44 protein-coding genes, 1 tRNA gene and 1 pseudogene (1 of these 46 running past the window's edge) are annotated in these 57,671 nt (G+C 69.7%); 29 read left to right on the forward strand and 17 right to left on the reverse strand.

All coding sequences use genetic code 11. From position 1 onward, the window contains the following. The 6 genes and pseudogenes from KEG57_RS44320 to KEG57_RS44340 form a co-directional block, all read left to right on the forward strand. A pseudogene (locus KEG57_RS44320) lies at nucleotides 1-916 on the forward strand (hypothetical protein); the annotation flags it as partial. Nucleotides 917-918: 2 nt separating this feature from the next. Beyond that, complete coding sequence (locus KEG57_RS44325) at nucleotides 919-1,437, forward strand: hypothetical protein (RefSeq protein ID WP_272459631.1); 519 nt, start codon at nucleotides 919-921, stop codon at nucleotides 1,435-1,437. 15 nt (nucleotides 1,438-1,452) lie between these two features. After that, on the forward strand, nucleotides 1,453-2,799 hold the full coding sequence (locus KEG57_RS44330) for a hypothetical protein (protein ID WP_272459632.1): 1,347 nt from the start codon (nucleotides 1,453-1,455) through the stop codon (nucleotides 2,797-2,799). 1,523 nt (nucleotides 2,800-4,322) lie between these two features. Beyond that, nucleotides 4,323-4,604 (forward strand): RNA polymerase sigma factor, encoded by a 282-nt coding sequence (locus KEG57_RS56300; protein ID WP_372518275.1) that lies wholly within the window; start codon nucleotides 4,323-4,325, stop codon nucleotides 4,602-4,604. After that, entirely contained in the window at nucleotides 4,561-5,094 is a 534-nt protein-coding gene (locus KEG57_RS44335) for an RNA polymerase sigma factor (RefSeq protein WP_272459633.1), read from the forward strand. The genes KEG57_RS56300 and KEG57_RS44335 overlap by 44 nt, the downstream gene beginning before the upstream one ends. A gap of 446 nt (nucleotides 5,095-5,540) precedes the next feature. Beyond that, entirely contained in the window at nucleotides 5,541-5,789 is a 249-nt protein-coding gene (locus KEG57_RS44340) for a tyrosine-type recombinase/integrase (RefSeq protein WP_272459634.1), read from the forward strand. 95 nt (nucleotides 5,790-5,884) lie between these two features. Here KEG57_RS44340 and KEG57_RS44345 read toward each other — a convergent pair. Then, a tRNA-Thr gene (locus KEG57_RS44345) sits at nucleotides 5,885-5,959 on the reverse strand. A gap of 133 nt (nucleotides 5,960-6,092) precedes the next feature. Then, a complete protein-coding gene (locus KEG57_RS44350) occupies nucleotides 6,093-6,812 on the reverse strand; it encodes a TSUP family transporter (protein ID WP_272424812.1) in 720 nt (239 codons plus the stop codon). An 85-nt stretch (nucleotides 6,813-6,897) separates the two neighbouring features. On the opposite strand from KEG57_RS44350, the gene KEG57_RS44355 reads away from it, so the two are divergent. After that, a complete protein-coding gene (locus KEG57_RS44355) occupies nucleotides 6,898-7,731 on the forward strand; it encodes a LysR family transcriptional regulator (protein WP_272424810.1) in 834 nt (277 codons plus the stop codon). A gap of 4 nt (nucleotides 7,732-7,735) precedes the next feature. Here KEG57_RS44355 and KEG57_RS44360 read toward each other — a convergent pair whose 3' ends face one another. The 3 genes from KEG57_RS44360 to KEG57_RS44370 form a co-directional block, all read right to left on the reverse strand. After that, a complete protein-coding gene (locus KEG57_RS44360; protein WP_272424808.1) occupies nucleotides 7,736-9,148 on the reverse strand; it encodes a sigma 54-interacting transcriptional regulator in 1,413 nt (470 codons plus the stop codon). Between the two features lie 101 nt (nucleotides 9,149-9,249). Further along, on the reverse strand, nucleotides 9,250-11,022 hold the full coding sequence (locus tag KEG57_RS44365; protein ID WP_272459635.1) for an adenylate/guanylate cyclase domain-containing protein: 1,773 nt from the start codon (nucleotides 11,020-11,022) through the stop codon (nucleotides 9,250-9,252). Next, a complete protein-coding gene (locus KEG57_RS44370) occupies nucleotides 11,019-12,767 on the reverse strand; it encodes an OmpA family protein (RefSeq protein ID WP_272424804.1) in 1,749 nt (582 codons plus the stop codon). The genes KEG57_RS44365 and KEG57_RS44370 overlap by 4 nt, the downstream gene beginning before the upstream one ends. A 164-nt stretch (nucleotides 12,768-12,931) precedes the next feature. On the opposite strand from KEG57_RS44370, the gene KEG57_RS44375 reads away from it, so the two are divergent. The 5 genes from KEG57_RS44375 to KEG57_RS44395 all read left to right on the forward strand — a co-directional run bounded on the left by KEG57_RS44375 (nucleotide 12,932) and on the right by KEG57_RS44395 (nucleotide 19,551). Further along, nucleotides 12,932-15,274, forward strand: a complete 2,343-nt coding sequence (locus tag KEG57_RS44375) for a FecR domain-containing protein (RefSeq protein WP_272424802.1) — start codon at nucleotides 12,932-12,934, stop codon at nucleotides 15,272-15,274. After that, entirely contained in the window at nucleotides 15,271-16,788 is a 1,518-nt protein-coding gene (locus KEG57_RS44380; protein WP_272424800.1) for a serine/threonine-protein kinase, read from the forward strand. The genes KEG57_RS44375 and KEG57_RS44380 overlap by 4 nt, the downstream gene beginning before the upstream one ends. A gap of 189 nt (nucleotides 16,789-16,977) precedes the next feature. Continuing rightward, entirely contained in the window at nucleotides 16,978-17,523 is a 546-nt protein-coding gene (locus tag KEG57_RS44385; RefSeq protein ID WP_272424798.1) for a hypothetical protein, read from the forward strand. Beyond that, nucleotides 17,520-19,082: a fused MFS/spermidine synthase gene (locus KEG57_RS44390; RefSeq protein WP_272424796.1), complete on the forward strand. Its 1,563-nt coding sequence runs from the start codon at nucleotides 17,520-17,522 to the stop codon at nucleotides 19,080-19,082. Before KEG57_RS44385 ends, KEG57_RS44390 begins: the two co-directional genes overlap by 4 nt. After that, nucleotides 19,072-19,551 (forward strand): hypothetical protein, encoded by a 480-nt coding sequence (locus KEG57_RS44395; protein WP_272424795.1) that lies wholly within the window; start codon nucleotides 19,072-19,074, stop codon nucleotides 19,549-19,551. Before KEG57_RS44390 ends, KEG57_RS44395 begins: the two co-directional genes overlap by 11 nt. A 619-nt stretch (nucleotides 19,552-20,170) precedes the next feature. On the opposite strand, the gene KEG57_RS44400 is transcribed toward KEG57_RS44395, so the two are convergent. Continuing rightward, entirely contained in the window at nucleotides 20,171-21,316 is a 1,146-nt protein-coding gene (locus KEG57_RS44400) for an acyl-CoA dehydrogenase family protein (RefSeq protein WP_272424794.1), read from the reverse strand. 102 nt (nucleotides 21,317-21,418) lie between these two features. On the opposite strand from KEG57_RS44400, the gene hxsC4 reads away from it, so the two are divergent. The 7 genes from hxsC4 (at nucleotide 21,419) to KEG57_RS44435 (ending at nucleotide 28,374) form a co-directional block, all read left to right on the forward strand. Beyond that, nucleotides 21,419-22,456 (forward strand): radical SAM protein HxsC4, encoded by a 1,038-nt coding sequence (gene hxsC4 / locus KEG57_RS44405; protein WP_272424792.1) that lies wholly within the window; start codon nucleotides 21,419-21,421, stop codon nucleotides 22,454-22,456. A gap of 145 nt (nucleotides 22,457-22,601) precedes the next feature. After that, nucleotides 22,602-23,453 (forward strand): sensor histidine kinase, encoded by an 852-nt coding sequence (locus KEG57_RS44410; RefSeq protein WP_272424790.1) that lies wholly within the window; start codon nucleotides 22,602-22,604, stop codon nucleotides 23,451-23,453. Nucleotides 23,454-23,505: 52 nt separating this feature from the next. After that, complete coding sequence (locus KEG57_RS44415) at nucleotides 23,506-25,236, forward strand: serine/threonine-protein kinase (protein WP_272424788.1); 1,731 nt, start codon at nucleotides 23,506-23,508, stop codon at nucleotides 25,234-25,236. A 7-nt stretch (nucleotides 25,237-25,243) separates the two neighbouring features. After that, complete coding sequence (locus KEG57_RS44420) at nucleotides 25,244-26,242, forward strand: tetratricopeptide repeat protein (RefSeq protein ID WP_272424786.1); 999 nt, start codon at nucleotides 25,244-25,246, stop codon at nucleotides 26,240-26,242. 35 nt (nucleotides 26,243-26,277) lie between these two features. Beyond that, nucleotides 26,278-27,405 (forward strand): acyl-CoA dehydrogenase family protein, encoded by a 1,128-nt coding sequence (locus KEG57_RS44425; protein ID WP_272424784.1) that lies wholly within the window; start codon nucleotides 26,278-26,280, stop codon nucleotides 27,403-27,405. Beyond that, complete coding sequence (locus tag KEG57_RS44430; RefSeq protein WP_272459636.1) at nucleotides 27,402-28,157, forward strand: AgmX/PglI C-terminal domain-containing protein; 756 nt, start codon at nucleotides 27,402-27,404, stop codon at nucleotides 28,155-28,157. The genes KEG57_RS44425 and KEG57_RS44430 overlap by 4 nt, the downstream gene beginning before the upstream one ends. Nucleotides 28,158-28,209: 52 nt before the next feature. After that, entirely contained in the window at nucleotides 28,210-28,374 is a 165-nt protein-coding gene (locus KEG57_RS44435; RefSeq protein ID WP_272424780.1) for a hypothetical protein, read from the forward strand. Nucleotides 28,375-28,426: 52 nt separating this feature from the next. On the opposite strand, the gene KEG57_RS44440 is transcribed toward KEG57_RS44435, so the two are convergent. After that, nucleotides 28,427-29,563, reverse strand: coding sequence for an acyl-CoA dehydrogenase family protein (locus KEG57_RS44440; protein WP_272424779.1), 1,137 nt, complete (start codon nucleotides 29,561-29,563; stop codon nucleotides 28,427-28,429). A gap of 9 nt (nucleotides 29,564-29,572) precedes the next feature. Continuing rightward, entirely contained in the window at nucleotides 29,573-31,042 is a 1,470-nt protein-coding gene (locus KEG57_RS44445) for a hypothetical protein (protein WP_272424777.1), read from the reverse strand. A 157-nt stretch (nucleotides 31,043-31,199) separates the two neighbouring features. On the opposite strand from KEG57_RS44445, the gene KEG57_RS44450 reads away from it, so the two are divergent. Continuing rightward, nucleotides 31,200-32,825, forward strand: coding sequence for a L,D-transpeptidase (locus KEG57_RS44450; protein WP_272459637.1), 1,626 nt, complete (start codon nucleotides 31,200-31,202; stop codon nucleotides 32,823-32,825). Nucleotides 32,826-33,182: 357 nt separating this feature from the next. On the opposite strand, the gene KEG57_RS44455 is transcribed toward KEG57_RS44450, so the two are convergent. The 3 genes from KEG57_RS44455 to KEG57_RS44465 form a co-directional block, all read right to left on the reverse strand. Further along, nucleotides 33,183-34,907 carry a reverse transcriptase family protein gene (locus KEG57_RS44455; protein ID WP_272459638.1) on the reverse strand — a complete coding sequence of 575 codons (1,725 nt, stop codon included), beginning with the start codon at nucleotides 34,905-34,907 and terminating at the stop codon, nucleotides 33,183-33,185. A 355-nt stretch (nucleotides 34,908-35,262) separates the two neighbouring features. Continuing rightward, on the reverse strand, nucleotides 35,263-37,371 hold the full coding sequence (locus tag KEG57_RS44460; protein ID WP_272459639.1) for an SWIM zinc finger family protein: 2,109 nt from the start codon (nucleotides 37,369-37,371) through the stop codon (nucleotides 35,263-35,265). Continuing rightward, nucleotides 37,368-39,074, reverse strand: a complete 1,707-nt coding sequence (locus KEG57_RS44465; RefSeq protein WP_272459640.1) for a hypothetical protein — start codon at nucleotides 39,072-39,074, stop codon at nucleotides 37,368-37,370. The genes KEG57_RS44460 and KEG57_RS44465 overlap by 4 nt, the downstream gene beginning before the upstream one ends. A gap of 177 nt (nucleotides 39,075-39,251) precedes the next feature. On the opposite strand from KEG57_RS44465, the gene KEG57_RS44470 reads away from it, so the two are divergent. The 6 genes from KEG57_RS44470 to KEG57_RS44495 all read left to right on the forward strand — a co-directional run bounded on the left by KEG57_RS44470 (nucleotide 39,252) and on the right by KEG57_RS44495 (nucleotide 45,260). Next, entirely contained in the window at nucleotides 39,252-40,601 is a 1,350-nt protein-coding gene (locus tag KEG57_RS44470) for a pectin acetylesterase-family hydrolase (protein WP_272459641.1), read from the forward strand. Between the two features lie 81 nt (nucleotides 40,602-40,682). Continuing rightward, nucleotides 40,683-41,279, forward strand: coding sequence for an LOG family protein (locus tag KEG57_RS44475; protein WP_272424766.1), 597 nt, complete (start codon nucleotides 40,683-40,685; stop codon nucleotides 41,277-41,279). Between the two features lie 34 nt (nucleotides 41,280-41,313). Continuing rightward, nucleotides 41,314-42,600, forward strand: a complete 1,287-nt coding sequence (locus KEG57_RS44480) for an ABC1 kinase family protein (RefSeq protein WP_272459642.1) — start codon at nucleotides 41,314-41,316, stop codon at nucleotides 42,598-42,600. A 54-nt stretch (nucleotides 42,601-42,654) separates the two neighbouring features. Next, nucleotides 42,655-43,239 (forward strand): hypothetical protein, encoded by a 585-nt coding sequence (locus KEG57_RS44485; RefSeq protein ID WP_272424762.1) that lies wholly within the window; start codon nucleotides 42,655-42,657, stop codon nucleotides 43,237-43,239. A gap of 166 nt (nucleotides 43,240-43,405) precedes the next feature. Next, nucleotides 43,406-44,710 carry a sigma-70 family RNA polymerase sigma factor gene (locus tag KEG57_RS44490; RefSeq protein WP_272424761.1) on the forward strand — a complete coding sequence of 435 codons (1,305 nt, stop codon included), beginning with the start codon at nucleotides 43,406-43,408 and terminating at the stop codon, nucleotides 44,708-44,710. A gap of 118 nt (nucleotides 44,711-44,828) precedes the next feature. Then, entirely contained in the window at nucleotides 44,829-45,260 is a 432-nt protein-coding gene (locus KEG57_RS44495) for a SpoIIAA family protein (RefSeq protein ID WP_272424760.1), read from the forward strand. A 3-nt stretch (nucleotides 45,261-45,263) separates the two neighbouring features. Here the strand turns inward: KEG57_RS44495 and KEG57_RS44500 are convergent, their stop codons facing one another. Both KEG57_RS44500 and KEG57_RS44505 read right to left on the reverse strand, forming a co-directional pair. Continuing rightward, nucleotides 45,264-46,067: an SDR family NAD(P)-dependent oxidoreductase gene (locus KEG57_RS44500; protein WP_272424758.1), complete on the reverse strand. Its 804-nt coding sequence runs from the start codon at nucleotides 46,065-46,067 to the stop codon at nucleotides 45,264-45,266. Nucleotides 46,068-46,135: 68 nt separating this feature from the next. After that, nucleotides 46,136-47,617, reverse strand: a complete 1,482-nt coding sequence (locus tag KEG57_RS44505) for a flavin-containing monooxygenase (RefSeq protein WP_272424756.1) — start codon at nucleotides 47,615-47,617, stop codon at nucleotides 46,136-46,138. Nucleotides 47,618-47,728: 111 nt separating this feature from the next. Between KEG57_RS44505 and KEG57_RS44510 the strand changes: the two genes are divergently transcribed. After that, nucleotides 47,729-48,427 (forward strand): TetR/AcrR family transcriptional regulator, encoded by a 699-nt coding sequence (locus KEG57_RS44510; RefSeq protein WP_272424754.1) that lies wholly within the window; start codon nucleotides 47,729-47,731, stop codon nucleotides 48,425-48,427. A 124-nt stretch (nucleotides 48,428-48,551) separates the two neighbouring features. Here KEG57_RS44510 and KEG57_RS44515 read toward each other — a convergent pair whose 3' ends face one another. The 4 genes from KEG57_RS44515 to KEG57_RS44530 form a co-directional block, all read right to left on the reverse strand. Further along, nucleotides 48,552-52,394, reverse strand: coding sequence for a serine/threonine-protein kinase (locus tag KEG57_RS44515; protein ID WP_272424752.1), 3,843 nt, complete (start codon nucleotides 52,392-52,394; stop codon nucleotides 48,552-48,554). A 152-nt stretch (nucleotides 52,395-52,546) separates the two neighbouring features. Next, a complete protein-coding gene (locus KEG57_RS44520) occupies nucleotides 52,547-53,383 on the reverse strand; it encodes a hypothetical protein (RefSeq protein ID WP_272424750.1) in 837 nt (278 codons plus the stop codon). 221 nt (nucleotides 53,384-53,604) lie between these two features. Next, nucleotides 53,605-54,588: a lysylphosphatidylglycerol synthase domain-containing protein gene (locus KEG57_RS44525; protein ID WP_272424749.1), complete on the reverse strand. Its 984-nt coding sequence runs from the start codon at nucleotides 54,586-54,588 to the stop codon at nucleotides 53,605-53,607. Nucleotides 54,589-54,831: 243 nt separating this feature from the next. After that, nucleotides 54,832-55,428 carry a hypothetical protein gene (locus KEG57_RS44530; protein ID WP_272424748.1) on the reverse strand — a complete coding sequence of 199 codons (597 nt, stop codon included), beginning with the start codon at nucleotides 55,426-55,428 and terminating at the stop codon, nucleotides 54,832-54,834. Nucleotides 55,429-55,724: 296 nt separating this feature from the next. Here KEG57_RS44530 and KEG57_RS44535 point away from each other — a divergent pair, with 296 nt between their 5' ends. Together KEG57_RS44535 and KEG57_RS44540 are read left to right on the forward strand one after the other, a co-directional pair. Then, nucleotides 55,725-56,507 carry a YgaP-like transmembrane domain gene (locus KEG57_RS44535; RefSeq protein WP_272424746.1) on the forward strand — a complete coding sequence of 261 codons (783 nt, stop codon included), beginning with the start codon at nucleotides 55,725-55,727 and terminating at the stop codon, nucleotides 56,505-56,507. Between the two features lie 34 nt (nucleotides 56,508-56,541). After that, nucleotides 56,542-57,671, forward strand: partial view of a zinc-dependent alcohol dehydrogenase gene (locus tag KEG57_RS44540; RefSeq protein WP_272424745.1) — the 5' portion only. The gene runs 46 nt beyond the window's last position; only the first 1,130 of its 1,176 coding nucleotides appear in the window; the start codon lies at nucleotides 56,542-56,544; its stop codon lies beyond the right edge, outside the window.

Consider the following 57,671-nt stretch of genomic DNA (forward strand, 5'->3'; position numbering starts at 1 on the left):
TGCTCTTCGCCGCGTCTCCCCCGTCGATGCCGGTCCGCGCGAGCCGATCCCGCTGCGCGCATCCTCCGCGCCCGCGCTCGCCGAGGCGCCTGCGTGCCGCAACGTGGTGAGCCTCGATGCGCGCCCCCCTCCGCGCTCGCCGAGGCGCCCGTCCTCGGCCGCTGCGCGCCGATCGATCGGGACGAGCGCACCCCATGCCGCTTCCCTCGCCGATCCGCCTCTCGACGCCGCGCCCGTCCTCGCCGAGGCGCGCCCGCTGCGCCCGTCTGTCGAGACGAACGGAGCCGCGCCGCCCCCTGCTCCCCGCGATGCCGGTCCGGCCGATCGTCCCCCGTCCGCGCCCGCCGAGGCCGAGGCGCCTCGCCGCGAGCCGCGCGAGCCGATCGGCGAGGACGAGCGGCGCCTCGATGATCCGGGCGGCCCGGCGTCCCCTCGCGCCGCCGCCGCGCCCGCCGAGGCCGAGGTAGCTCTCGACGCCCGGCCGGCGCTTCCGACGCTCGCCGCGAGCGCGACGCGCGAGGCTCACGAGGCCGGCCTCGATGCGCCCGCCGAGGCCGATCCGGATCACGCTCTCGACGCGCCGCCCGCGTCCGTGCACGAGATCGCCGGGGCCGCTTCGAACGAGGCGCGCCTCGATGATCCCCCGGAGCTCTCCGAAGCAGCGGCGGCCGTCCTCGCGGCGGCGCGGTCCCTCGCGGCGCTGGATCCCTCCGCGCCGATTCCCGCGCCCGTGCTCGTCCTCGAGGCGCACGTCGGCGGGATGTCCCTCGAGGAAGCGCGCGCGGCCGTGCTCGTGCTCGTCACGCGCGGCGAGCTCGCGGCCGAGGCGGGCGACGACGCGAGCGGCCTCGCGCCGATCGATGCGTCCGGACGAACCATCGCAGCGGTCCGCCTCGCGACCGCAAGGCAGGATTGACCGTGCTCCCGAACCTGGCGGTCGAGGTGGCATTCTGGCAAAAGGCGTTCGGCCTCGATGATTGGACGATCGAGGCGCGCCACGTCGAGGATCTCCGGTATCCGTGCAATGAGGCGGGCGCGGGATACCCGACGAAGGGCGAACGCATGGCGGGATTGTGCACGGTCGATCGCAATGCGAGCAGCGCGAGGATCGCCGTTCGCACGCCTCGCACGCTGCGCCAGCTACGGCAATGGCCCGAGGCCGTCTGTCACGAGGTAATGCACGTCCTCGGCGCGGCCTACCGCGCGCCGGGGTGGACCATCGAAAAGGAACACGTCGTGATCAATGTCGTTGCCCCGATGCTGGTCAAAGCGAAACGCAAGGATCCGGCGCTCGCGGCGCGCACGGCCAGGCTCTTCGCCGAGACGTGCCGGCGCTGCGTTGCTGCGCCCTCTCCGCCCACGGTATCGCCGATTATCGCGGAACCCGAACGAGTCGCCGCAATGAGTGTTTCGCCGCCCGCGTGCGGCGCTCGATGAAAGGAAGCATTCACCATGAAAAACCCTCTCGGCCGTCTGTTCTCCGCTCTCGGGGGGACCTCCGCGCCCGCGCCCGCTGCGCCCCCGTCTCGCCCTGCATTGCCGCCCGCTCCCCCCTCGCCGCCCCCTCTCGAGGTCCGGCGCGCCGAGGCGACCGTCCTCGAATGCGAGCGCGCCGAGGCCGACGCACAAGCGGCGCTCGCGGCGGCCCGTCTGCCCTACGAGGACGCGCAGCGCGCGCATCAAGCGGCCCGTCGAGCGTTGCACGAGGCCGAGGACGCTGCCGCCTCGGCTCCCGACGACGACCGCGCGGCATCGACGCTCGCGGCGGCGCAGCAAGCCGAGGCGCGCGCCGCTGGGATCCTCGCGTCCTTTTCGCGGCGGCATGACGCGGCCCGCGCGTCCCTCGAGAGTGCTCGCGCGGCGCTCGCGGCGGCGCGCATCCGTCTCGAGGGGGCTCGCGCGGACGCCGATCGGGCCGAGGCCGAGGCGCGCATCGTGCGGGCCGGAGAGGACGCGCAGAAGGCGAGCGCGGCCTACGTCTCGACGCACCCCGGGCCGAAGCTCGCGGCGATCCTCGACATGTCGCGCAAGGCGTTCGGCGAGGCGCGCGCGCGTGCCGGAACCCTCCGCGCCGAGGTGTTCGCCGCTCTCGAGGCGGCCGAGGCGGGCGATCGGCGAGCGCTCGCGGCGGAGCCGCATCGGGCCGAGCAGATCAAGGCCGAGGCCGAGGAGCGCCGCGCCGCCGCTCGCGCCGTCCTCGAATCCCTCGCCGATGTCGAGCGCTGGTATGCGCACGCTGCGCCCGCGGTTGCCATGCTTGCGCTCGCGGGCGAGCTGGAACGCGAGGCGCGCGGGATGCTCGCCGAGCTCGCGGCCGAGGCGCACGAGGCCGGCGTCGATGCGCGCAAGGTGGGGAGCGAATTCGAGCCGGTCGATCCGAAGCTCGCCGAGGCGGCCGTGATCCTCGGCCGGTTCCTCGGAGTGACCGCCGAGGAGCGGGGCGAGATCGAGCGCCGCGCGTACGCGATCGATATGGCGATCATGCGAGCGCTCTCGACGAATTGGGCCATGAGCACGTGCCGCGTGCACGAGGGAAACCACGGGCGGACCTTGACCAGCGAGGAGCGGGCGCGCTTGCTTCTACGCGATCCGGGCGGGAAGCCCCGGGCGATGCTCCGCGCCGATCATGCGCGCCTCGTGGCGCAGGGCGATCGGACGGCGCTCGAATACGAGGAGAAGCAGGGTCGAGGGACGGATTCGAGGCTCGCGGCAATGCGGGCCGAGGACGAACGAAACGCGGCCGAGGCGCGCGCCCGCGGGCAAGGTCGGGACGGGCGCGGGATGTTCGCCACGAATTGAGCGCCCTGCCTCGCCGTTTCGTTCCATGTCGCAGGACGATCCAAAACGAGGCGGCCGTGGTCCCGGGTCTCGATCGGCTCGCGTGTGACGTCGCAGATCGCCACCGCGAGCCCCCCGAGGTGCGCTGTCCAGAGGCGTGATCAGTTGTCATGATCAGGCGCTTGATGTAGCCTGTCCACATGAGCACACGAACAACGATTTTCGACAAACTCAAGCGAGCCTTCGATGATGCTGCGGATTCGCCGCAAAAAAAGAATGAGATCATGTTGGCGGCCTCGGAGGCCGCTACGCGACTCTCCGACGAGTTCTCTCGGTACGTCAGCACTCTCAGCGCCCAAAACGCACACGATCCCATAATCTGTGCACATCATGACGCGCGGAGTTTGCTCTGGCACTCTGTTGGCAAATATTACGAGGTATCCATTCACGAGGGGCCGCCATTGATCTTGCACGGCGAATACATGGTGCGCGACGCGGATAGGCCATTGTACGAAAAGACCCTCGCGGGCTATTGTAAGATCATCGAGGAAGTCTTGGATAGGCGACTCCGACTTGCTCCGCGGTAATCGTCCGTAAAACCTGACAGACCATTCCAGGAAGGCCGCGGGCGCCCTGCATCGAGGCGCCCTCGTCCTCGGCCTCCCCCGTGACGGGCCGCGAGCGCCGCAAGGACGGCCGCGAGCTCGTGCACGTGCTCTTCCCCCGGGCGGCGCGGCTCGACGCGCGAGGACGGCCGCGAGCGCCCTGCATCGAGGCGCCCTGGTCCTCGGCCTCCCCCGTGACGGGCCGCGAGCGCCGCAAGGACGGCCGCGAGCGCCCTGCATCGAGGCGCCCTGGTCCTCGGCCTCCCCCGTGACGGGCCGCGAGCGCCGCAAGGACGGCCGCGAGCTCGTGCACGTGCTCTTCCCCCGGGCGGCGCGGCTCGATGCGCGAGGACGGCCGCGAGCGCCCTGCATCGAGGCGCCCTGGTCCTCGGAATCGTTCGGCTCGACGCCCACGGCCGCGAGCGCCGCGAGGACGGCCGCCCGGATATTTGTCGACGGTCGAGCGGCGAATATCTGTCAATCGGCCCGGCCTGATCGCTGGCGCATCGAATACACGCACGATCAATGCTGCATGCGTGCGGCGTGGCATATCGCCTTCGTGCAACATGTGGCCAGGAAAAACGCTCGTCGTACGCAAATGAGCTTGCCACCGGGTCACGGCCGCTCGTAAATCGAGCCTCGGCCGCCCTACGCGGCCGGGAGCGATGCACTATGCAGCGCAAGGGACCCGAGCGCCCGACGGGCGCGAGCGGGGCGGGATTCGTCCGCCTTTTTGCCAGAGAACGGCCGCGAATTGTCGCGAAGCTGCGCCGGCTCGGTGTGCATGAGGCCGACGCGAACGACCTCGCGCAACGTGTGTTCTTGCAATACTCCCAGCTAAGCAGAGCGCCGCGTAACCCTGCCGAATGGCTCATGCGAACGGCGTGGTTCCTATCGATGAATTGGCGACGCCTCGCCCGTCATAGGGTCGAGGTGCTCATGCCAGGGAGAGACCTGCAAAGGTGCGCTCTCGACCCGTCGCCCGAGGAGCGCGCCGCGCTTGCGCAATGGTGTGACCGCGCCGAACGGCTGCCGCCCGTCGAGCGCGCCGCGCTGCGGCTCCACCTCGAAGGCTATTCGATCGACGAGATAGCACGCAGGCTCGAGACCTCGCGCGCTACCGCTTGGAAACGATTGCACGCTGGACAAGAACGGCTGAAACGAACGGAGGGACGCCATGCAACGGCAATGGGTGGTCAACGAAGAGACGGGCGAGCGTAGCGAAAGGATCACGCTGGATCCGTCCGATCTAGAGAAGCTTCGGCCCTACGTCTGCGGTATTGCTCGCCGGGTAGGCGTTCTCGCTCCGGATCGTGACGATTTGGCGCAAGATGTACTGTTGGCATTCTGGCGCTATTCGGAGGAGCGCCGGATCCGCGTTATCGATGGGAAGGCTGACGTGGACGCCGCACGGACGCTCGTAGCGGCGTTTGCAGTCCGGGCCGCCCGGCGCTATCGGCGGATCGCAAGGCGGAGCGGTGGGGGTCCGGCAGACGAAACACCCTCGCGCGGGGGGGATCCCGCTCTCCGTTTCGAGGCTCGCGAAGCTCTGCGGATGGTCGAGCGATTGCCTCCGAACCTGCGCAAGGTGGTCGAGCTCGACGCGCTCGAGTACACGACAAGCGAGACCGCCGATAACGTCGGCGTGGTGCTCGGCACGGCCAAAAGCAGGCTCTCTCGAGCGCGTGACTTGCTGGCGATCATGAGGTGATCCACGGGAGCACGGCCGCGCAATAGCGGGCGCGCTGCGGCGGCGCTCCTCGCGGGCCGGTTACGCCGCGAGCTCGTGCCGCTCGGCGCGACGCGCACATGGTGCAGGGGGATCGGGAAGGGGTGAACCCCGGGCGAGCTCTCGACGGGCCGCCCGGGGCCATGGGAGCGGCCTACGCCTTCCGGCGCTTGCGGCTGCTCTTCACCGCCGAGGCCGGCGCTTCCTGGCCAGCGGGCGGGGGCTCGCCGAGGAGGGCCTGTAGGGCGACCGTAGCGCGCCGCGCGCCTTCGATGTCACCCGACGCAAGGGCCGCGTCGAGCATCGCCCGGAGGGCCGCGGTAGCCTGGACGAGGGGGCTCGACGGGGGGGCCGTGGTCCCCTCGGGTTCTCGTCGGGATTCTGTCGAGGGACCAGGAATCGCGGGGTTACGCTCGCCGATCGGCTCGATGGGCTCGACGGTCTCTAGGCCGATTCCCGCTGGTTCTAGCCCGATCGGCTCGATCTCATATCCTCTCCGACACTACGCGATCACCAGCTGGCTCCGCGCAGGCATCCCTGTCCACGTTGTCCAGCGGATGGCAGGTCACAAGCACCTGGCGACCACCCAGAGGTACGTGCACTTCATGAAGCAGGACCTCGAAGAGGCCGCCCGGCGCATGGCACAGGCTCAAGGGCTCAAGGAGGAGTCGTGGTAACGCGCTGGTAACAGCGTGGTAACGACCCTCCGGACCAACCCTGCGGGTGATCATCCTCGCGAGGTCTAACCCCGCGGAATCACCCAAGAAACGCCTGGAGCCGCCTTCGAGATTTGAACTCGAGACCTACGGTTTACGAAACCGTTGCTCTACCGCTGAGCTAAGGCGGCGTTCCCGTCGAACGGGCGCGCAGTAAAACCATCTTCCGCGTCGCTTGTCAACGACTTTTTTCAACCCCCCTCCCAACGCCCCCAACCGCCCACCGAACGCCTCCCCCAATCCCCTCCCCTCTCCGCCGCAGCCTCACCCCTTCCCCACCCCCAGCATGCTCAGCCCCATGCACACCACCAGGGCACCAAGCTCCAGCCGCTCCGCTCTCCGCTCATCGAGCACCCGATCCCGCAGCCACAATCCCACCACGTTGCCCCCCATCACCGCCACTGTCAGCACCGTCGCTCGCACCACCGTCTCCTGCGTCATCATCCCGCCGAGCCCGTACGCCGCCACCCGCCCCGCGTGCAGCGCCACCGCCGCCGCGGCGATCGTCCCCACGAAACGCTTGCCGGTCAGCCCCGCCGCCATGAACAGCGGCCCCACCAAGAGCCCCGCTCCCCCCGCCGTCGCGCTGATCGCCCCGATCCCCAGCCCCGCCGGCGTCATCGCCGCCGCCTGCGGCCTCCACGTGAACAGCCCGAACGCTCGCCCCAGCGCCGCCGCAGTCATCGCCAGCATCAGCCATCGCAGCACGCCCTCCGGCATCCACGCCACCATCAGACCGCCCAGGAAGCTCCCGGGCACTGCGCCCCAGGCGAACGCTTTCGCCGCCTCCCGGTCGAACTCCTCCCGCAGCAGCCACAGCCGGTGCAGGTTGCCGAAAAGCATCGCCGGCGCCGTCGACGCCAGCGCCGCCGCCGGGCCCCACACGAGCGACAGCCCGAGCAGCAGCAGGATGCCCCCGCCGAGCCCCGCCATCGTCGTCAGTATGCCCGCAAGAACCCCGAAAACCGGGAGAAGCGCCAGCATCGCTTCACCTCCTCACGGCCAGACGTAGGGGCTGCTCCGCCATCGGACCAATCGATTGTTCGGAAGGCTGTGATAACTTCGGCTGATGCTGGATGCCCTTCGGCATTTCGTCCTCATCGCCGAACACGGGACGTTCACGAGGGCCGCGCGGCATGCGCACCTGTCGCAGCCGGCGCTCACGGCGTCCATTCAGCGGCTCGAAGAGGCGTTCGGCGCGCGGCTCCTCCATCGGGACCGCGCCGGGACGAGCCTGACGGCCGCCGGACGTGTTCTCCTGCCACGTGCGCTGCACATCCTCGCGGCCATGGGTGATGCCATGCGCGCCGTGGCCGAGGTCGAGGGGCTCGAAGCCGGCGAGGTGCGGCTCGGCGCCGGCGCGACGGCGTGCACGTACCTCTTGCCGCCCACGCTCTCGGCGTTCCGGGCGACGCATCCCGGAGTGCGCTTTCGTCTCCGTGAAGCGACGACGGCCGAGGTGCTCGACGCGCTCGAACGCGGGGAGATCGATCTCGGCGTGGTCACGCATCCCGAGGGAGAGCCCTGGATCGACGATCAGCTCATCCTCGTCGCCGCGCCGGGCCTGCCGGCGGAGGGCGCTCCTTTCGTGACGTTCGGCCGGGGCTCGACGACACGCGCCCTGCTCGACCAGCATTTTCCGGACGCCGACGTCGTCATGGAGCTCGGGAGCATCGCGGCCGTGAAGGGGAACGTGCGCGCGGGGATCGGCGTGGCGCTCGTGAGTCGCTTCGCCGTCGAGCACGACCTCGCCCTCGGTCGGCTCGTCGAGGTGCCGCACCCGGCGACGCCCATCGTTCGGCCCATGCACATCGTGCATCGCGGCGAGGATCGCCTGCCCCCCGCCGCCGCCGCGCTCCGGCACCTCCTGCTCGCGCGCCGCGCCGCGCGGGCGAAGCGTTGACGCTCTATTCGAGGGCGCCCGCGCGCCGCAGACCGTGCCGCTGGAGCAGGCGGTGCAGGTACATCCGGTCGAGCTGCGCTTTGCGCGCCGCGCGGCTCACGTTGCCATCGGCCCAGGCGAGGAGCGCCGCCAGGTACGCACGCTCGAACTGGTCGATCATCGTGTCCTTCGCGGTTTTGAAGGGCACCTCGATGTCGACGGCGCCGGCGCTCGGGGCGGGCTTCTCTTGCGACGAGCTCACGCCTTCCTCCTCGTCGCGGAAGCTCGGGGCCTCGGTCTCCAGCACGACGCGGCGCTCCACGTGGTTGCGGAGCTCGCGCACGTTGCCGGGCCAGTCGTACCGCGACATCTCCGAGAGCACCTCGGCCGTGAAGAGATGCGCCTTGTCCGTCGCCTCCAGCGCGGAGAGGAAGCTGTTCACGAGCAGCGGGATGTCCTCGATGCGCTCGCGCAGGGGCGGGACGCGCACCGTGACCACGCTGAGCCGGTAGTAGAGATCCTCGCGGAATCGGCCGAGGTTCACCTCGCGCTCGAGCCTGCGGTTCGTCGCGGCGACCACGCGGACGTCGACCTTGCGGGACTGGTTCTCGCCCATGCGGCGGATGTCGCGCGACGCGATCGCGCGGAGCAACTTCGGCTGCATGTCGAGCGGTAGCTCGCCGATCTCGTCGAGGAAGACCGTGCCTCCGTCGGCCGCCTCGAACGCGCCGATGCGGTTGCGATCGGCTCCCGTGAAGGCGCCACGCACATGACCGAAGAGCTCGCTCTCGATCAGGTTCGGCGAGATCGCGCCGCAGTCGACGATCACGAGCGGTTTGTTCGCGCGGGGGCTTCGGCGCACGATCTCCGTGGCGATGAGCTCCTTGCCCGTGCCGCTCTCGCCCTCGATGAGCACGTTCGCGTCCGTCTTCGCGACACGCTTCAACAGATCGAAGAGGCGGCGCATGCCGACCGAGGCGCCGAAGATCGAGCCGAAGCTCGGCGCGGCGGGCACGTCGGCCGAGGCCGTCGCGTGAAGCTCGCGCACGCGCACGATCGACTCGCCGAGCTCGATCCGGCACTCGGGCAGCGGCAGATCCGCGTCGCGGATGCGCACACCGCCGATGCGCGAGCCGTTCAGCGAGCCCGTGTCGATGATCCGGAAGCCCCCGACGCCGCGCGCGATCCGGCAGTGGAAGCGCGACACCATCGGGTCGGTGATCACGAGATCGTTGCTGGCGTGCGAGCCGATCCGGAAGAGCTCGCCTTCGAGCACGACGACGCGCTCGGTCGCCTTGCCCGCCTCGCGCTCCACGCAGAGCTCGATCCGCGGGATCATCACGGGGTCCGAGAACTGCGGCGTGGTCTCCGAGTTGCGTCCGAGGCCGGACGCGCCGGGCGACAAAGACGGATCACTTCCGAACGGGGGCCTGTTCATTTCGCCCGCCTACTCTAGCCCATGCACGCGCCCGAGGTCTTGGGGTGCCGTCAGGGATCCAGCGGAAAGTGCAGCATCGAGGTGGTCTGCCGACAGCTCAGTCACGCCGTCACGAGCTCGTAGACCTTCGTGGCCGCGCTCCGGCCGGTGAGCGCACGCTCGCCGAGGGGCGAAAGCTCGAACGTGCCGCTCGCCACGAGCGCGCGTGTGGCCTCCGCGACGAGGACCTGGTTCGGGCGGGCGATCGCCTCGAGCCGCGCGGCGACGTTCACCACGTCACCGATGACGGTGTACTCCATCCGCTTGTCCGAGCCGATGTTGCCCACGAGCACCTCGCCCGAGTTGATGCCGATGCCGAGCTCGATGGTCGTGCCGTAGCGCTCGCGAAACGACTCGTTCGCGGTCTCGAGGAAACGCATCATGTCCTCGGCCGCGGCGAGGGCGCGCGCGGCGTGATCCTCCTGGGCGACGGGCGCGCCCCAGACGGCCATGATGCAGTCGCCGATGAACTTATCGACGGTGCCGCCGTGGCGGAAGACGACCTCCGTGAGCACCGAGAAGAGCTCGTTCAGGAGCGTGACGACCTCCTCGGCCGGCCTCGTCTCCGCGAGCGGGGTGAAGGCGACGACGTCGGCGAAGAGCACGCTGACCGCGGCGCGGCGGCCTCCGAGGGCGAGCTCGTGCCGGCCGCTCACGATCGCCTCGACGAGCTCCTTGCTCAGGAAGCGGCCGAGATCCGCGCGCTGACGGGCCTGGCGGGCGATCTCGATCTCGCTGCCTTCGAGATCGGTCGCCATGCGCGAGAGCTCGGTCGTCAGCGTGCCGATCTCGTCCGTGCGTGACGAGGTGAGCGAAAGCTCCCGCCAGCGGCGCTCGCCGACGAGACGCGCTTGCCCCGCGAGGTGCACGATGGGCCGCGCGATCCAGCGCGCCGAGAAGGCCGCCGCCGCAAGCGCGAGCAGGGCCGCGCCGAGCGCGACGAGCGCGCCGCGACGCTGCATGGCCGAGAGCACGGCGAACGCGTCTTCTTCACGCCGCGCGAGCGCGACGCCCCAGCCGAGGCCCGGGAGGAAGCGGACCACGCCGATCATGTCCGCCCCGCTCTCCGCGCGGTACGGCGCGACGCGCACCACGCCCACGACGCCGGGGTTCTCCTTGGAAAAGCCCGTCCAGAGCGGGTGGTTCGACGTGTCGGCGAAAGCCCCGATCTCGGGCATGCCGTGGGATGCGACGCTGCGCCGCGTCGCGTCGACCACGACGAGGCCGACGGCGCCGCCGAAACGACGGCCCGCGATGTCGTCGATCTCGCGCTGGAGATCGGCGACGTCGAGCGTGGCCGTGACGTAACCGCGTGCCTTCGTGCCCGCGCCCTCGACCGCGGGGATCGGCACGACGAGCAGGCCCTTGCCCGACCCGAGCAGCGAGACGCCCATGCCGTGCTCGTCGGCGGCCCTGCGCGTCTCGGGCGTCGAGGCGGGCACGTCGACGCCCGCGGCGACGTCATCCCCTTTCTGACGCAGCACCGTGCTCACGCTGCGCTCGGGGACCTCGAAGCGGACGGCGCCGAGCTCGCGGCGCGTGCCGAGGGTCGCGCGCACCGCGTCGAGCCCGTCGCCCGCGCCGGCAGCCGGCTTTCCGTTTGCGGCCTGATAAAGCGCGAACGCCACGGCGTCGGCGTCGACGCGCACGCCTTCCACGTGACGCATCGTGGCGCGCTCGAGCTCCTCCAGCACGGCGGCCTGGAGCTGCTGCTCGCTCGTCTGCACCGCCTGGCGGTTCACGGAGAGCAAAAGCAAAACGACCGCGCCGACGGGCACGAGCCCGACCGCGGCGAAGAGCAGGAGCGCGCGTGCGCCGATCGAGCCGAGCTTCACTTCGCGGCGCCTTCCTTCCAGCCGGCCTCGCCGAGCGGCGTGCGGCGGAGGATCTGGAACTCCACGCGGCGGTTCTTCGCGCGTCCTTCGGGTTTGTCGTTGCTCGCGACCGGCCTGCGGGGACCGAAACCACGCGCCTCCAGCCGTCGCGCATCGACGCCGTGATCCACGAGCCAGCGCACGACGGCGACGGCGCGCCGCTGCGACAGCGTGACGTTCGCCCGCTCGGCGCCGACGTTGTCCGTGTGGCCGTCGATCGCCACGCGCGCGATTTCCGGGTGCTGCGCGAGCACCGAGCCGACCTGCTCCAGCAGCGCGTAACTCTCCGGCGCGATCACGTCGCTGCCCGTGGCGAAGTTGACCTCCTGCAGGATCACGATCTGCGTGCCCTCGACACGCACGGACGCGGGGCAGCCGGTGATCTTGGGGTCCGCGTTCACCTCGCCGCGCTCCTTGGGGCAAGCGTCGACGGCGTCGGCGATCCCGTCGCCATCCGTGTCGAGCGCGCAGCCGAAACGCGCGGGATCCGCGCTCGCCACGCCCGGTTCATCGGGACAGACGTCGTCGGCGTCCGCGATGGCGTCACCGTCCCGATCGGGCGGACAACCGGGGCGCGCGGCCGTGGGCGTCGCGTCGCCGGCGCGGTCCGGGCAAACATCGTTCGCATCCGGAACACCGTCGCCGTCGGCGTCCGGCGCCGCGGCGGCATCAACGCCCGACCCGTTTTTCCCTTTCGGGTTCGCCTTCGGATCCCCCGCCGAAGCTGAAGCGCGTGCGTTCGTCGCGCCCTCGGCCTTCGCCTGCGCCTTCTGCGGCACGTCGAACGAAGCACCGACGCTCGCCACGAGCCGGAACGTCGGCGTCCCGACGCCGGCCGTGAGCCCGGGCCCGCCCGCGAGGCCAAACGACAGCGGCCCCAGGGTGGCGCGCCCCCCGAGCAACAACTCGATGTTCGTCGTCCCGCGCCCGAACGGCGCGGCCTCCACGGTCACCGTTGATCCGTAGAGCTCCCCGTACGCCGAAAACCGGCCGAAACGCCCGGCGATCGCGCCTCCCGCGACGAGCTCTCCGCCGAGCAGACCGAGCCCGCTGCGCGTGTCCTGCACGCGCCGCCCGAGCGCGATCGAGTAGGAAAACCGGCCCATGTCGGCCCCCACGACGATCGAGGGCATGTGCCGCACCTCGCCCGTGCCCGTGAACGCGGTCTCGTCGCCCGTCGGCACCCAGACCGCGTAGACGAGGCTCGCCGCGGGGATCGCGCCGCGCTGGGGCAAGAGCACGAGGCGCAAGCCCAGCCGCAGATCGTTCATCGCGGCGCCCTCGGGCGAGCCGTACGTGACTTGTGTGCCCGGCGGCAGCGCGGAGACGAGGCCCGTGATCGAAGGCGAATCCCCGCCCTGCGCGAGCGTGACGGGCACGTCGAGATCGAACTTCAAGAACCGATGGATCTCGATCGCGGCGAGGACGTGCCCGGTGAGCTGATACGAGACCACCTCGCCGGCATCCTGCGCCGCATCGCCCGACCCCACGCGGAGCGAAAGCGGCGAATCGGCGTACGAGAACACGAGCGCGGCCGAGGTGCGGAGGTCGCCGGGCACGTCGGCGCGTGGCACGGCGAAAAAACCGTCGCCTGCGGGAGCGGGTTCGAGGCGCTCCAGCGCGGTCGCCGTCTGCGCGCTCGCCACGGCGGGTGCGAGCCACACGGCGCCCGCACACGCGAGGGAGCGGAAAACCCGGGCGACCATGGGGTGCGACGCTATGGCAGAGGGCGCGAGGGGGCAACTCCAAACGAAGCGGGAGGAGGGCGCGTCCGCGGGAAGACGCGCGGCCCTCGCCATGCGCCACGAACCGCGTCTATGCTGGCGACCGTGCCCGCGGTTCGGCGTGGCGCGTCTTCGGAGGAATGGGCATGCGGACAGTCGTGAAAGGAGCCTTGGCCGCCCTGGCCCTCGTGCTCCTCGCCCCGCGCGCCCACGCCGACACGCCGCCGCCGCCCGGCTTCCTCGAGCCCATCGTGCACTGGGGCGTGCAGAAGGGCGAGACGTGCGAGGACATCGCGAAGGTGATGTACGGCGCGGCCGTGCACGTTCCGCTCATCAACCGCTACAACCGCGTCGACTGCACGAGCCGCAAGCCCTTGCCCGAGGGCATCACGCTGATCCTGCCGAAGGGCGTCACGAGCGTGCCCGACGCGCGCGTCAAGTCGAGCCACCCCAACGTGCGCGGAAGGCCCTCGGGCGGCGGGTGGGACACGGTCGCGACCGGCACCGCGCTCTACCGCAACCACAACGTCCAGACGATGGACGAGGGACGCGCGCACATCGAGTTCCTCGACCACACGCACGTCTTCCTCGCGCAGAACACGCTCGTCGTGATCTACGGGACCGCGGGCAAAACGCGCGTCTCGAAGACGCCGCCGACGGTCGAGATCGAGGCGGGCGAGGTGCAGGCGGGTTTGTCCGCGCTGCGCGGCGAGCCCGCCGAGGTCGCCGTGCCCGATGGCGGCGTCGTCCGCGCCGAGTCGAGCGACACCGTCGTCGAACGAAAGAAGGCGCGCACCACGGTGGCGGTCTTCGACGGCAAGGCCGCAGTCCAGTCGGGCGGCAAGACCGTGACCGTCCCGAAGAACTACGGCACGCGCTTCGAGGGAACGGCGCCCCCGGCCGCGCCGCGACCGCTGCCGCCCGCGCCGCGCTGGGAAGACGGTGGATCGCCGTCCGTCGTGCTCGCGCCCCCGGGCACGGCCGTCCTCACCACGAGCTGGAACCCCGTCGAGAAGGCCAAGGCCTATCGCCTCGAAGTCTCGCGCGACGAGGGCTTCCACGATCTCGTCGTGCGGGAAGAGATCCCCGCCGAGGTCCGCTCGTTCCGCGCCGAGAAGATGCCGCCGGGCCTCTACCGCGTGCGGGTCCGGGCCATCGACGTCGAGGAGTACCTCGGCGTCGCCTCGGACGTGCGCACCATCGACGTCGTCGCGGCCGAGCTCCGCGGCGAGGGTGCGCGGTTCGAGGGCAAGACCGTCACGGTGAACCCCTACGGCGTCCTCGCGCTCACGGCCTCGAGCCCGGTCGAGGTGGCCCTCGACGAAGGACCGTTCGGCCCGCCGCCCGCGCAGATCGACCTCCTCAAGCAAGCGCCGAAGACGCTGCGCTTCCGCACGAAGAGCGGCCTCGAAGAGCGGATCACCCTCGTCCCCACGCCCGTCGTGTCGACGCCCGAAGCGACGTTCGACGAGACGAAGCGCGAGATCCGCGTGCGTGTCGCCACGAAGGGCCTCGGGGAGATCGACGTCCCGAAGCGCGTCGCGCCGCGCCTCCGCATCCGCCTCGGTGAGCGCGTGGAGACGGTCCCGCTCGCCGTGGCCGAGGGCGGCGCGCTCCTCGCGTCGATCCCGGTCGGCGAGGCGCACGGCGAGGCGCGGCTCGACGTCCTGGATGCTCGCGGAAAGGTCCTCGGCACGACCACGGTCCTCGCCCCGGACAAGCCCCCGCCGCCTCCGCCGCGGCGCCCGGTGTTCCGCCCGCTCGGCGCGTGGCTGCCGCCCTTCCGCCCCGCCGGCGTCACGGCCGTGCCCTGGACGAGCCCGACGGCGCCCACGGCCGTCGGCCGCGGCCTGAGCGCGGGCAGCACCGCGAATGGCCCGGTCTTCCAGGCCAATGGTCGCGTGAGCGGCTCGTTTGGCCCGCTCGGGCTCGACGCGCTCATCGTCACGACGCCTTTCGAACGCGCCGACTCCGTCCAGATGCCGGGCAGCGTGCCGACGGAGGACATGGCGTGGCTCGGCGCGCGCTATCGTGTCCTCCAGCGCGGCGCATCCGAGCTCGAAATCGCGCCGCTCTTCCGTATTGGATTGCCGCTCGAAAATCAGCGCGACTTGATGTTCGACGTGGGCGCTGCCGCCGGCGGCGCGAAAGGCCGCATGACGTGGGTCGCCAATGCGGGCGCTCGCTTCATGCTGGAAGAACCCACCGCGCAAGTCCCCTGGGTGCAGCCGTATCTGCTCATCGGCGCGACGTACGATCCATTGCGCTGGCTCCGGGCGTATGTCGTCGCCGACGCGCACGTGCTCGCCACGATCGGGCAAAACGGCACGGTCGTGGTTCCTTATGGCCTGACGGCCGGCGTCGAGGCGGGCGGATCGGTTTTCCTCGCGCTGTCCGGCTGGGTCGGGCGGGCGGAGAGCGTCACCTGGCAGGCGGCGGGCACGGTGACCGGATCACTCGGATTCCGCCTGGAGGGAGAAACCCGATGAGCGACGACGACGACGATCGTTCGCCGTCCAAACCCATGCGCGTCAGCGTTCGCCCGCCCGGAGCCGACGACCTCGACGAGCTCGAAGCGCAGCACCACACGACGCTGCAAACCCTTCCCTCGCCGCAGGCCGCCCCGCGTATGCCCGCGCTCCCGAAGGAGCGCGGCGGCGGCGCGCACGTCGGGCTCGTCCTCGGGGGCAAATACCGCCTCCTCGCGCGGATCGGCTCGGGCGGCATGGGCGAGGTGTACCGCGCCGAGCACGTCACCTTGCGGATGCCGGTCGCGGTGAAGCTGCTTCATTACAACATCGCGATCGAGCCCGACTACGTGCGGAGGTTTTACCGCGAGGCCCGGGCCGCGACGCTGATGGATCACCCGAACGTCGTGCGCGTCATGGATTACGGCGACGACGACGGTTTACCCTTCCTGGTGATGGAATACCTCGTCGGGGTCACGCTGCACGCGTGGCTCCGCGACCGGGACGCGGCGCCGCCGCTCACCGACGTGCGGGACATCCTCGGCCAGATCCTCGACGCATTCGAGGTGGCGCACGCGCGGGGCATCGTGCACCGCGATCTGAAACCGGAAAACGTCTTCCTCACGGACCTGGGGGGCAAACGCCTCGTCAAGATCCTCGATTTTGGTCTCGCGCACGTGGAATTGCCCAAGGAGGACGACCAGGGCTCGACGCTCACGAAGCCCGAGGCCGTCGGCGGCACGCCCGAATACATGAGCCCCGAGCAATGCCATTCGCTCGCCGTCGGCCCCTCGACGGACATCTATGCGATCGGGTGCGTCTTGACGGCGATGCTGCAAGGGAGGCCGCCCTTCCTCGGGAAAAACTCCATCGAGATCATCTCGGCGCACCTGTTCTTGCCGCCGCCGCCGCTCGCGCGCCCGACCGGTTCGGAGGCTGTGCCGCCGCTGCTCGAAAAATTGCGCCTCGAAATGCTCGCCAAGCAGCCGGAGCGGAGGCCGGCGAGCGCGGCGATCGTGAAAAAGCGACTGGAAGACGCACTCGATCCACAATCGCTGGCGACGCAGCTCGTCACGCGCAAAGGGAACGAGCCGCTCGGCGGCCGGGAGTCGCGCGCCCCGCAATGGGACGGGCAACTCGCCCGCGCCCATGATTCGACCGATCCGGGGCACGGGCTCACGGAGGTCGGCTGGATCCGCATGGCCAGCGCATCGGCCGTCGATCCTGCCTGCATCACGGGCCTCGCGTCGCAAGGCATTTACCTGGTGCCGCTCGAAGCCCTCGACGAAAACGACCGCGCGAAGCTCGGCGTCGTCCTCGTCGACGCGGGGAGCGACATCGACGGCGCGGCCGCAAAGCTCGCCGAGCTCGCACGCATCCTCCCGCAGGCGCGGGTCCTCGTGTGCGCCGCATCGCTCACGCCCGAGCGCATGACACGGCTCGTCTCGGCGGGCGCGGCCGACGTGGCGAACGCCCCCGCGAGCCCGGACGGGCTCGGCAAAAAGATTGGTCGGATCCTGCGGCGGGGGCGGTAAGACCCCCCCGGATCGCGATGTCAGTCTTGCGACCCGCGCGGCCCCCGGCAGAGGGTGCCGACGGGCTAGATCTCACGGCTTTCGCCCAGACTGGACCTCGCGGCCAGGATTTTGCACACGCGTCGCGGCGCCGATGGCACCCGTCAGCCCGGACACGGGCGCGGCGGCTTTACCTTCCTTGGAGACACCATGAATCTGCTTCGCACCGTTCGTCATAGCGTCAGCATCCTCGCCACTGCAGGCCTCCTCTCGCTGCTCCTCGCCGACAGCGCAGAGGAACTGTGTGCGCAATCGTCCTTCGACCGCACCTTCGACATCACCACGACCTGCGGCGGTGACCTCAGCGGCCGCATCCGCATCAACGGCTCCATGCAGCCGGGCGTGAGCGATGAAACGGCGAGCCTGTCGGTCACCAAGGCCTCGGGCGACGTCGCCCCGGTCGCCGGGGGCGTGGTCGGTGCATGCAGCGATGAGGACGAGCCGTTCGTGAGCACGGGGGTCACCCTCAAGCTCCCGATTTCCACGGCCGAGGAGACGGGCGCCGGGGGAGGCGGCGGCGCTGCGGGCGGCGGGGGGGCCGGTGGCAGCACGAGCAGCGGCTCGGCGGGCGGCGCGGGGGCGCCCGGCATCGTGGCCACGTGCAGGGTCGACTTGAAGACGCAGCTCGGAAAGGACGTGGCGTGCACCATCGACGGCGGCGACACGTGCACGGTACGCCTCACGGCCGCGCAATGAGCGACGCTACGCGCCCGCAAGGGCTCGCCGCATGGATGGTGCTGAGCTTCCTGGGCGGCGCGGCCGTGATGAACGGGGAAATCGCCGCGGGCAGGCTGCTCGCGCCGCACCTGGGTACGAGCACCACGACGTGGGCGATGCTCATCGGCACGGTGCTCGGGAGCCTCGCGCTCGGCAACCTGCTCGGCGGCTGGCTCAGCGCGCGCGGCGCGGCCTCGCAGTGGATCGTGCGCCTGATGCTTGCGTCGTCGCTGCTCTTCGCGGCGCTGCCGCGCGTGGTGCCGTGGGTGCTCTCGTCGAGCCTCGCGCGCTTCCGCGCGGGGGGCGCCTCCTCGCTGGGGATGCTCGCGGCCATCACAGCCCTCGCCATCGCGCTCCCCATCGGCTCGCTGGGTGCACTGCCCCCGCTCGTGATGCACGCGGCCGGCAATGCGGGCGACGGTGAGGCGACCGGGAAACTCGGTCGCCTCGCCGGGCGGCTCTCGGCGCTGGGGACCCTCGGGAGCCTCGTGGGCACGTTCGGCGCGGGGCTCGTGCTCCTGCCTTGGCTGGGGACACGCGCGACGTTCGACGTGGCCGCGGTGCTGCTCTCGGTGAGCGCCGCGGTCTTCGGCTTTCGCGCCCGCGCCCGCCGCGAGGCCATCGTCGGGCTCTCGACCTCGACGCTGACCGTGGCTCTCTCCTTCGCGCCGCTGTCCACGCCGTCGCCCGCGCATGGGCGGCTGCTCTGGGCAGGCGAGTCGCGCCACAACCACATCGCGGTAGTCGAGCGCGGCGCCGAGCGGCAGATCCGGGTCAACGACGGATTCGCCGTGCAATCGTTCGCGCGCCTCGACGGCGAGCTGCCCGTGCGCGACGTGTGGGCCTACTACGCCATGGCGCCGAGCTACGGGACGCGGCCCAATCCAGAGCGTGTGCTGCTCCTCGGGCTCGGCGGCGGCACGTCGGCGGAGGTGTTCCGGCGGCTCTACCCGGCGGCGGCGGTGGTGGGCGTAGAGCTCGATGCGGCGGTGGTGGAGGCGGGCCGCAAGTGGCTCGGTTTCGAGTTACCCGAGGCCTCGGTGATCATCGACGACGCACGCCCCTTCCTCGAAGCCGAGGCCCAGCGCGCGCCGGGGACAAAGGACGTCATCGTGCTCGATGCGTTCCAGTTCCCGTACGTGCCCTTCCAGCTCGCGACGGTGGAGTTCTTCGCGGCGGCGCGGCGCTGCCTTTCACCGGGCGGCGTGCTCATGGTGAATGCGGGCCGTCACGGCGAGGAGCGCGGCGTGGTGCACGCGCTCGCGCGCACGCTCGCGCAGGTCTTCCCGCACGTGCAGGCGGCGGATCCGCCAAGCCGCTCGAACACGATCCTGGTGGCAACCGAGCACGCGCCCGCCGAGGCAGTCGGGGTGGCGGGGCTCTCGGTCTCGGCGCGGACGGCCGGCGTGCTGCGAGATCTCGCCGCGCGCCACGCCTCGATGCAGCCTGCGGCCTGGCCTACGGACACGCCGGTGTTGACCGACGATCATGCGCCGGTCGAGTGGCTCACGGACAGGATCGTCTGGCGTGCGCTCTGAGCCCCAAAAGCTCGGCGACGTCCCAGGCCGGGCGCTGCTCCACCCATGGTCATACCTCGCGGCGGCAGCGCTCGCGTTCAACGTCTTCTGGCTGCGACGCAAGCATCCGGGGGTGGTGAGCGGCAAGCTCTCGGATCTGGCAATCTGCTTTCTCTTGCCGGTATTCCTGGTGGCCGCAGCGGAGTGGCTGCTCACGCTTGCGCGGCTGTGCGGCGGCCGCGTGGGGCCGCGCGTGGGCCCCCGTGGAATCTGGCTTTCGTGCGGCGTGAGCGTGGCGTATTTCGTGCTGTTGAAGACGTGGCCCGCGTTCACGGGCGTGCACCGGGCGCTGCTCGGGGTGCTGGATACGCCGTTCGGCGGGGGGAGATCGTTCCGGAACCTGGCAGATCCAACGGATCTGGTGGCACTCGTGATGGTGCCACTCAGCGCGTGGCATCTGGTGCGGGTGGCGGAACGTGAGGACGTCTAGACTTCCGGACCTCACCCACCCCAACCCTCCCTCTCCACACCGTGGAGAGGGAGGGAGTTTCCGGCTCGATCCAGCGCCTTTCGCCCCCTCTCCGCCGCGCGCAGGTCCCTCGACCTCCGTCATCGGTCTTCGACCCCGTTCCCGCAGGTCGCGGGACCTCCCGGATCGGTGTGGGAACCCGTCCACGCAGGTCCCGGGACCTCCCGGATCGATGTTGCACTCCGTTCGCGCAGGTCCCGGGGACCTCCGGGATCGATGTTGCGCTCCGTTCGCGAAGGTCCCTCGACCTTCCCGAGCTGTGTCGGGTCGACGCCGCTGCGCGGGGGCGGTGCCCCAGGCCCCAGCAGGGGCTGTCCGCCCCTGCACCCGGACCAGCCAGGGGCTGGACCCAGGACGATGAACTGCGCGATGCGCAGTTCATCGCACAGGCCCGATCGAGACCGGCGACAGCAGCGCTGACGTCTCGACGGGCGGGCGGTCCCACCGGCGCCTGCTGGGAGAACTGCGCACCGCGCAGTTCTCCCACAAAAGGTCCAGGGCTTGCCCTGGTTCGGGTCGAGGGGCGAACAGCCCCCGCGGGGTCCGGGGCGGCGCCCCGGCTTTACGGTCCCAGCGCCCCTCAGAGCCCCATCTGCTTCGCGATGATCACCTTCATGATCTCGTTCGTCCCGGCGAAGATTCGCTGCACGCGCGCATCCATGTAGGCCCGCGTCACCGGGTATTCGAGCATGTACCCGTAACCGCCGAAGAACTGCAGACACTCGTCGACCACCTCGCCGAGCATCTCCGTCTGCCAGAGCTTCGCCATCGAGCACTCCTTCACGAGGTACTTGCCTGCGACGTGCTCCGCGATCAGCCGATCGAGGAATGCGCGGCCTACTTCCACCTTCGTCGCGCACTCGGCCAGCTTGAACTGCGTGTTCTGGAATTTTGAAATGGGCTTGCCGAACGCCTTGCGCTCCTTGCAATACGCGACCGTGTCCTCGAGGATCCGCTCTGCTCCCGCCTGACACCCGACCGCCACGACGAGCCGCTCCTGCTGGAGCTTCTGCATCAGCATCAAGAAGCCCCCGCCCTCCTCGCCGAGACGGTTTTTCACGGGCACCCGACAATCCTCGAACGAGAGCTCCGACGTATCCTGCGAGGGCAGCCCCATCTTGCGCAGCTTCTTGCCCTTCACGAAGCCTGGCGTCCCCGCCTCCACCACGAACAGGCTGATGCCTCGGTGCGCGTTCTCCGCATTCGTGTCCGTCTTCGCCGCCACGATGCAAATGTCGCAGAGAATGCCGTTCGAGATGAACGTCTTCGCTCCATTCAGCACGTAATGGTCGCCGTCCCGCACGGCCGTCGTCGCGAGCCCCGCGAGATCGCTGCCCGTCCCGGGCTCCGTCATGGCGATCGCCGTCACGATCTCCCCGGACGCGCAGCCGGGCAGCCAGCGCTGCTTTTGCTCCTCCGTGCCGAAGGTCGCGATGTAGGGCACCACGACGTCCGAGTGCAGCGACATGGCGAAGCCGGAGTCGTAGGCCCGGGCCATCTCCTCGATCACGATCACCGAATGGAGGAAATCGCCGCCCGCGCCGCCGTAGGCCGGATCGAGCGACGGGCAGAGGAAGCCGCCCTCGCCCGCCTTGCGCCACGCCTCGCGGTCGACGCTCCCCTGCTCCATCCACCGCTCCTGGTGCGGCTTGACCTCCCGGTCGATGAACCGGCGGAACGACGTTCGGAACAGCTCGTGCTCTTCGCGGAAAAGGTTCCTGTCCATTTGAATGACGGGTTACCAAACCTCCCGTCCCGCGTCTATCCGGAAGCGGTAGCGGTTGACGCGCGCCGCTCGGTGGAAGACGCTTTTCCCCGAGGCCGACGCTTGTCCGACGGAGCCAACGCTGCCGAGCCGACCATCGCGGAGCGGCTCTCCACACGCGAACCGCGCATCCACGTCTCCATCGGCGCCGTCTGCAACAACAACTGCGTCTTCTGCATGGAGGAAGATCGCGACGGCCGCTACGTCAACAACTCGGCCATGACCACCGAGCGCGTGCGGTGGATCCTCGAGCAGAACCAGGGCGCCGAGGAGGTCTGCTTCACCTCCGGCGAACCCACGACACGCCCCGAGCTGCCCGAGCTCGTGTCGATGGCCAAGGGCCTCGGTTACCGCAAGATCAGCGTGATGACGAACGGCCGGCGCCTCTCGCACCTGCCGTACGCCGCGCTGCTCGCGAAGGCCGGGATGAACCGGTTCTACGTCTCGATCCACGGCCACACGAAGAAGCTCCACGAAGGCCTCACGCGCACGCCTGACAGCTTCGAGCAGACCGCCGCCGGCCTCGCCTCGATCACGAAGCTCAAGCGCTTCGGCGTCGAGCTGCACACCTCGACGGTGATCACGGACCGGAACCTCCCGCACATGCTCGACATCTACCGCTTCCTGCGGCAGGCGGGCGTCGACCAGGTCGTCTTCAACGTGATGCAGGCGAACGGCCGCGCCGACACGTATTTCGAGCAGATCTTCCCGCGCTACACGGACATCGCCGCCGCGTTCCGGCGCTTCCTCGCGGACGTCGGCGAGCGGCGGCCGATGGCGTTCCTCGTGGACATCCCGCTCTGCACGACGGAGGGCGTCGCCGATTTCAACCGCGGCTACGTCGAGAAGTACCAGCACTTCGACCTCGGCGCTCAGGCGAACCTCGATGCTGCGCGCGCGCCCGAGCGGGCCGGGGACGGACGCGGCCGGGGGCTCGTCCTCGTCACGCGGCAAGATCTCGACGAGGCCCAGCGGGACAAACGCGAGGCGTGCGGAACGTGCAAATACGGGCCGCAATGCGAGGGTGTCTGGCGCAACTACCTCAAGCGGTACGGCTGGGACGAGTTCGAGCCGATCCTCGGCGCCCCAAACGCTCGGTGATCACAGGGTAGAACGTGTTACCATCGCCCGAGCAGGCATGAGCGACGGCAAGAGCGATGGACGTGGCGACGGGGCGAGAGCGCAGGCAGCGCATGTAGAGCATCCTGCCGGGCCCCCCCTCCCGGCTCCCTCACCCCCACGTCCGATGTTCCAGAGCGCCTCGCACGCAGGCCCGCACAGCGTCGGCCCTTCGAGCGTGGTCGTCGCGAGCCGCAAGAGCGACGTGCCGCCGCTCTCGCAAGATCCCGAGGCGCACCGCAAGTGGCTCGTCGAGGAGCTCGAACGCACGCGCGCGCGCCTGCTCCAGGCCGACAGGCTCGCCACGCTCGGCACCATCGCCGCGAGCGTCGGGCACGAGCTCAACAACGTCGCCGCGGTCCTGACCCACACCGCGACCTTCATCCGCATGCGCGCCGACGCCGGGAAGCTGCCGGAGCCCGACGATCTCGTGGCCCTCGACCGTGGCGTCGCGCACCTGGCCGAACACGCGCGAAACCTCCTGCACCTCGGCACGCCGAGCCAGGATCGGCACGAGGTCCTCGACGTGACGACCGTGATCGCCGACGTCCTCTCGATGCTCCACGTCTCGGGTCGCACGAAGCGCGTCAGCATCATGACGCAGGCGCCGCCTTCGCCCGTGCGTGTGGCCATGAGCCGCACGAAGCTCGAACAGATCTTCGTCAACCTCGTGACGAACGCCGCGGACGCCGTGATGGAGCAGCCGCCGGAGGGCCGGCTCATCCGCATCGAGGTGAGCGAGAATCGCGAGACGGGGCGCGCGCACTGCCTCGTCGAGGACGCGGGGACGGGCATCGCGCCCGAGATCCTCGCGCGTGTCTTCGAGACCTATTTCACCACGAAACCTTCGGGCAAAGGTACGGGCCTCGGGCTCTCCGTCGTCAAGAGTCTCATCGAGGCCGTGGGCGGGGACATCGAGATCGAGAGCGAGCTCGGCAAGGGGACGGCCGTGCGCTTCGATCTCCCGCTGTGCACGTGAGAGAACGTCCTTGCCGTCGGACGGCCGTGGGCGCCATCATGCACCCAGGTCCGTGACGTCGCATGCGTCTCCCATTGGCTCGTCGGCCACCGCCGTCGCACCGGGCACCCTCCTCGCCCAGAAGTACCGCGTCGAGCGTGTCCTCGGGCAAGGCGGCATGGGGTACGTGGTCGAGGCCCGGCACGTCGCGCTCGACGAGCGGGTCGCGCTGAAATTCCTCCTGCCCGAGTACGCGCAGCATCCCGAGGCCTCGGCGCGCTTCCAGCGCGAGGCGCGCGCCGCCGTGAAGATCAAGAGCGAGCACGTCGCCCGCGTCCTCGACGTGGCCACGCTCGAGAACGGCGCGCCGTACATGGTCATGGAGTTCCTCGATGGCCGGGATCTCGCGCGGCAGCTCAAGGACGGCGTCCTCTCGGTGCCCGACGCGATCGACTACGTCCTGCAGGCCTGCGAGGCCATCGCCGAGGCGCACGCGCACGGCATCGTGCACCGCGATCTGAAGCCCGCGAACCTCTTCCTCGCGAGCCGCCCCGACGGCTCGCCGCTCGTGAAGCTGCTCGACTTCGGCATCTCGAAGATGAAGAACGCGCCGGGCGATCACGCGCTCACGCGCACGGCGACGGCGATGGGCTCGGCGCTCTACATGTCGCCCGAGCAGATGCAGGAGACGCGCGGCGTCGATCACCGCACCGACATCTACTCGCTCGGCATCACGCTCTTCGAACTGCTCGCGGGCACGCAGCCGTTTTACGCGGAGACGTTGCCCAACCTCTGCGCCGAGGTGCTCACCGGCACGCCGCGTCCTCTGCGTCAGTTTCGGCCGGAGCTCCCGGCGGATCTCGCCGCGCGGATCGAGCGCGCCTACGAGCGCGACAAGAACCGAAGGTACCCGTCGATCGGCGAGTTCGCCGTCGCGCTCGCGCCCTACGCGCCGCCGCGCTCGCAGAGCACGCTGGAGCGGATCACGCGCATGGCCGGCCTGCCGACGCCCGAGCTGCCGTCGCGACAGCCTTCCCAGCCGACCTTGCCGGCGTTCGCGCCTGCCGACGCGCGCGCGTCGACCGAATGGGCCGAGGGCCCGAGCACGGTGCCGCTCGGCAACACGGGGCGACGCAACGCGGCCGTCAGCTCGACCCTGTCCTCCGCCCCGTCGCCCGCCGAGGTCGCCACGCAGACCGCGCACAAGACGATGCCGCTGCCGGTGCAGATCGCGTCCTCGCCGGAGCTCCCGTCATCGGCCACGACGACGACCGGACCGAGCATCATCACGCTCGGACAAACGCCGTCGCTCGACGTGATCGAGCCCGACCTCAGCCGCATCGAGGCCGACCTCTACACGGGTCCGCGCAGCGCTCACGCGGCTGCCGCGTTCGCCAGTGCCGCGCGGACGCGGACGCCGTCCGATGGTGGTCGCTCGTTCCTGTTCGTCGCGCTCGGCCTCGGCGCGCTCATCGGCGTCCTCGGCGGCGTGCTCGTCTTCCTGTTCCGATCGAGCGTCGAAGCGTCTTCCACGACGCCGATCGCGACCGGCGCGCCCCAGGAAGTCCCTGCGCCCCCCGCGCCCACGAGCGCGGCTACGCCGACGTCCACCGCGCCCACGGTGACCCCCGAATCCACGGCCCCGCCGATCCCTTCGGCCTCCGCGTCGCCGGCGATGGCCGCGTCCGCGGTAGCGACCGCGCCCGCGGCGCCATCGCCTGGCCCGAAGCCCACGAGCAAGGCGACGGTGGCCCCGACGAGCACGACGAAGAAAGATGCAAAAAACGCTTTCAATCGCCGCTAGCTCGCCGATGCCCCGCGCCCGCCTGCGGATCCTCGCCGCCGCGCTCACGCTCGCGGCGGCGCTCACGCTCGCGCCCGGCCCTGCGGCCGCGCAGAGCGGGGACAACAAGGCCATCGCCGAGGCGGCCTTTCTTCGCGGCCGCGAGCTCATGGACCAGGGCAAACCCGCGGAGGCGTGCCCCAAGTTCGAGGAGAGCGCGCGGCTCGATCCCTCGGTCGGCGCGCTCCTCAACCTGGCGCTCTGCAACGAGCAGCTCGGACGCACCGCCACGGCGTGGGCGCGCTACAAGGAAGCCGCGACCTTGGCCCACGCCACGGGCGACACCGATCGCCTGAAGATCGCCGAAGAGTTCGCGGGAAAACTCGCCCCCAAGCTCTCGCGCCTGCGCATCGAGACGGCGGCCGAACCCACGGCGGGCCTCGTGATCAAGCGCAACGGCGAGCCCCTCGGGGCCACGCTCCTCGGCGACCCCATCCCCGTCGATCCCGGCGAGCACACGATCGAAGCGACCGCGCCCGGGTTTTTGCCCTGGTCCACGAAGATCGTCGTGGGCAAGGACGCCGACCTGAAGACGGTCTCGGTGCCTGCGCTCGCGGCGGCTCCGGAGGAAAAGAGCGTCGAGAAGGTCGAGACGCCTCCCCCCGCATCCAGCGCGAACGGCCTGCGCACGGCGGCATTCGTCGCGGGGGGCGTGGGCGCCCTCGCGCTCGGCCTCGGCGCGGTGTTCGGCGGGCTCGCGTCGAGCGACGTGGGCAAGGCCGATCCGCTTTGCCCTCAAAAGAAGTGCAACCCCGAGGGATTCGCCCTCATCGAGGGCGCGCAGACGAAGGCCCTCGTCTCGACGATCGGCATCGGCGTGGGCGGCGCAGCCCTCGCCGCGGGCGTCGTGTTGTTTTTCGTCTCGCGCTCCCCGGCGAAAGAGCCCGGCCCCGAGGCGCCACGCGCGTGGCTCGTCCCTTCGTTCGGACCACGCAGCGGAGGCGCCTCGATCCTGGGCACGTTCTGAGCCCGAACCGACAGGACCCGTTTCCCCCATCTGCCATGGACTTCGACCTCACCGAAGAGCAAAAGCGTTTCCAGGAAGCCACGCGCGCGTTCGCCACGCGTGAGCTCGCGCCGCGAGCCGCCGAGATCGATCACGACGCGCGCCTCCCCGAAGGCCACGCGCGTCGCCTCGGCGACGCGGGCCTGCTCGGCCTCACGATCCCCTCCGCGTACGGCGGCTCGGGCGGCGACTTCGTCTCGCTTTCGCTCGCGATCGAGGAGATCGCCGCGGCGTGTGCGAGCTCGGCCGCGATCGTGGGGACACACGTGGCGCTCGTGGCGCGCACGCTCCTCCGCGCGGGAAGCGACGATCAAAAACAGAAGTACCTCGCCCTGCTCGCGCGCGGCGCCTCGCTCGGCGCGGCCGCGATCCCCGATCCCGCGGAGGGCACGACCCTCTTCGCCGAGCCCAGCGCCGCCGGCGGCTTCGTCCTCGACGGCGAGACCGGCCCCGTGATCCTCGGTCCCGCAGCCGACGTGTTTCTCGTGTTCGCCGCGACGAACCGCGCCCCGAACGATCCTCGCCTCGTCGCGCTGCTCGTCCCGAAGAGCGCCCCGGGCCTCACGATCGAGCCCGCGGAGGCCTTCGTGGGTCGGCGCGCGGCAGGCGCGGCCTTGCTGCGCGCGCGCGGCGTTCGTGTGGATGCGGCCGAGGTGATCGGCGCGGCGGGTGAAGGCGCATCGATCGCCACGGCGGCACTCGAAGACGCGCGCATCGCCGTCGCGGCGGAGGCCATCGGCATCGCGCGCGCGGCCTTCGAGAAGGCGGCGGCGCACGTGAAGCGCACGCAGGACCGCTTGAAGACGCCCGGCCTCCTCGGCATGCAGGCGCAGCTCGCCGACATGGCCGTCGACATCGAGGTCGCGCGCCTGCTCGTCCTTCGCGCCGCGCACCTCGCGGATCGCGGCGCGCCTTCCTCGGCCGAGCGATCCATCGGAAAACTCTTCGCCTCCGAAATGTCGACCCGCGTCGCGCACCGAGCCATGGACATCCTCGGCGCGCGCGGCGGAGGCGCGAGCGAGGGCCTTGGACGTCACTTCCGCGACGCGCGCACCACCGAGCTCGTCGAGGAGAGCAGCGGAACGCAGCGATCGATCATCGCGCAAACCATGTTGAAGGGATGATGAAGAGCAACGAAATCAGCCTTGGGTTTGGTTCTCCTCGGGCCCTCGTCGCCGCGCTCGCGGCGCTCGCCTCGCTCGCGGGCTGCGGTGGCGAGGTGGCGGCGAACAAGCCGCCGGACACGGGCGGCGTGGACTCCTCGACGAGCGGCGGAAACGGCGGCGCCAACTTCGAAGCCGAGATCGGCGCGCTCGATCAGGACAAGGTGCAGTCGACCCTGCAGCGCACCTCGGACAAGCTCAGCGCCTGCTTCCACAACGGCGTCCGCCGCATCCCCTTCATGGGCGGCGAGATCAAGTTCGCGCTGCGGATCGCGCAGGGCGGAACGGCCACCGTCGCGTACCTCAAGGAGTCGACGCTCGGCGATCGCGAGACCGAGTCGTGCATGCTGGGCGCGCTGCGCAGCGCGAGCTGGCCTTCTCCCGTGGGTGGCAAGGAAGGCCTCGCCGAGGGCGGCTTCGCCTTCGATCCGAGCGCCGACGAGCGCCCGCCCGTCGCGCTCGGGCCCGATCGCCTGGGCAAGGAGCTGCCGAAGGCCAAACAAGCGCTCGCGACGTGCCGCGCGAGCCAGGGCGCGGGCCCGATCACAGCCACGATGTACCTCGACACCGATGGAAAACCCCTCGCCGTCGGCGTCTCGAGCGCCGATCCCAAGGGCGACGCCGCGGCCACGTGTGTCGTCGACGCGCTGCGCGGCATGAGCTTCCCGTCGCCTGGAAGTTACGCCGGCAAGGTGTCCCTCGTCGCGGAGTGAAGAAGTGTTCGGTCGAGGGGCGCGGATCGAAGGGTCGCGCTAGGATCTCCGCGTGTGGAAGCTCATCCGTGAAGTCCTCGGCCTCCTCTGGAAGCTCGTCAAGACGCTCCTCAAGAACAAGCTCCGCGCCATCCTGAAACGCGTCCTGCTCTACACGCTGCTCCTCGGAGCCGTGATCGCGGTCGTCGTCTTCCTCGTGACCCGCATCTTCGTTTGACCAGACGAACCCGTTGGCGCTCCAACGGGTTCGCCTCCAGCCGCTCCGCCTCTCAGCGCGTCGCGCTCCGGGCAATCACGATGCGCTGGATCTCGCTCGTCCCCTCGTAAATCGTCGTCACACGCGCGTCGCGCAGGTGCCGCTCCACCGCGAAGTCGCGCACGTAGCCGTAGCCGCCGTGGATCTGCAGCGCTCGCTGGCAGATCCGGTTCGCCGCTTCGCTCGCGTAGAGCTTCGCCATCGCCGCCTCGGCCGAGAACGTGCGCCCCTTCTCCTTGAGCCACGCCGCGCGTAGCGTGAGCGCCCGCGCCGCTTCGAGCTCCGTCCGGCAATCCGCGAGCGACCACTGGATCGCCTCGTAGTCGCCGATCGACCGGCCGAACTGCTTGCGCTCCCGCGCGTACGCGGTGGCCTCCTCGAGCGCCGCCGTCGCGATGCCCACGGCCTGCGACGCGATCCCGATGCGCCCACCGTCGAGCGCCATCATCGCAATCTTGAAACCCTCGCCCTCGCTGCCGAGCAGCGCGTCCGCCGGCACCTTGCAGTCGTCGAGCTCGAGCGGCACCGTGTTCGACGCGCGCAGCCCGAGTTTGTCCTCGGGCCGACCGCACCGGAGCCCCGGCGTCCCGCCCTCCACGAGGAACGCCGAAAGCCCACGCGTCCCCGTCCCGCCCGTGCGCGCCCAGACCACGAACACACCGGCCCACGCGCCGTTCGTGATCCACTGCTTTTGCCCGCGCAGCACCCAGCCGTCCTCGGTCCGCTCGGCCACGGTCCGCATCGAGCCCGGGTCACTTCCCGCCTCCGGCTCGCTCAGCGCGAACGATCCGGCCGCGTACTCGCCCGCGCAGATCTTCGGCACGTGCTTCTCGCGCTGCGCCTCCGTGCCGAACCGCGCGATCACCTCCGCGACCATGTTCGTCACGCTCATCGTCACGGCCGTGGAGGCGCACGCGCGCGCGATCTCCATCATCGCCAGCGCATACGCAACCACGCCCGCCTCGGCGCCGCCGAGGGCCGCGGGCACGTTCACGCCCATCAGGCCGAGCTCGGCGAGGCCTCGCAGGATCTCGCGTGGGATGTCTTTGTCTCGGTCGAGATCGGCCGCGACGGGCCGGATCACGCGCTCGGCGTAGTCCCGCGCCGTGCGCTGGACGAGCGCCTCGGTCTCGTTAGGCTCGAGGTCCATGGGTCCGCGTTACTGGCACTTCTGCGTGAAATCGCAAGGATCGCCGCCCTGCGCGGTCACGAGCAAGCTGTACTGCGTGCACGTCCCCGTGGCGCCGAGCTTGCGGTAGACGCGCACGTAGTACTTCGTCCCGTTGTTGTTGCAGTGCACGGGCTGCGTGCCGTCGTTCGCGCAAGGCACCTCGCCCTGGAGGCCGTCTGCCGATTTCCCGTCGACGCACCAGTCGTACGACGTGATCCCCACGGCGCCACCCGACGGCGTGTCCGTGCACATGTCGCCGCGGATCACGTCGACCACGAACTCGTCGTTCGGCATCGGCGCCACGAAATCGATGCTCACGTGGTACGAGTTCGTGGTCAGCTCATTCGTGTCGATCGTGTCGAACGACCACACGTCGACGTCGCTCGCGCCGCCGAGCGAGCCCGTGATCGTGATGCTGCTCCCGCTGGTGTCGCTCACGCTACCGGCGGGCGTCGCGTTCGCGCAGAGGTCGTTCGGTTCGCCCATCTCGGTCGGGCACGAGCAGCCGTTCGCGATCGGGCCCGGCGGATAGCTCGCCCAGCCCGGCTCGCACGGCCCGAGCTCGCACGAGCCTTGCGGCGTGCACGCCCACGACGCGTGCGGCGGCACCGGCCCCTCCGCGCTGCAGAGCGCGTTCGGATCGCCTTCGTCGCTCATGCCGTCGCAGTCGTCGTCGGAAGCGTTGCACGTCTCGGCCGCGGGGACCTTCGCCGTGCATCCCTCGAAGTCGCCCGACTCGCCGTTGCACGTCTCGACGCCCGAGCACGTGCCGTACTCGTTCGAGTTCGCGCAGTCCTTCTCGACCCCGTCGCGTTTTTCGCTGCACGGACACGAGAACGGCAAGTTTGGCACGCAGAACTTGTAGGCCTGCCCCTGCGGAGGCTTGGGCGGCCCCGCGTCCAGACCGCCGTCGCCCGCATCGCCCGCATCGCCCGCGTCGTCCGGAGGCCCCGCGTCCGGCATCTCGCCGTCGCCCGGCTTCGGCGGATACTTCGCGCCCTCCAGGCACGTGAAGCCGTTCGGACACTGGCCGTCGGTCGTGCAATCCTGCGCGCAGAAGCGATCCCCCGCGGGCGCGATCAAGCACGCATCCGAGGGGTTCGGGCATTGCAGCTTCGTCATGCACGGCAAGCACTGGTTGCCGAGATCGGGCACGCAGATCGAGTCGCCGTTGATGATCGCGCAGTACGTCCCCGCAGGGCAGCCGGGCGGACACGGCACGGTGCAGTACTTGTTCGCGCCGACGACCGTGCAGTCCCCCTGCTCGCAAGGCGTGTCGTCGTCGCAAGGGCCGCCGATCTGACCCGGCGGAATGCCCCCACCGCCCTCGCCGCCCGCGCCCGCGCCGGCGCCGCCGCTCGGATCGATGTGATTGCCCTGCGCGCACGCCGCGAACAACGCCGCGACGAACGATCCGATCAAGACGATCCGCCCATGGTAACGGTGCCCCAAGCTCATCGGACGGCGCCTCCTCGACGACACGAACCGGCCCGCGCGTGGAAGCCGAAAATGGCTCTTCCTTCCCGCGCAGAGGCCTTCGTCAGGTTAAATGTTTTGCACACCGGGCGTCAAACGCGTAACTGGGGAGTCGAAAGCGGTCCCTCCGCTCCCCGCCATGCCTCGCGCCCCTGCTCCCAGGCCCTCCGCGTTCGTCCCCGGTGCGTCATGTGCGAGCCTCGCCGTCCTCGCCCTCGCCACGCTCACGGGCTGCACGAGCGCAAAAACCGAGGCCACACCCAGCCCGAGCCCCGCCGCAGAGCTCATGCCCCCGGCGCCGCCCGCCGCCGCGCCGCCCGCAGCGTCCGCGGCCGCCGCCGCCGCACCCGCAGAAGCGCCCGCGCCCGCGTCCGCGCCCGTGCCCGCGAAGCCGCGCATCTGGTCGAAGGGACGTTTCGCCTGGATCCACCCCCAGCCCGGGGCGAGTCACGCCTGGATCGGATACCTCGCGCTCGGCAGCTCCGCGCCGCTCAAAGGCAGCAGCGTCGAAGCCGCGCGGATCCCAGGTTATGCCGGCTGCGACGCCTGGTACGCCGTCGAGCCACGCGGCTACGTCTGCGCAGGCGCAACGGCGACGGTCGACGAAAAAGACCCAGCCATCGTCATCCTGCGTCGCGACGCAGCCGACGTGAGCTCGCCCTGGCCCTACCAGTACGGCGAATCCATTGGCGCTCCGCGTTATGACCACATCCCGACGCGCGCCGAGCAACGCGAGGCGGAATGGGACCTCGTAAAACACGAGGCCAACGTCGAAAAAGCACGCGCCGCCGCGGGCGACACGGCCGCGATCGCCGCCATCGACAAGTCCCTCGTCGGCGTCGACCTCGCCCCCTCCGGCGAGGGCCCGCCCGAGCTTCTGCCCTTCGGCCCCCTCGTCCGGGAAAACCGCAAGTTCGTCCAGCTCGGTTCGACGATCGCGTTCGTCCGCGCCTTCGAGTCCGGCGGCCGAACCTTCGTCCTCACAGCCGACCAAGCGATCATCCCGAAGGACCGCATCAAGCCCTACCCGCGCTCGACGTTCCACGGCATCTCGCTCGGCGACGACGTGAAGCTGCCGCTCGCCTTCTTCCGCCAGAAACCGCGCCCCAAATGGAAGCGCGGCGAAGACGGCAAGCTCGCAAAGACCGACGAGACGTTCCCGCGCCTCGGCTGGGTCGGCCTGACAGGCGCGCGCGTCGAGCAAGACGGCAAAGCATTCGTCGAGACGAAGGAAAGCGGCATCTACGTGCTCGCCGAGGACGCGCAGATCGTCGAAGCCGTCACCGAAGCGCCCTGGCTGGCCGACAAGGACCCGAACAAGAGCAAATGGGTCGACGTGCGCGTCCTGAACGGCACACTCGTCGCCTACGAAGGTCTGCGTCCCGTCTACGCGACGATGATCTCCCCAGGCCGCGGCGGCGTCCCGTACCCAGGCATCGAGCCGCTGAAGACAGCCTCCACCCCGGTCGGCCTCTTCCGCGTGGACGGGAAGTTCCGCACAGCCACGATGGTGTCGAGCTCCGACGAGAACTTCGTGCATTCCGAGGTGAACTGGGTCCTGAACTTCAGCGGCCCCCACGCGCTGCACGGCGCCTACTGGCACGACGCCTGGGGCGAGCCGAAGAGCGGCGGCTGCGTGAACCTCGCGCCGATCGACGCCAAGTGGGTCTTCGACTGGACCGACCCCGACGTCCCCGAAGGCTGGCACGGCATGCGCGCCGTGAGGGAGTTCGGTCAGAGCACGATCGTGCGGATCCGGCGGTAGCGCTGGCAGCGTTGCGCCGGGGTTTCACCCCGGACCCGACCAGGGGCTATCCGCCCCTGGACCTGGACCAGCGCAAGCGCTGGACCCGGGGTCGATGAACTGCGCAACGCGCAGTTCATCGAACAGGCCAGGTCAAGACCAACGACGACCCTGCCTGCCAAGACCGCGGCGCCGAGGATTCAACTGGCAACGTCCCCGCCGCCAGCGTGAAACGCACCTCCATGGTCTTGCCACCGGCCTGTTGGAAGAACTGCGCGATGCGCAGTTCTTCCACGAACGGTCCAGGGCTTGCCCTGGTTCGGGTCGAGGGGCGAACAGCCCCCGCGGGGCCCGGGGCAGCGCCCCGGCGCGGCGGCCTCAGCGGGGAATTTCGAGGAACGCCTTCGCGAGTTGCATCGCTCGCTCGGGGTCGACCATGTTGAGGTAGGCGATCTTCCCCTGCAGGTACGCCTCGAAGTGCGGGATGTTGTCGCGGTTCTGCGCGGCGAGCCCGGTCTTCTTGGCGGCGTGCAGGATCGCGCGGAGCTTGCGGACCTCCTCGCGCGGCATCCCGAGCTTGTCGTTCACGACGATGCCCGTGACCTCCTGCCGCCCTCCCGCATGCTGCACCCGGCCCTTCTTCGGGTTGATGGCAAACCCCTCCTCCTGCACGATGTGCCGCACCCGCGCGAGCAGGATCCCAAGGTCACTCCGGCCCTTCTTCTGGCCACCCTTGCCATCATCCACGAACTCGTTCGCCGCCGAGAACGTGAGGTCGTCCGCATACCGCGTGTACGTCCAGCCCATCTTGCGCGTCATGCCCGAAAGCCGCCGATCGAGCTTACGCGCAACCAGATTCGAGATCGCCGGACTCGTACACGCACCCTGCGGCAAACCCCGTTCGCCCACCGCCACCCAGTACGTCGTGCCGTCATAGACGACCTTCCGCCGCGGCGACTCCGTGCAGATCAGCGCAAAAATCGTGGCCACCGCAGGCGAGTACCCGATCGACTCGAAGAGCCCACGCACGCGGCCAAACGTGATCGTCGGAAAGAAGTCCGAGAGGTCGAGGTTCACCACGGTCCCGCGGCCAAGATGCGCCCGCGCATTCGTCACCGTGGATCGCCCCTTCACGAACCCATGCGCCTCGCCCTCCACCGAGAGCTTCGCGAGCACATTCTGAAGGATCCACTGCTGCGCCTTCGAGAGCGCCTCGTGCGGCGCCGAGAGCAGACGCATGCCGCCCGAACGCTTCGGGACCTCGAAGTACACGTAATGCGGCTTCTCGACCGCGTCGTTGTGGTAGCAGAGCCAGCGCAGCCGCGGGATCGGCACGGAGAGCGCCTTCGCGACCTCCGCCGGCGTCGACAGCAAGGGCAACCCCTGCTTCCGCAGCGATTCGACGTTCGCACGCCGATCACCGAGGCTGCCGGACACGCCACGCCCGAGGAAGATGATGTCCTCGGCGCGACGCTTGGCGACCGCCTCCGCGTGCTTCTTCTTCCGCTCGGCCGCGAGCCGCTTCTTCTCCGCCTTGCGCTCGGCCTTCTGGCGACGAAGCTCCTCGATCGCCGCATCCGCCTTCTTGCGGGCCACGACGGTCGCCATGCTCGCGGCCTCGTGGTGCTTGAGCCAGAGATCACCGACGCGGTGGATCTCCTCGAGCTGCTGCTCCGTGAGCAAGCCGCGCAGAATGAGGCCCCGATCGATCAGCGCCGTGCGCTCGTCACTCTGCGGCGGAATCGTATCCACGCGCCCGATCCACGCCGTCTGGTACGGGTTGATCTTGAGCGCGCGCTTGCGCATCTCGTCCGCCGACAAACCAAGGATCCCCGACGTCTCGTACGGGTCCTTCGGCTTCGGTTTGTCCTTCTTCTTCTTGTCAGGCGTCGTCGCCGCCGCCGCCGCCGGCGCAGGGCTCGCCGTGAACGTCGCGACCGCCGGGTTTTTCCCGCCCGCGCCGCTCGTCGTCGAGGTCGAGGACGTCTTCGCTGACGTCGACGCCCCCGCCTGCGGTTTGTCGCCCTGCTCGTTTTTCCCGGGCTCGCCCTCGCCGGGTTTGCCGGTGCCGATGAAGGACTTGACTTTGTCCCAGAAGCCCACGGCAACTCCCGCTAGATCGAGGTTGCGACGCGCGTCGCCCGAGCGCTCGGGCGAGCGATCCCTGATGCACCGTTCGACGCGCCGTCCAGCCCTCCAAGGAAGCCCGTCCGCCCGACTACTCGCCTAGGACCACGTCCGATCACCGAGGCCCTAGGCCCCCTACCGGCATCCAGACCCAAGGGTCCGCTGAGTGGATGCTGGTAGGGGGCTTTAGGGCCAAAAGAACATCGGGCGCGGGGACGCATGGGGGAACGAACTCCGCCACGGCGGAACGCCGCAGCATGGTGGGCTCGGGCGGACGGACCTCCTTGCAAGGCTGGACGCAAGCGCGTCGAACGAGACGACAAGACCATTCCTACAACGACTTCCTACCAAGAAGCCAGGCCAGACAGAGGACGGATGCACGCTCGGCACGGAACCGATCCGCGACGCGCTTCACCTCGGCGAGCACGTCAGGCGGCAGCGCAAGCCGCTCCTCCACGGCATCCGCCGGCGTACGGGTGGCGAGCAAACGCGCAAGCGTGACGTCCGCGAGCGCGAGCGCCGTGGTCCAAGATCGCTCCGCCTGAATCCGCGGCATGGCCACGTCCCATGCCTGCTCCAGCACCCGCGAAACCGTGGTGTTCTTCCGGTTCGCGGTCTTGCGGATGTCGTCGAGGATCTGGCGCGGAATCGGAAAACTCTCGCCCGACGACCACTTCGAAGCCTTCGCCGGCTCCGGCGCAGGCTCGGGCTTCGGCGCCTGCGGCAGCGCGCGACTCGATAGCACCATCTTGAGCGCGAGCAGATGCCGGCAAGGCCCGGCGCGAAGCCCGCTCTTGTAGAAGTACGAGCACGAGCACTTCGCCTTCTTGATGGCGAGATCCTCGTCGAAGATCGCCTCGCAGCCCGTGCCCTTCGCCTTGCCGACGACCGCGCGCCGGCCGTCCGAAAGCAGCTCGTCGCGATCGATCGTCACCGCGTTGCCCCGCGCCATCGCGCGGCCCTCGACGAGCTCCGGATGCTCCGGCCCGATCAACGCCTCGCTCAGCACGGCGGGCATGACCTGCCGATAGCGATACACGCGATCGGCATGGTCGTAGATGAGCTGCCCACGCTTCGCGAGCTGGTGCAGCGCGGGCACGAGGCTCTCCTCGGACGCGCCCGTCGCCGCGGCGATCGCGGGCAAGGTCGCGCGCTGTTCGTTCTGGAGGAACCGATCGGCCTGCACCATCGTGCGCGCATCCGGCTCCCACGCGCCCGCGAGCAGATCGAGCCCCGAGCCGCTCGTCCAATCGTTGGTGGTCCAACCGCTCAGCGCGAGCACGAGCCGCATGTCGCCCATGTGCGCGATCCAGATGCTCGGCAAACCCGATCCGAGCAGCCGCACCTCGACGCGGTCCGTGAGCGGCAGGACGCGGGCGAGCGCGAAAAGCCGCCGCCGGCCCCAGATCTTGACCTCCTCGGAGATCTCACGGCCCACGGGCGCCGAGCGATACGGGCCGAGCTTGCCGCCCGCGCCATGGCCGCCAATCTCGAGCCCGCCGTCGTACACAGGACCGCGCGACTGGATCTCGATCCCCCACGGATCGAGGATGATCTTCGGCGCCTTGCCCGGCGTGAGCACGAACCGGATGCTGCGCGGCCCGCTCTTCTCACGATGGCGCTTCAGGTGCGCGAGGATCGCGTACACGACCTCGACAGGCAGATCCACGCGGCGACTCGGCAAGCACGTCGAGGCCTGGATCTGACCGAATCCACGCAGCCACGAGGGCGGCAGATCGATCTTCTCCTCGCGGTAGTCCGCCATGCCCTCGACCTTCACGTCGAAGCCGGCCGGATCCACGGAGAGGCGCGTCTTCCGGTAGCTCCGTAGCGTCTGGAAGTGCTCGTAGAGCGCGATCGAGTAGTCGACGTTCGTCGTGCCGAGCCCCGCCTCCTGCGAGCCCACGAACGAGTCGCGGTCCACGGACAAACAGCCGTAGCTCGACTCGTCCTTGGAAAAACACTCGAAGAAGACCACGTCGGGCGCGACGGTGACGACCGGATCACACGGCACGAGGTGGCGGAAGAGCTCGGGATCGTTCCGCGCGAGCTCGTTCGCCCACTTGACGCGCGCGTCCCAGTAGAGGCGATGCATCTTGCGGAAATCGGAATCGAGGTTCGGCGGGATCGGCTCCTTCGCAAGGCGCGCGAGCTCGGCCCGCTTCGCCTGATCGAAGAGCTGCGCCTTGATCTCGGCCTCGCGCTCTTCCTCGGCCTTCTTCCACGCCTGGTACGCGGTCTTGTCCTTCTTGCGGAACTTGAGGTCGCCGACGACCACGTCGTGCAGCGCGCTCATGGCCTCGCGGAAGCGGATCGCGTCCTTGAGCTCCGCGTCGAAGAAGGTCTTCGGCCGCGCGAGGTTCGGGGAAAAACGCACGAGCAGGCTTTGCGCCGCCCCGAGCACAGAGCTCTTGCCCAGATAACGGAGATCGACGTTCACGCCCTCTCCTCCTGGAAGAGCGAGAGCTCCGGCAACTTGCGCCCGATCGCGCTGCGAAGCGCGGGAGCCTGGAAAGCCGCGCGCGAGACGGCCGCGAGTGCCGCACGCCGCTCCGGCGGACGCACGCTGCGCAGCGCATACCCGAAGAGCCCCACGAGCGGCTCGGCCTCGGCGGGGTGCGAAACGATGCGCGCCGCGATCTGCGAGAGCGCCGTACGCTTCTGCTTCGAACCGCGGTGCACCGCGAGGATCGTCGTCGCCCAGATCCGCTCGAGCGTCGCCGGCCCGAGCGCCTTCTCGCGCTGCACGAGGTGCGCGAGCAGGAACGCGCGCACGTCGTCGTACGGGCTCTCCGCGAGCGCCGACCAGAGCGCCGGATCGTCCTTGAAGCGCACGTCGCGCTCGAAGAGCTGGAGGGCCTCGCGCCGCACGTCGTCGTACCGCGCGTCCACGAGATCCCGGACGTGCGTCATGCGCGTATCCTTGGAGGTCGAAAGGATCGACACGACCCACTTCGCCGCGGCCTCGCGCACGCGCGGCGCGCGCGCCGAAGCGAGCCGCAGGACCGACTCGATGGTCTTGATCCCGGCCGTCTTCTTGGTCATGGCCCAGTCGAGCCCGAGCTCGGCGACGGGCGCGATCGGCGAGCACGCGAGATCCACGCACTGATCGAGCGTGAGCCGCGCCGGCGAGACGTGCTTCTTGATGGCTTCACAGAGGAAACCGAGCGCCGTGGGGTTGTCGATCTGGAGCAACTCCAGCCACTCGGCCACGGAGAGGCTCGAAATGCCCTCGGCCGTGCGCAGGAGATCGGCCGCGAAGACCTGCACTTCCTCGTTCGGGCTCGCGATGAGCGGACGCAGGCGCGACATCGTCAGCGTGCCGAGCTCGCGCGGGTACCACGCCTTGAGGATCTGCACCGCGAACACGCGCACCGTGCGGCTCTTCGCGGTCGTCACGAGCGCGAGCACGTCCTCGAACGAGCCCTTCCACGCCTCGGGCCAGAGCGGCGCGGGTTCGAGCTCCGCGAGCGAATGGCCCTTCGCCACGCGGATGCCATCGGGGTGCCGATCGAGCACGGGCGAGCCGTGGTAGAGCGCGTGGAGCAAGCTCCAGGCGTCGAGCAGACGCTCGGGTTTGTCCAGGTGATCGTCGCGGTAGAGCACGAGCGTCTTGCGGATCGCCTTGCCGTACCGGACGGGATCCTTGCGCCCGATGTCGCGGAAGTAGCGAAGCACGCGACGGCGTAGGTAGTCGCGCGTGGCCTTCGAGAAGTGCGGCGCGCTGTCGTTGCGGCCCCAGAAGCGGGCCGGGTGTTTGCCCGTGCCCACGAGCGTGCGCACCTTCAGCGACTGCCGACTCGACCAGTCGTAGCGCTGCTTCTCCACGAGCTTGCGCTCCACGAGCCGGTCGAAAGCGACCATGAAGTGACCGACGAGCTCGTCGTCGTGCGCCTTCTCGGCGAGCTTGAAGAGGCTCTTCACGAGCGGCCGATGGTGCGGCCTGTCGCAGCCGTCGGCGATGTACGCGACGAGCGTGCGGCGCGCGAACGGCCGGCTGTCCTTCATCCACCGATCGGCGAGGGATTTGAGCTTCTTGCCGGCCGTGAGCGAGAGGACCTCGTCGACGTAACGGTCGTCGCCCGCCTCCCAGTATTCGTCGAGGAGAAGGTTCGATCCGGTCCGCGTGCGCGCGTTCGCCATGCGAGGGCCGAAACGATAGGCAAGTCGGACGCGCGCGGTCAAGGGGCACGGCCTTCGCGCCGCAACGACCCCCCCCAAAGCCCCCGACCATTTCCACCCCCGCTTCCAATCTTCCACCCGAACGGTTCGTCCACGATCCGCGTTGAGCGCGCGCGACCGATCCTTTACGGTGTCTTCATGAGAGCGCTTCGATTCTCGCCTGGGACGCTTGCCATTCCCCTCGTCTCGCTCCTCACCGCAGCCGGCTGCGGCAGCGGGGGCGATACCGATCCACTCTTCAACAACCCGACAGGCTCGAGCAGCGGCACGTCGGTGGGCGGCTCCGGCGGCTCCGGCGGCGCCGGGGGTGACGGCGGCGCGAGCGCCGGCGGAATGGGCGGCACGGGTGGGGACGGTGGAATCGGCGGCTCGGGCGGCGCCGGTGCCGGCGGAAACGGCGGCTCGGGCGGCTCCGGCGGCGGCGCTCCGGCGTGCGCGCCCGAGGGGCCGTTCGACGGCGCGCCCGTGGAGGCCCAGGCCGGGCAATGGACGTGGGTGCCGGTCCCCGAGGCGAAATGCCGGGGCGGCAGCTCCACCGGCTTCGGCGTCCGCATCAACCCGGAATCGACGAAGCTCGTCATCTTCCTCGAGGGCGGCGGCGCGTGCTTCAACGGCACCACGTGCAACCTCAACCCGAGCTCCTTCGGGGAGAACAACTTCAACAACTGGAAAAACAACGGCGGCAACAACGGCATCTTCAGCACGTCGAACGCCGCGAACGCCGTCAAGGACTGGAGCTTCGTCTACGTTCCCTATTGCACGGGCGACGTGCACGCCGGCAATGCCCCGGACGCCGACGTGCCGGGCGGCCTCTCCCCGAAGGGCCAGCAGTTCGTCGGGTACGCGAACATCGGCCATTACCTGAAGCGCATCATCCCCACGTTCAAGGGCGTGACCGAGGTCCTGCTCACGGGCGTGAGCGCGGGCGGGTTCGGCGCATTCTACAATTACGATCGCGTGGCGCAGGCATTCTGCCCCACGCCCGTCGCGCTGATCGACGACTCGGGCCCCCCGATGGGCGACACCTACATGTCGCCCTGCCTGCAGCAGCGCTGGCGCGAGCTCTACAACTTCGCGGACACGCTGCCCGCCGACTGCGTCGAATGCACGCTCCCGAACGGCGGCGGCCTCGCCAATGCCTGGAAGCTCCTTGGCCAGAAATACCCCGACGCCTCGCTCGGGCTCGTCTCGTCCGACAAGGACGGCACGATCTCGCAATTCTATGGCTACGGGAAAAACGACTGCCAGAACATCGACGGCCTCTTCCCGTCGTCGCTCAGCGGCGCCGAATACACGGCGGGCCTCGAGGAGATCCGCGAGAGCTTCCTCAAGCAATCGCCCGCGTGGAGCAGCTATTTCGTGAGCGCGACGACCCACACCTACCTCGGCGGCAATGGTTATTACAACACCAACGTGGATGGTACGGCGTTGACCGGCTGGGTGAAGGGCATCGTCGACGGCGCGGATGCCACCCACATCGGCCCGTAACGAAACGGCACACGGAGCAACTTTCCGCTCTTACCGAATTTTCCGGGTGCCAGTGACGGCCCCCTGGACTATGTTCCGCGCATGAACAGCACGCGCACCCATTTCCGCCGCGTCGCGGTCTACTGCGGGTCCTCCGGCGGCGTCGGGACTCATTACCTCGACGCCGCCCGCGCGGCCGGCGCCTACCTCGCCGAGCGCGGCATCGATCTCGTCTACGGCGGCGGTCGCGTCGGCATGATGGGCGCCGTCGCCGAAGGCGCGCTCATGAAAGGTGGCAAGGTCTACGGCGTCATCCCCGAAAAGCTCAAGACCCGCGAGCTCGCGCACGAGGGCCTCACCGAGCTCTTCATCGTCGACAGCATGCACGCCCGCAAGACCATGATGGCCTCGATGGCCGACGCCTTCGTCGCCCTCCCCGGCGGCTGGGGCACGCTCGAAGAGGTCTTCGAGGTCGTGACCTGGTCGCAGCTCAACTATCACAAGAAGCCCGTCGGCCTGCTCAACGTGCGCGGCTACTACGACCACCTCGTCGCATTCCTCGATCACGCGATGGCCGAGGGCTTCATTCGCCCCATTCATCGCCCCCTCTGCGCGTCGGCCGATTCGATGGACGCGCTCCTCGACCGCCTCTCGAAGCTCCAGATTCCCGATATCGGCCGGTGGATCGACAAACCTTGAACCGAGCCCGTCCGATCCCCACACCTCCGCCCCGATGACCGACGAACGAAAGATCCCGGAAGGACGCCTGGGAAGGCTGGCGCGGCTCGCCGCCGTCGGGGCCCGCACGGGCGCGAGCATGCTCCGCGGCACGTCAGCGGCGGACGCGGCCGCGAACAAGGCCGCCGAGATGCTCGGCACGCTCCGCGGGCTCGCCGCGAAAGCCGGCCAGATGGCGAGCTACGTGGACGGCATGGTCCCCGAGGCGCAACGCGAGGCCTACGAGACGGCCATGCGCAAGCTCCGCAATGCGGCGCCGACCTCGTCCCCCGTGGCCATCCGCACCCGGGTCGAGGAGGAGCTCGGGGCGCCGATCGACAAACTCTTCGCCGAATGGGACGAGCAGCCGTTCGCGAGCGCCTCGATCGGCCAGGTGCACCGGGCGCGGCTCGGCAACGGCCGCGAGGTCGCCGTCAAGGTGCAGCACCCCGGCATCGAGAAGGCCGTCGAGAGCGATCTCGAAAATGCCGACGTCCTCGGCGGGATGGTCGCGGTGCTCGGGCCGAAGCGCCTGGAGCCCAAGGCCGTGCTCGCCGAGCTCCGGGCGCGCTTCACCGAGGAGCTCGATTACGAGCTCGAAGCCCGGAGGCAGCGGGCGTTCACGGCGCTGCACCAGGGCGACCGGTCGATCCGCATTCCCGAGGTCATCGCCGAGCGATCGAGCAAACGCGTGCTCACGAGTGAGCTCGTGGCCGGAAAAACCCTGGAAGAGGCCTGCGAGGCGGACCAGGCCATCCGCGAGCGTTATGCGGACACGCTCTGGCGGTTCGTCTTCAAGGGCAACCTCGTCGGCGGCATGTTCAACGCCGACCCGCACCCCGGCAATTACCTCTTCCAGGACGACGGCTCGATCATCTTCCTCGATTTCGGCTGCGTGCAGCCCATCGAGGGCGAGCGCCTCACGCTCGCACGAAACCTCCACCTCGCGGCACTCCGTCGGGACGAACCGGCGTTCGGCGACATCGCCACGAAGATCCTCCTCACCGAGGGCGGGGTCTACGAGCGAATGGCGGTCGCCTACTCGCGCCGCTGCTTCGAGCCGATTTTCGCCTCGCCCTTCCGGATCACGCGGCCCTACGCAGCGAGCCTGGTCGAGGGCATCCGGGAAATGAAGAACGAGGTGCTGTCCAAGAAGGACGGTAACTTCGTGCAGCTCCCGCCCGGCATGCTCTTCATGAACCGGCTCCAGTTCGGCTTTTATTCGGTCCTCGCCCGCCTCGACGTGACGATCGATTACGCGGCCGTGGAGGAGACGTTCCTGCGGGAGGCGGGGCTCGTCTGACGCAAGGGCCGTTGTGAAACGCGCCCGCCGGCTTATACTCCGCCGAGGTCCGTGATGCAGAGGCTCCCCCTTCCCTTCCTCGCGCTCGCCCTTCTCGCACCTGCTTCCTGCGGTTACGAGGAGCCGGACATGCCCTCCCAGGACACGCTCTACGACGAGCCGTGGAGGCCGAACGACTTCTTCCTGCAGGGCTCGGGCGGGCACGTCGTCAACGCGACGATCGGCGAGGGGACGGCGATCGGGCCGGTCGTCAACGTCGGCCTCTACGCCGAGGACGACGGCAAGGTCCTGCGCGGCCTCGTGCTCGGCAAAACGCTGAGCGCCTCCGTCCGCGGCTCCGAGGTCGTTGGGCTCTGGAGCGCCGAGCCGCTCCGGCTCCGCGTGACGCGCATGGAAAAGCGGCAGCACGTCGAGGGCCTGCTCCGCGGCCGCATCACCGATCTCTGGATCGGGCCCGAGGCGATCACGGGGACCGTCGGCCTCTGCGGGTTCGATCTCGCGAGGCGCGGGCACATTTACGAAGGGTCGCTACGTTGTGGAGGTTCGATGGAGCTCGTGAGCGTCCGAATCCCCGAGACGTTCGCGAGCTGGGGCGAAACCGCCTCGGCCGCGATGGTGGCCATGCTCCTGACGGGTTGAGCGCCTGCACATCATTCGTATTCGACGCCTGGGGTAGCCCCCTCGCCCGAAATTCTTTTGTGCGCCCCCTTCCGGACGCGCGAGGGATGCTTACGTTCCGTAACCCCGGCGAGCATCACCCTCCGCCGCGTCTTTCGCCGGGCTGGACGCGGGCCTGGAGACCACATTGAACAAACTGAGGATCGCGGGCCCCGCGAAGGAGCCCGCACGCAAGCGTCGTCCGCGTACGCCCAAGGGCCCCACGCCCCCGGCGCCGCGCGCGGCTCCGATCCAGGACGCGACCGATCTCTACCTGCGTGGACTCGAAGCAAGCCAGCCGCTCACGCGCGAGGCCGAAGCCGAGCTCGGGCGTCGTATCACCTTTGCCGAGCGCGACGCGCTGTCCGCGCTCGTCCGCTCCCCGGCCAGCATCCACGCGCTTGCCGCGATTGCGGAGGAAATTCGGTCTGGCCAGACGAACCCGCGGGACCTCCTCCTGAACGGCGAGGCCCCGGACGCGGCGGACACCACGAGGCGCCTCGTCGACGCACTCGAACGAGCACACGTGCTCGCCTCTGAATCGGGAAACGACGCTGCATTGCCCGCGGATCTCGCGGATGCGTTCGACACGCTGCGGGTCGACCCGACGCTCGTCGAGCGGCTCGATCAGGCGCTCGCCGCACGCGCGAAGGCCACCTCGGCCGACGAGCAGGCTTGCATCGAGGAGGCGCGTGATCGTTCGGCCAAGGCGCGGGCGCGGGCGGCGCACGAGAAGGGCGAGCTCGTCCGGGCAAACCTGCGCCTCGTGGTCGCGACGGCGCGCCATTATGGAAACCGCGGCGTCCCCCTGCTCGATCTCGTGCAGGAGGGGAACCTCGGCCTCATCCGGGCCGCCGACAAGTTCGACTATGCGCGCGGCTATCGGTTCGGTACCTATGCGGCGTGGTGGATCCGGCAATCGATCGAGCGTGCGCTCCTTTATCAGGGCAAGGACGTTCGCATGCCGGTACACCTCACGGCGAGCCGGCGGCGGGTGCTCGGCGCGGAGCGGGCACTCTCGCAGAAAAACGCGCGATTGCCCTCGCAGGAGGAGATTGCGGAGAGCTCGGGCGTGCCGCTCGACAAGGTCCAGGCGGTCCGCGCGCTCTCGCTCACGCCGGTCAGCCTCGACGCGCCCATGGGCGACGAGGGCGATTTCCGCTTCGGCGACACGCTCGCCAGCGAAACGGACGCGCCCGACGAGGCGCTCGTGCGCAGCCGCATGCGCGAGGCCGCGAGCGCGATGCTGGAGACGCTCACGCCCCGCGAGCGCGAGGTCTTGAAGCTTCGTTATGGCCTGACGGGCGAGGACGACCATACCTTGGAGCAGATCGGCCGCTCGTTCTCGCTGAGCCGCGAGCGAATTCGGCAGATCGAATCGAAGGCGCTGCAGAAGCTCCGCACCTGGTCGGAGGAGCGGGGGCTCGGTTCTTATCTGGAAGGCTTGCGCTGAGGGCCGAGCTCGTCCATCGATGGCGAGGTCCATCGATGGACGCTCGGCCCCCCGCGCGGATGGCTTCTCGGTGGGCTTGATCCGTGGCAAGCTCCCCTTTCGCTTCCCTTCGAGCCCGATGCATACGCCCGACGTTTCCTTTCTTTCGCGCACCTTTCGGATCGGCCCTCATCAGGCGAGGTTCGAGCCGCCTGCGCTCCTCATCATCGAAGTGATGGGTCCCGTCTCGAAGACGGACGCGTCGGCCATCAAGGACCTGCTCCACCAGGTCGGCGACCGGGTAGGCAGCCCCTACGACCTCCTGGCCGAGGTGAGCCGAATGGGGAGCTTCGAGCCGCATGCACGCGCGGTCTTCCGGCAGGTCGAACGCAAGTATCCATTGCGGCGCGTCGCCATTGCCGGCCCGAGCTTCACCACGCGCGCGCTCCTCGAGATGGTCGAGCGCGCCGGTCGCGTGCTCTTTTCTCATTTTTTCGAGTATACGGTCGGATTCTTCGCGAATATTGAGGAGGCGCGCCGCTGGCTCGCCGAGCCGCCGCCGCGCGCTTGAGCGTCAGCCCTTCGAACGCAGACGCACGCCCATGCTGACGATCTTGCGGAACGCGTCCGGCAAAGCGCGCTTCACCCTCCAGAGCCAGCGCGCGTCGGCCATTGGCACCGCATAAAGCTCGTCGCGCTCCACGGCCACGAGCGCCGCGACGACGACCTCCTCGACGGGCCGGCCGCCCGCCATGAGTTCGTCCGCCATCTTGCGAGTCTCCTGATCTGCGAAGCGCCCCGAATTCACGATGTCCGTCTTGAAAAACGTCGGACACAGAACGGTCACGCCCACGCCCGTATCGTCGAGCTCCACGGCCAGGGTCTCCGAAATCGCGATGACGCCCGCTTTCGCGGCGTTGTAGGCGGCCATGCGCGGCGCGCAGAGAAGACCGGCGGCGGAGGCGACATTGAGGATATGGCCGGCCCCCTGCTTTTTCATGCGGGGAACGAAGACGTGGCAGCCGTGGATCACGCCGAAGAGGTCGACCTCGATCGTCCAGCGCCAATCCGTGAGCGAGAGATCTCCGACGAGCCCGCCACTGCTGACGCCGGCGTTGTTGACGAGGAGGTCGACGGGTCCCTCGCAGGCATTCGCGAGCGCCTCCACCTCCTCGATTTTCGTCACGTCGCAGCCGAGCGCCTTCACCCCCGCGGCGCCGCGCGCGAGGGCGAGGCGCGCCGTCTCCTCCGCCGCGCCCGGGTTGATGTCGGAGAGCACGAGCCGCGCGCCGCGCGCCGCGAGCTCGAACGCGAGCGCGCGACCGAAGCCGCCCCCTGCCCCGGTGATGACGCTGCATCCCGATGATCGAAGTCCCATGAAGTTCTCCTCTTCCTCGTCTCCAGGCCCGCATCAAAGCCCGACAAGCGCCGATCCGTCAATGGCACTCACGCCATCGGGACCACTTCGTAAGGCGCGGGATCGAAGCGCCGCGTCTTCAGGCGAAACTCGAAGGTGAAGCCGGGCCAGAGCGTCGTGTTCTTGCCGCTCCGGGTCTGATACCAGCTCACGCATCCGGTCGACCAGACGGTGCGGGGAAAACGCGCCTGGAGCTTGCGGTTCTCCAGGCTTTGCGCCTCGGGACGCACGTCGACGAACTTCCACCGCCGCGCCTGCATGGCCTCGATGCAGCTCATGACGTAGGCCGCCTGCGATTCGATCATGAACACCATGGAGCTATGGCCGAGGCCGACGTTTGGCCCGACGATCAGGAAGAAATTGGGAAACCCCGCGATCGTCGTCCCGCGATAGGCCTCGGGCCCGTCGCGCCACGCGTCGTTCAAATCGCGCCCGCCCCGCCCGCGGATTGCGAACGGCGCCACGGCCTCCGCGGCCTGGAACCCGGTCGCGAGGATGAGCGTATCGACCTCACGAAAAACCCCGTCGCTCGTCCGGACGCCCTCGGCCTCGATCGCCTCGATCGGCTCGGTGACGAGCTCGACGTTCGGCCGGAGCAGCGCCGGGTAATAATCGTTCGAGAGCAGGACGCGCTTGCAGCCCATGGTGTACGCAGGCGTGAGTTTCTCCCGCAAAACCGGATCCGGCACGCTGTTCGCGAGGTACGCCCGCGCGAGCCGCTCGGCGAGCTTCATGATACGCGGCTCGGCGACGAACCCGAGCGCGAAGAGCTCGTGCCACCAGTATTGACGCAGGCGGGCAAGCCGCTGGAGGAGCGGCACGCGGGCGAACCATTCGCGCTCGGCCTCCGAGATCGCGCGATCACGCTTCGGCAGGATCCACGGCGGCGTGCGCTGGAAGAGGTGGAGACGCCCGACCTTCGACGCGATGGCCGGCACGATCTGGATTGCGCTCGCCCCGGTGCCGATGACCGCCACCGTCTTGCCTTCGAGATCCGCGGAATCGTCCCAGCGCGCCGAATGAAAGGTTTTTCCGCCGAACGTGCCGAGGCCCGGGATGTCGGGCAGCGCCGGCCGGTTGAGGCCACCACAAGCCGAGACGAGCACACGCGCCGTCGTCGTGCGACCGTCGCTCGTCTCGACCCGCCAGATCCCTTCCCGCTCGTCGAACGTGGCGCCTCGGACCTCGGTGTTCAGGCGGATGTGGGGGAGCAATCCGTACTTCTGGGCGCAGGATTCGAGGTAGGAAAGGATCTCGGCCTGCGGCGCGAACATGCGTGTCCAGCGCGGGTTCGGCTCGAACGAGAACGAGTAGAGGTGCGATTCGACGTCGCACGCCGCGCCCGGGTAATGGTTGTCGCGCCAGGTGCCGCCGACACGCCCCGCCTGCTCGAAGATCGTGAAGTCGTGGATGCCGGCCTGCTTCAGCCGGATCGCCATGGCGAGGCCCGCAAAGCCGCTGCCGACGATGACGATGGGCGTGACCGAGCCCGAAACGCGCGTGCGCTGCATGGCTGTTGACTCCGGTTCAGTAGTGAAGTCGAAGATACCGGCTGTTGAACCGAAGTCAACAACAAACCGGACGATTGAACATCCCGGGCGGCGGGGGTATAGGCACGCCTCATGAAGAGCCGAGCAAGGCCGAGGCCCGCGGCAGGGCCCCCGGCGGAGGCCGAAAAAGGGCCCGCCGCGCGCGCTCGACTGGAGGTCGACGAGCGACGCGCCCAGCTCCTCGCGCTCGGCCTGTCGATCTTCAGCGAGCGCTCCTACGACGAGGTGTCGATCGACGACATCGCACGCGCCGCCGGGATCTCGAAAGGCCTGCTTTATTATTATTTTCCGACGAAGCGCGATTTTTACGTGGCGGCCCTGCGCGCGGCGTCGACGGAGCTGCTCGACGCGACCCTCGGCACGGCCAAGGACGCCTCGCCCGAAGAGGAAGTCGAGCGGGGCGTGCGGACCTACCTCGCGTACGTGGAGCGACGCGGCGCCGCGTACGTCGCCCTCATGCGGGGCGGAATCGGCTCGGATCCGGAGGTCGCGGCGGTGCTGGAGGAGACCCGCACGATCTTCCTCGGCCGCATCGTCGCGGCCCTGCCCCCCGAGGCCATGGGCCCGCTCGTCCACACGGCGATGCGCGGCTGGATCGGCTTCGTCGAGGCCGCGTCGATCGACTGGGTGGCGCGCAGGTCCGTGCCGATCGAGCAGATCGTCACGCTCGCGAAGGTGCTGCTCTTCGACGCGCTCCGCGCCGCGACAGAGTTTTCCCTGACGAACGAGCCCGCCCCGCCGAAGAAAAAGCGTCCCGCGAAGGCGCGCTGATCAGAGGGAGTTCCACAGGCGTCGCGAGCGGCTCGAGGCTAGGGAGGCCGAGCGAGGCGTACACTGTACGTCGAGCGAGGCCGACCGACGCATCGAGCCGCGCAGCAGCCTGTGGAACTCCCTCTCAGAGCCAGGCCGCCGCGAGCGAGCGTGCGCGGATGTTCTCGGGCACCTCGTGGAGGTAATGCGAGCGCAGCGCCGCGTCCGGGATCTCCGCGGCGCGCGCCTCGATCCGGCCCATGACGTCGCGCAGGGCCCGCGACGCCTCCTCCATCTCGCCCTGCTCGGCGCACGCCTCGGCCATGACGAGCCGCGCCTCGATCTCGACGTACCCGCCGCCGTCCCGGCCGAGCGCCGCGCCGATCTCCCGAGCGAGCGCGCGCGCCTCGGACGCCTTTCGCAAAAGGACGAGGCAACGCACGAGGAGCGTCGTGATCCAGAGCTTGCGCAAAGGGACCCGCGCGCAAAGGGCGAGGGCCGCGCGCGCCTCGCGGGCGGCGTCCTCGTAGGCGCCGCGGTGGAGGAGGATCTGCGCCCGGATGCCGCGCGCCCAGCCGCGATACCCGTCGCTCACGCCCGAGGCCGAAAGCACACGCTCGGCGATGGCCTCCGCCTCGGCCCATTTCGTGTCCTCGCCGAAGCCGACGAGCAGCGCCGCGAGGTGGAGCTCCGATTGCAGGAGGGCAAACGGTCCCCGAATGCGGCGCGCGAGATCGACGGCGGACCGGAGCGCGCGCTCGCCGGCCGCGCGCTCGCCGAGCTCGCCGAGGGCCTGGCCGAGCCGGTTCAGCGCGGTGATGTGGTTTCTGGCATCGCCGATGGATTCGAACGCGGAGACGGCCCTCCGCGTGAGCTCGAGCTGGCGAAACGGGGCGCGCTCGAAGGCGCGGAGCTCGTCGCTCTCCCCGATCGCCAGGGAGCCGACGACGTCGAGGTCGAGCGCAGGCATCGACGCCGCGAGCCGTTCGGCGCGGTCGAGCAAGGCGCGGCAAAGCGCGCGCCGTCCGTACGACGTGAGCAGGGAGGCGGCGAGCGGGGCCCAGAGCAGGTAATCGCGACGCGCGTCGGGCTCGGGCTCGAAGTCGATGAAGCGGCTGCCGATGCGGAGGAAATCGTCCTCTGCGCCCACGACGAGCGACGCCCACGTGCCGTGGAAGAGGAGCAAGCACTCCCAGCGGCTGCCGCGCGCGACGAGCGGCAGCGCCGAGACGCTCGTCCGGTGCGCGGGTTCGAGCTCCGAGCGCCAGCAATGCGCCATCGCGCAGAGCGTCTGCAGGTTGCCGAGGACCTCGCCCGCGGCGCCGCACGCGATCCCGCGCTGCGCGCAGACAAGCGCGCCGGAAAAGTCGTCGCGGTCAAACGACTGGCTGCCCGCGCGGAGGTAATGAACCGCGGCGTTCTCGGGGTCGTGGCCGCGCTGAAAATGTTCGGCGAGGACGAGCGCATCGGGCTCGCCGGCGCGCTTCAGCCACTCCCCGGCGAGCCGATGGCCGAGGTGCCGATCCTGATCGGTGAGCATGGCGTACGCGCCCTCGCGGATGATCGCGTGGCGGAACGCGTACTCCTCCTGCCCGGCGAAACGCGAATGGAGACGCCGCGTGACGAGCTCTCGCGCGCAGAGCTCCGAGAGCGACGCGGCGAGTGGCATGCCGTCGCCGAGCAGCTCGCAGATGCCGCTCTCCCAGAACACCTCGCCGAAGATGCTCGCGGCCCGCAGCAACCGGCGCGATTCGGGCGCGAGCGCGGAGAGGCGCGCCTCGACCATGCCGAGCACCGTATCCGGCAGCTCGCCGCCCCGACCGTCGGCGACCGCGCGGATGAGCTCTTCCAGAAAAAACGCATTTCCCTCGGCGCGCTCGACGAGCGCCGCGCCGCGTTCGGCCGCGACGTCGCCGCCGAGCACGGCCGACACGAGCTCCGTCGCGGCGCGCTTCGGCAAGGGACCGAGCCGGATCTCGTGCACGTTCCGGCCCGACCAGAGGCGCGGGAAGACCTCGTGCACCGCGGGCCGCGCGAACGCGAGCACGACGAACGGCACGTCGGTGACGTCCCGCAGCACGGCGTCGAGGACCTTGAGCGAGGGCGCGTCTCCCCAGTGCAGATCTTCGAGTACCACGAGGATCGGCCGCGTGGCCCCGACCGTCGCCGTGAGCTCGCGGTAGGCCGACTCGATCTGATCGGCCATGAGCTGCGGGTTCTGACGCGCCGCGCGCAGGCGTGGGCTGCCCTCGTCGGGGAACGGCGCGCCCGCGAGCTCGCCGAGGAACTCCATGATCGTGCGTTGCTCCGCCGCGTCCGAGAAGACCGACGTGAGCAGCTCGATCTTGCGGCGCTGCGCCTCGATCGGCTCGCCCGCCGAGATCTGCAGGATCTCGCGCAGCGCGCCCGCGAGCAGCGAGAAGGCCGATCCGGCGCCGATCGCGTCGGGCCGCGCGATCGTGCAAGCGACGCTCGTGTGGCGCTCCTTGATGACCCGCAAGAGCTCCTGCCGCAGGCGCGACTTGCCCATCCCCGGAGGCGCCGTCACCAGCACGGCCGAGGGGCGCCGCTCCTCGAAGCTCTCGGCCACGAGGTCGAGGATGTTCCGGAGCTCGCGCTCGCGGCCCACGAAAGGGCTCGGCCTGCCGAGGAGCGTGCGGCTCTCCTGCCCCGTCCGGCGCTCGCCACGCAGCGCGATCCGTCCCTCCTGCTCGACCAACTCGAAGCGCGCGTCGAGCAGCGCGCGCGTGTTGTCGTCGATCCGAACGGGCGCGCCCTCCTGCTTCTCGGAAAGCGCTTCGTCGAGCAGCGCCGCCGCGCGTTCGAGCGCCTCGCCGACGGGCAAGCGGTTCGTGGACTCGCCGCGCCCCGTCACGAGCACGACGGCCGCCTCGGGCGCCGCGAGCTTGATCCACATGGCGCAACGCGCCGCGTTCGCCGCTTGATCCACCACGCTGCCCTCGCCGAGCAGCACGGCCACGACCGCGCCGGAGGAGAGCTCCAGGGCCCGCGCGCCGAGCGGCGTGACCACGCGCCGCACCGCGGCCACGAGATCCCGCGGCACTTCGCGATCGAGCGGCGGCGCGACCGCCACAATCGAGACGAGCCGCCGCTCCGTGCCCGTCAGCGACGCCCGCGGAGGCTCACCCGTGGAGACGGGCGGCCTCGCGGTCAGGTCGATGCGATCGAGGAGCACGCGCACCGCCGCGCCGTCTTCGGGGCGGCTCTCCGGGTCCTTGGAGAGCAAACGATGAACGAGCGCCGTGAGCGGCTCCGGCGCGTCGGGGCGCAGATCCCGGAGCCGCGCGGGATCCTCGAGCAGGAGCTTCGCGAGCAGGGCCATCGGGTGCGCGCCCTGAAACGCGGGTTTTCCGGCCAAACACTCGTACAGGACACACCCGAGGGCGAACAAGTCCGCCCGCGCGTCGGCGTCGCGGTCGCCGCGCGCCTGCTCCGGCGCCATGTATCCGGGCGTCCCCAGGATCGATCCCGTCCGGGTGAGCGCGCCCGTCACGCCGCTCTGCGCGATGCCGAAATCGACGATCTTCAAACGATCGGCCGAGCCGCCCACGAGAAACAGGTTGCTCGGCTTCACGTCCCGGTGGACGATCCGCCGCGCGTGCGCCGCGCCGAGCGCCTCGGCGACGTGGCGGGCGAGGGACAAACTCTCCTCGATGGAAAGCGCGCCTCGCTCGAGGCGCGCGAGCAGGCTCTCGCCTTCGAGCCATTCCATCGCGAGATAAGGTTCGCCCGAGGAGGCAATGCCATGGGCCACGTAGCGCACGACGTGCGGGTGCTCGAACGTCGAGAGGATACGCGCCTCCTTTAGGAAACGCGTCGCCGACTCTCCCTCGGGATCACGCAAGACCTTGAGCGCGACGGGCATGCCCGTGCTCTGGTCGACGGCGCGCCACACCGTCCCCATCCCTCCGGATCCGGCCCGCGTTCCGAGCACGAACCGTTCGTCGAGCACCTCACCGGATCGCATTTGGATTCAGGATACCCTGGAGAACCGGAGCCCACAAGCATGCTCGCCGGGCGACGAAACGAAGTTTTCTCTTTCGATTCGAGGCTCGGGCGCGTACCTTCGCGCCATTCAGACATTTCCCGTCGGGGAAGCCCGCCGCGCGACCGGGACGTTTACGGCAGGCTCGCCATTTCAATCGGCTTGCGGCAGGACGCGAATCCGCCCGCGCAATGCCCCGACTGGAACATGGGCCCGCGCGGCGCGCTCGTGCCCGGCCAAAAGCCCGCCGCGCCCCATCGTCCGTCGAAGCGGAATGCCCGCCCCGCGAGCGCGCTCTCGGGCACGTCGTCGAGCCGCGAGAGCCCGCCGCCTTCCCAGGTCCGCCAGGGCCGATCGCCGCACGTCGCGAGCTCGTCGCACGACGAGGCGGCCGATTCGAACCATGCGAGGTCCGAGCGGTTGGCGTAGGTCGCGTGGGTCCCGCGCGCGGACAGGACGACCGGGTGCTCGCCCTCCTTGCGGAGCCGGGACCACGTGAAAAAGGGCCCGGGATTGTTGTCCTCGTGCCGGGCGAGGTACGCCCCGAGCGGGAGGCCCTCCTCGTCGAGGCGCACGGTCATGTGCTCCCAGTCGCTCTCGTGCTTGAAAAAAAGCGGCCCGTCGTTGTACGGGTAATAAAACCAGTATTCGACGTGAATTCCGCCGCTCGCCCGCGGGTAGACGTTGACGTACGTCACCCAGTCCTCGGGCCGCTCGCTCCCCTTGCGCACGTCGTCATCGAACGCCCTGCGTGCGCGGCGCACGCGCGCGGCTCCCTCCACGAAATCGGACTTTTCCATGACCCAGGGAACCGACGCCGGGAGCGCGCGATCCTCGCGATCGAGGAGGACAATCGGAGCGAACGTACGAGCGAGCTCGGCCTCGCGCTCGTCGGAAAGCCCGTCGCCGTCCTTGTCCCCCGACGCGAGCGGCGGGGGCGGCGTGCCGACGGCCGCGTACACCGGATCCATCCACGCCTCGCGCAAATCACGCGCGTGCCCACTGCCCAGCTCGATACCGGCGAGAGCGAGAAAAAGGACGGATACGGACGCGAGCCGAGGATGACGACGCGCCCTCCGGGGCGAGAAAACAAGCGGGACGAACGGCATGCAGCGGGCAACCTTTGCACGCCCCCCACCCTCGCCGCAAGACCGGCCTGGACGTTATTGCGAACGAACTGCACGTTTCCGTTTTAATGCTCGGGCCGCTCGTCTGGCGGCTGCGGTGCTCTCCATAGAAGTGGAACGACCGCGCCCACCGCCACATAAACGGCCTCGAGCGCGTGCCCGAGGAGCGCGATGGCGAGCGCCTGCGGCAGGGTCGCGCCGAGCACGTCGGCGCTCCACGCGAACGCCCCCTCGCTCACGCCCACCTGCGCCGGGACGAACGCGCCCACGGCGAGCGCGACCATGCTCGCCCCCTGGGCGACGAGCGCGCGCGAAACGCTCGTCGCCGCGCCCACCGCGCGGGCCAGGATTGCATATTGCGCGACCTGGAGCGCCCGACCGAGGAGCATCGCGGCGATCGGCCCCGGCGGAAGGAGGCTCGTCTCGCAGGCGCGCGCCTGAAAAGCCTGGACATGCGCGCCTGCTAGCCCGGACAAACGGCCGGCGAGCGAGCCGAGCCACGGCGCGCGCATGGCCATCCGGATCCCCGTCCCCGCCGCGAAGAGCAGCGCGGAATGAAGGACGAGCGCCATCGTGATCGGCGAGGCCCCCGAGAGCGCATACGCCGCGACCGCGCAGGGCACCGAAATGATCCCGCTGCTCACGAGCGTCACGGCTTGCCCCGTCGCGGCCGCCGCCGTGGCCGCTGTTGGGCCCGCCCACGGCGCGAGCAATGCCGCCTTCGTCGCCTCGGCCGCTGTGCGCCCGGCGGGCGCGATCGACGAGACGGCCCGCGCCACGAGCGCCGCGCGCGTAAGGACCCGGGCCGGCAGGAGCCTCCGAGCGGTCGGGCCATAGGCTGCATATGTCGCGACCGCGTCCGTCCCGATGCGCGCCCCTTCGAGGAGCACGACGAGCGGCAGCCATGGCGCCGCGTCGCGCAGAATCTGGCAAAGCGTCCCCACGCCCACCTGCCGCACGAGGGAGACGACGACCCCGATCCCGAGGGCCGCGAACGCGAGGCGCACGCCCCAGCGAAGCGCCGCGCCCCAGGCCCTTCGCTCCAGCATTTCGTGTCGCTCCACGTTTCCCCCGCGAAACCAGGCGAGGCGCTCGCGCGGCCTCGTCCTTGGCTCTCGCCACGGACGTGCCAGCGCGGCTTGCCCTCGTCATCGCGACGAAATCGGAAATGGCGCGACAAACGAAAAAACAGCGCGCAACGTGGGGTTCCGGGAGGCCCCACGCTGCGCGCCCCATGGGAATTCGATCAGGCGGAGGTTTCAGCGGCCCTGGCCACCCGTCCGTCCGCCCTGCTACTGCTGGCCGCCTTGCGTGCCCTGCTGCTGGCCACCTTGCACACCAGGCTTTTCGCCGATCAGGATCCGCGTCACGTGCAGATAGGCCTGCGCGCCGGTCAGCTCATTGGCCTCCTGGGAAGACAGTCCCCATTGCTGCTGCGCGAGCTGCGTGCTCGGCGACTGCCGGATCTCGCCCACCAGCGCGACCTGATCCCCCTTTTGCAGCTTGTGCTGGCCCTGCAGCAGCGCGCTCCGGGCCTGGTCGTCCAGGTAGACCGGCACCGTCCGCTCAGCGCTCGGGCCGACCCAGAAGACTCGATCGTTCGAGACCTTCTGCACCTGCGCCCCGACGAGGTCGACCTGCCGATTGAAGAGCGTCGGGCGGTCGGGCGTGACGAGCACGATCGTCAAATCACGAATGGGCTCCGGCGCGGGCTGCGCTTGCTGCTGCCCGGCGGCAGGGGGCGTCCCCGGCTGCTGGACCGCCGCCCCTTCGCCGCCCTTACGCACCTCAGCCCCGGCTTGACCGCCGCGGTCGCGCTCCTGGCAGCCCGCCACGGCGAGCGCCGCGAAGAGGCCGGCCACGCTCACGAAACGAAAAGATCTGCGCATCGCGCTCCTCCCGTCGTTCATTGCAGAGCTCCTCTCGCCCTCGATTTCCGCCGAGGACGCCGCCCCCATTTCGCTGCAAGTCCCGATCCGAGAAGGCCGCTTCGATCGCCGAACACGCCCGGCCGGGGTGAGGTCTCTTCCTTGCATTCTACGCCTCGGACCCGACGCCCTAGAGCGCCGAACAGTTCGGCGCTCTGCGAGATCGCGAAGCGGTTCTCGCCTCGGGGGATGAATCGGCCGGGCTTTGCCCGGACGAGAGGGGGACGCGAGGCGTCCCCCTCGGGACAGGAGCGCGCATGCAATCGAAGACACCCAGGCTCGACGACATCCACGGCATTCCCGCACGGGCGCGCAAGATGAAGCCGCTCAACGTGGGCCCGAACGAGCGCGTCGTTTCCGTGGCGATCGGCGGCGGTCTCGTCGCCTGGGCGCTCTGGCGCAGGGGCGCGCTCGGCCTCCTCGCGGGCGTGTTCGGCGGCGCGCTCGCCAATCGCGGCGTCCGCGGCCATTGCCCGGCCTACGAGGCCCTCGGGCTGAGCTCGCGCAATGCCCCGAAGCCCATGCCCATGCCCCTCATCCCGGCCGAAAAACTCACCCGCATCGAGCGCACCGTCACCGTCGCCCGCCCGGCGAACGAGGTATACGCGTTCTTGCGGGATCCGGCCCACGTCCCCCATTTCGCGCCGCACGTCGAGGGCGTGGAAGACCTCGGCGAGGGACGCATCCGTGTATGGACCGCCCTGAATGGCGAGCGGTCCTCGTGGGAGGCCCATATCGATCTGGATCACGAGGCCCGGGCCATCGTGCTCGGCCACGCCGAAGGGCCGCCGGAGCGGCTTGCGATTCTGCTCGGCGACGCCCCCGGCGGTCGCGGGACCGAAATACGGCTCGTGCTCGAGCTCTCGAAGACACGCGGACTTCTGCTCCGCGCCCTCGCCGCGGTGGCGGGCGCGGATCCGGACGCGTGGGCCCGCGCCGGTTTGCGCCGCCTGAAGATGCTGCTCGAGGCCGGCGAAATCGTGACGACCGAGGGACAACCCTCCGGCCGGTTCCTCCCCGTGACGCGCGCAGCGGCATGAGCCGGGACAAACGAACGACGAAGGGAGAACGACCATGCAGGCGCTCTGTTATCAAGGCGTGAACCGCGTCGGGATCGAAACCGTCCCCGATCCCGAGATCCTCGGCCCCCACGACGCCATCCTGCGCGTCACCATGTCGAGCGTGTGCGGCTCGGATCTGCACCTGCTCGACGGATACGTGCCCACGATGCGGCAGGGCGACATCATCGGCCACGAGTTCATCGGCGAGGTCGTCGAGGTCGCGACCGACGTGAAAAAACTCCGCCCCGGCATGCGCGTCGTCGTAGGCTCGATCATCGGCTGCGGCCATTGCTTCTTCTGCCAGAGCGAGCAGTACTCGCTCTGCGACAACACGAACCCGAACCCCGAGATCACCGACAAACTCTTCGGCTACCCGACCGCGGGCATCTATGGCTACTCGCACGCCTTCGGCGGCTTCGCGGGCAGCCACGCGACCTACGTGCGCGTGCCGTTCGCCGACACGAATGCCTTCGAGGTGCCCGACGGCCTGCCCGACGAGCGTGCCCTCTTCGCCTCGGACGCCCTGCCCACGGGGTACATGGGCGCCGACCTCTGCAACATCCAGCGCGGCGACGTCGTGGCCGTCTGGGGATGCGGCGGCGTGGGGCAGATGGCAATTCTCAGCGCGTATTTGCTCGGGGCCGAGCGGGTCATCGCGATCGACCGCTTTCCCGAGCGGCTCGCCATGGCCCGGGACCGGGCGGGCGCGGAGATCCTCGATTACGAGCAGGTCGACGTGCGCGAGGCCCTGCGCGAGATGACCGGCGGCCGCGGCCCCGACGCGTGCATCGATTGCGTCGGCATGGAGGCGCACGGGACGGGCATCGATTACGCCTACGACCGGGTCAAGCAGGCCGTTCGCCTGGAGACTGACCGGCCGACGGTCCTGCGCCAGGCGATCCTCGCGTGCCGGAAAGGCGGCACCGTCTCGATCATGGGCGTCTACGGCGGATTCGTGGACAAATTCCCCATGGGCGCCGCGATGAACAAGGGGCTCACGCTGAAGATGGGCCAGCAGCACGGCCAGCGGTACATCCCGCGGCTGCTCGAGCACATCCGCAAAGGCGAGCTCGACCCGAGTTATCTCATCACCCACCGCGCCCGCCTCGCGGACGGGCAAGAGGCCTACGACACCTTCAAGGA

The organism is Polyangium jinanense (assembly GCF_028435365.1).

What these genes read in the sequence shown, in the direction of transcription:
- KEG57_RS44475 (WP_272424766.1), top strand. Translation starts at nt 40,683, where the DNA reads ATGAACAGCACGCGCACCCATTTCCGCCGCGTCGCGGTCTACTGCGGG.
- KEG57_RS44375 (WP_272424802.1), top strand. Translation starts at nt 12,932, where the DNA reads ATGCGGACAGTCGTGAAAGGAGCCTTGGCCGCCCTGGCCCTCGTGCTC.
- KEG57_RS44335 (WP_272459633.1), top strand. Translation starts at nt 4,561, where the DNA reads ATGCAACGGCAATGGGTGGTCAACGAAGAGACGGGCGAGCGTAGCGAA.
- KEG57_RS44425 (WP_272424784.1), top strand. Translation starts at nt 26,278, where the DNA reads ATGGACTTCGACCTCACCGAAGAGCAAAAGCGTTTCCAGGAAGCCACG.
- KEG57_RS44470 (WP_272459641.1), top strand. Translation starts at nt 39,252, where the DNA reads ATGAGAGCGCTTCGATTCTCGCCTGGGACGCTTGCCATTCCCCTCGTC.
- KEG57_RS44445 (WP_272424777.1), bottom strand. Translation starts at nt 31,042, where the DNA reads ATGAGCTTGGGGCACCGTTACCATGGGCGGATCGTCTTGATCGGATCG.
- KEG57_RS44510 (WP_272424754.1), top strand. Translation starts at nt 47,729, where the DNA reads ATGAAGAGCCGAGCAAGGCCGAGGCCCGCGGCAGGGCCCCCGGCGGAG.
- KEG57_RS44440 (WP_272424779.1), bottom strand. Translation starts at nt 29,563, where the DNA reads ATGGACCTCGAGCCTAACGAGACCGAGGCGCTCGTCCAGCGCACGGCG.
- KEG57_RS44515 (WP_272424752.1), bottom strand. Translation starts at nt 52,394, where the DNA reads ATGCGATCCGGTGAGGTGCTCGACGAACGGTTCGTGCTCGGAACGCGG.
- KEG57_RS44410 (WP_272424790.1), top strand. Translation starts at nt 22,602, where the DNA reads ATGTTCCAGAGCGCCTCGCACGCAGGCCCGCACAGCGTCGGCCCTTCG.
- KEG57_RS44355 (WP_272424810.1), top strand. Translation starts at nt 6,898, where the DNA reads ATGCTGGATGCCCTTCGGCATTTCGTCCTCATCGCCGAACACGGGACG.
- KEG57_RS44495 (WP_272424760.1), top strand. Translation starts at nt 44,829, where the DNA reads ATGCATACGCCCGACGTTTCCTTTCTTTCGCGCACCTTTCGGATCGGC.
- KEG57_RS44385 (WP_272424798.1), top strand. Translation starts at nt 16,978, where the DNA reads ATGAATCTGCTTCGCACCGTTCGTCATAGCGTCAGCATCCTCGCCACT.
- KEG57_RS44450 (WP_272459637.1), top strand. Translation starts at nt 31,200, where the DNA reads ATGCCTCGCGCCCCTGCTCCCAGGCCCTCCGCGTTCGTCCCCGGTGCG.
- KEG57_RS44485 (WP_272424762.1), top strand. Translation starts at nt 42,655, where the DNA reads ATGCAGAGGCTCCCCCTTCCCTTCCTCGCGCTCGCCCTTCTCGCACCT.
- KEG57_RS44360 (WP_272424808.1), bottom strand. Translation starts at nt 9,148, where the DNA reads ATGAACAGGCCCCCGTTCGGAAGTGATCCGTCTTTGTCGCCCGGCGCG.
- KEG57_RS44390 (WP_272424796.1), top strand. Translation starts at nt 17,520, where the DNA reads ATGAGCGACGCTACGCGCCCGCAAGGGCTCGCCGCATGGATGGTGCTG.
- KEG57_RS44465 (WP_272459640.1), bottom strand. Translation starts at nt 39,074, where the DNA reads ATGGCGAACGCGCGCACGCGGACCGGATCGAACCTTCTCCTCGACGAA.
- KEG57_RS44535 (WP_272424746.1), top strand. Translation starts at nt 55,725, where the DNA reads ATGCAATCGAAGACACCCAGGCTCGACGACATCCACGGCATTCCCGCA.
- KEG57_RS44530 (WP_272424748.1), bottom strand. Translation starts at nt 55,428, where the DNA reads ATGCGCAGATCTTTTCGTTTCGTGAGCGTGGCCGGCCTCTTCGCGGCG.
- KEG57_RS44330 (WP_272459632.1), top strand. Translation starts at nt 1,453, where the DNA reads ATGAAAAACCCTCTCGGCCGTCTGTTCTCCGCTCTCGGGGGGACCTCC.
- KEG57_RS44520 (WP_272424750.1), bottom strand. Translation starts at nt 53,383, where the DNA reads ATGGATCCGGTGTACGCGGCCGTCGGCACGCCGCCCCCGCCGCTCGCG.
- KEG57_RS56300 (WP_372518275.1), top strand. Translation starts at nt 4,323, where the DNA reads ATGCCAGGGAGAGACCTGCAAAGGTGCGCTCTCGACCCGTCGCCCGAG.
- KEG57_RS44430 (WP_272459636.1), top strand. Translation starts at nt 27,402, where the DNA reads ATGATGAAGAGCAACGAAATCAGCCTTGGGTTTGGTTCTCCTCGGGCC.
- KEG57_RS44340 (WP_272459634.1), top strand. Translation starts at nt 5,541, where the DNA reads ATGGGCTCGACGGTCTCTAGGCCGATTCCCGCTGGTTCTAGCCCGATC.
- KEG57_RS44420 (WP_272424786.1), top strand. Translation starts at nt 25,244, where the DNA reads ATGCCCCGCGCCCGCCTGCGGATCCTCGCCGCCGCGCTCACGCTCGCG.
- KEG57_RS44400 (WP_272424794.1), bottom strand. Translation starts at nt 21,316, where the DNA reads ATGGACAGGAACCTTTTCCGCGAAGAGCACGAGCTGTTCCGAACGTCG.
- KEG57_RS44380 (WP_272424800.1), top strand. Translation starts at nt 15,271, where the DNA reads ATGAGCGACGACGACGACGATCGTTCGCCGTCCAAACCCATGCGCGTC.
- KEG57_RS44505 (WP_272424756.1), bottom strand. Translation starts at nt 47,617, where the DNA reads ATGCAGCGCACGCGCGTTTCGGGCTCGGTCACGCCCATCGTCATCGTC.
- KEG57_RS44350 (WP_272424812.1), bottom strand. Translation starts at nt 6,812, where the DNA reads ATGCTGGCGCTTCTCCCGGTTTTCGGGGTTCTTGCGGGCATACTGACG.
- KEG57_RS44525 (WP_272424749.1), bottom strand. Translation starts at nt 54,588, where the DNA reads ATGCTGGAGCGAAGGGCCTGGGGCGCGGCGCTTCGCTGGGGCGTGCGC.
- KEG57_RS44480 (WP_272459642.1), top strand. Translation starts at nt 41,314, where the DNA reads ATGACCGACGAACGAAAGATCCCGGAAGGACGCCTGGGAAGGCTGGCG.
- KEG57_RS44370 (WP_272424804.1), bottom strand. Translation starts at nt 12,767, where the DNA reads ATGGTCGCCCGGGTTTTCCGCTCCCTCGCGTGTGCGGGCGCCGTGTGG.
- KEG57_RS44500 (WP_272424758.1), bottom strand. Translation starts at nt 46,067, where the DNA reads ATGGGACTTCGATCATCGGGATGCAGCGTCATCACCGGGGCAGGGGGC.